Raw genomic sequence first — 41,660 nt, forward strand, 5'->3', positions numbered from 1 at the left:
CCAGCCCGTGGGAGGCCAGGGCGCCGCTGACCGGTGGACGGCACCGAGCCGTCGCAAGACTTGAAGAAGGGGGAGGCCTCGCGGCCTCCCCCTTTTTTGCGTTTTATAGAGAGCTGTAATACAAGAACTCGCCTTCTTTTAGCTTGTCTTACTGTTTGGCTGTATTTTGAGTCCTTCTTTTGTATTTGCGCGATAATAACTCCCATTGGCGTTAGGGAGGACTTGATGTTTACCGTTTTTGTCTTGGGCAATATTGCTTCGGGTAAGTCGACTGCCTGCCGCTATCTCGAATCTCATGGCGCCATGCTTATCGATCTGGACGAGCTTGCCAAATCGCTGTATGTGCCAGGCTCCGATATCGTCAATGCCCTCGCGGAAGAATTTGGCTGGGATATTTTGGACGAGGAGGGCGGCGTTCGCCGTAACATCCTCGCTTCTCGAGCTTTTGTTTCTCCTGATGCGGTCGCGAGGCTCAATAGCATTGTGCACCCCGTTCTCATTGAGCAGCTTTCGCTTAGGATTCTTGATCCGGTTTGCTGCACGGTTTCGTCCCCCCGTTATCCCTTTGCGGTTGTCGAGGTTTCTGCCCCGACTGGTTTTGAGGATGCTTTTGGCCTGGCTGATGAAATTCTGGTTATCAGCGCTCCTTTAGCAGTTCGTCGCGGGCGTGCTATTCATCGTGGTATGGAGCCCTCTGATTTTGATGCGCGTTCTGCATGCCAACCTGATGAGGCTTCGCTTTGCAATCTCGCTTCGACGGTAATCGATAATGCGGCGGGCGATAACTCGCTCTTTGAACAACTGGACGCTTGGCTTGTGCGCCATGGCTTCGGGGATGTAGTGGATAAGGAGGAGGTCGATGCCTAGGACACGTTTCTTTACGTGGTATCGCGTGGCGCCACTTGCCGTTGTGTTCGTCTTTGGCCTTATTTCGCTCGTCTACTCGTATGCTCCTGCCGCTTTCTTTAAGCCTTTGTATCCGATTGACTACGAGGCGTACGTAAAGCAATCGAGCATTTCGCACAATCTTGATCCGTATCTGGTGTGTGCTGTCATAAAGTCGGAATCGAATTGGGATCCCGAGGCCGAGTCGAATCAAGGCGCTCGGGGATTAATGCAGCTGATGCCCGAGACTGCCCAGGATATGATTGCCAAAGGTCTTGTCGGTGGTAGCGAGTATTCAGCCGACAACCTTAACGATCCCGCTACGAACATCGAGTTTGGCTGTGCGTATCTTTCGTATCTTCTAACGTATTTTAACGGGTCGACCGACAGTGCCATTGCTGCCTATAACGCTGGCATGGGCAATGTCGACGGTTGGGCGCAGCAGAGCACTTCGCTTCATAATGCAATCACCTTTCCCGAGACGCAGGCGTATCTGATTCGTGTCAATAATGCCTGGGTTCGCTATAAGACCCTCTATCCCGATCGGTTCGTATAGGACTATGCCTGCCGCCTGCGTATACTGCAGATATATGAGTTAGGAGTATCCATGGCGGAATTTGAAGTTGAGCGTGTTGGAGGAGAGCTCAAACGTTTTGGCGTTGAGGGCTCTGCGGTGCCATTTAAGGTTGTATCTCCTTATGAGCCTGCAGGTTCTCAGCCTAAGGCCATTGAGTCGCTTGTGCAGGGCGTGAGGGATGGAGATCGCTATCAGGTTTTGCTGGGCGTGACTGGTTCGGGCAAGACCTTTACGATGGCTAAAACCATCGAGGCCCTGGGGAAGCCGACGCTTGTCATGGCTCCCAATAAAACGCTCGCCGCTCAGCTTGCGAGCGAGCTCAAAGAGTTCTTTCCCAACAACGCTGTGGTCTACTTTGTCTCGTACTACGACTACTATCAGCCCGAGGCGTATGTGCCGCAAAGCGATACATATATCGAGAAAGACTCCTCGATTAACGAAGAGGTCGAGATGCTGCGACATCAGGCGACCGCATCGCTGCTCTCTCGACGCGATGTGATCGTTGTCGCATCGGTCTCGTGTATCTATGGCATTGGCTCTCCTGAGGACTATGCGGGTCTGGCTCCAAACGTCGACAAGAAGGTGCCGCTCGAGCGCGATGACTTTATCCACGCACTTATCGACATTCAATATGATCGCAATGACTATGACCTGGCGCGCGGCACGTTCCGCGTGCGTGGCGATGTCGTCGACGTGTATCCGCCTTATGCCGAGCATCCGTTGCGGTTTGAGTTCTTTGGCGACGAGGTCGAGCTGATTGCCGAGATCGATGAGGTCACCGGAGAGATGCTTCGTGAGTACGAGGCCATCCCCGTGTGGCCGGCCTCGCACTACGTGACCGAGAAGCCGAAGGTCAAGGCGGCTCTGAAATCGATCAGCGAAGAGTGCGAGAAACGTGTGGCCGAGCTCAAGGCGACTGATAAGTTGCTCGAGGCGCAGCGTCTGCAGCAGCGCACCGATTATGATCTTGAGATGCTCGAGACCATGGGTTTTTGTAACGGTATCGAGAACTACTCGCGTCATCTGGACGGTCGCAAGCCGGGTGAGCCGCCGTTTACCCTGATCGATTACTTTCCCAAGGATATGCTCTGCATCATCGATGAGAGCCATGTGACGGTGCCGCAGATTCGCGGCATGCACGAAGGTGACCGCTCGCGTAAGGTGACGCTGGTGGAACACGGTTTTCGTCTGCCCTCGGCGCTCGATAACCGCCCACTTCGTTTCGATGAGTTTGAGGCGAGGATTCCCCAGTTCATCTATGTTTCGGCCACGCCGGGCGACTATGAGCTGCGGGTGAGCCAAAACGACGTTGAGCAGATTATTCGTCCGACCGGTCTGCTCGACCCCAAGATTGATGTGCGTCCGGTTCGTGGGCAGATTGACGATCTTGAGGACGAGATTCGCGAGCGCGTGGTGCGCAAGGAGCGCGTACTGGTGACCACGCTCACCAAGCGCATGGCCGAGGACCTGACCGACCATCTGCTTGATGCCGGCATTAAGGTCAATTACATGCACTCCGATACAGCGACGATGGACCGTGTCGAGATCCTGCGAACGCTGCGCGAGGGAAAGATCGATGTTCTCGTTGGTATCAACCTGCTTCGCGAGGGCTTGGATCTCCCCGAGGTCTCACTGGTGGCAATTCTCGATGCCGATAAGGAAGGCTTCTTGCGCAACCGCCGTTCGCTGATTCAGACGATTGGCCGCGCGGCCCGTAACGCCGATGGCGAAGTCATCATGTATGCAGACGTTATGACCGATTCGATGAAAGAGGCCATCGAGGAGACGCAGCGCCGTCGCGAGATTCAGATGGCATATAACGAAGAGCATGGCATTGTGCCCAAGACGGTGCGCAAGGCCATCAACGACATCTCAAGTTTTATTGCCGAGGCCGAAAAAACCGTGGGTTCCAAGGGACGCTCGAAGGGCGACTCTCTTGGCCATGGCGCATTCTATACGCCCGATGAGTCGGGCGAGGGTGGCGTGCCGGAAACGGTGGCGCCCGAGCAGACACTTGCGGAGCAGTTGGAAGAACTGCCGCATGACGAGCTCGTGCGGATCGTCGAAACCATGGAAGAGGATATGCGTAACGCTTCTGCTGCCATGGACTTTGAGGAGGCGGCGCGCCTGCGCGATGCCGTCGTTCAGATTCGAGCGATGCTCGAGGGTGCGTCTGAGGACGAGACGATTGAGCGCTTACGTTCGCAGGCCCGCAAGGGTTCCACGTTCGCATCGGGCAGAAAACGCCAGGGTGCACGGTTTAAGAAATAGTGAACAGGCCCCGAGTTCCCTGTGGAGCTTGGGGCCTGTGTCTTTTGCGCGCTGGAATTCGTGCGTTAGAGGTCTGCGATCAGGGCTTCGGCACAACGGATGCCGTCGGTGGCCGCGCTCATGATGCCGCCGGCATATCCAGCTCCCTCACCACAAGGATAGAGGCCCGGGGTCGACACGGCATGGCACGTTCGGTCTCGGGTGACGGTGACCGGTGAGCTCGAACGAGTCTCCACGCCGGTAAGAACGGCGTCGGGGCGGTCGTAGCCGCGCAGCTTTTTTCCGAGTAGGGGAAGTCCCAGGCGGAGCGACTCGACGATATGCTGCGGCAGGGCTTCGTCAATTGCCGTCCAGGTCACACCGAGCGGATAGGTGGGCTTTACCTTTCCGGGCGCCTTGCTGGCACGTCCTGCGAGGAAATCTCCGACGAGCTGTGCCGGTGCGTTCCAGTTGGAACCGCCCAGGCGATAGGCGGCCGCCTCGCAGGCACGCTGGAGCTCGATGCCGGCGAGCGGGTCATCGTTGGGAAGGTCCTCGGGTGTGACGTTAACGAGCAGGGCGGCATTTGCGTTGCACCCGCCGCGGGCATTGAGACTGGCGCCGTTGACGCACAGGTGGCCCTGCTCGGAAGAGGCGGCGACAACCTGCCCGCCGGGGCACATGCAAAACGAGAACACGCTGCGGCCGTTGGGAAGATGGGCGACGAGCTTGTAAGGGGCTGCTCCGAGGGCAGGATGTCCCGCCGAGGCTCCGTATTGGACTCGGTCGATGTCGCGCTGCGGATGCTCGATGCGAACGCCCATGGCAAAGGTCTTTTGTGCGAGGGCCACGTTGTGGCCCTTAAGGAGCTCAAAAATATCGCGAGCAGAATGCCCGCAGGCGAGGATGAGGTGCTTTGTCTCGATTGGCTCGCAAGCGGCGTCTTGGGACGATTGGACATCAATACCGGTGATGGCGCCAGACGCGTCGATGCGAATGTCGACGAGCTTCGTTCGATAACGGACGACACCTCCGAGCTGCTCGATGCGCTGGGATATAGCGGTGACAACCGTGGGAAGGATGTCGGAGCCAATGTGCGGCTTGGCATCCCACAGAATATCGCGGGGCGCGCCCGCCTCGACGAAGGTTTCGAGGATAAGGCGATGGGCGGGATTTTTGGTTCCCGTATTGAGTTTGCCGTCCGAGAAGGTTCCCGCGCCGCCCAGGCCAAACTGGATATTGCTCTCGGGGTCGAGGATGCGCTCCTTTAGAAAGAGGTCGATCGCCTGCGAGCGGCGAAATGCCGGGTCGCCGCGCTCGATGAGCAAGGGCTTAAGACCTGCTTCGGCGAGCGTAAGCGCAGCGAAAAGGCCGGCGCATCCGGCGCCGACAACGACAGGGCGTTCTTGAGGCGCGTCGGAGGCGGGGGAGGGGAATGAAGGCTCATCGTCTTCTATCGCGCGTACGCGCGAGCGGTCACGCTCGGCAACGCTGTCGACCGCTTCTCGCTCGAGGTGGGGACTAGTCAGCTCAACACGAAAGCTCAGGATAAAATGGACGTCTCGTTTTTTGCGAGCGTCGATTGACTTGCGGTGGAGCTCGATGGACTTGATCTCGGAGTCCTTGCAACGTAGGACGCGCTTGGCGACTCGCTTGCCAACAATGAGACAGGCATTTTCATCGCCGGCTTCATCGAGCGACGCGTTGACTTGGGTGATTTCGATCATCGAGGTCTCCTTAGAGGCAAGAAAGAGGCCGTCCGGTATCCCAGACGGCCCGAATGTGTTTTTGATTATAGACTGCGCGGCTACAGGCTGCTTGCAGCGCGAATGCCCGAGATCCAGGCCCACGCAAGGTTAAAGCCTCCGCAATCGGCGTCGATGTCGAGCGCTTCACCGCAAACGTAAAGCGGAGCGTCGACAACGCTGCGCGCGCGTAGACTGGGTGTTGAGATACTCTCGACAGATACGCCACCACGCGTGACCTGCGCTGAGCGCTCCTCGGCTGTTCCCTCGACGAGCAACTTAAAGTGCTTGAGGATCGAGACCAGATGGATGACATCGTTGGAGCCTGGATGGCACTGCTCGAACGCTGTGCAGACGACGCGGGAGAGTTGCGGGGCGAGCATGCCGTCGAGCCAACGGGGATCGCGGGGTGAAAAGTCACCGAACAGCTCAACGCGCCGGTTGAGCATATCGAGCAACTCGTCTTTGGAGAGGTCGGGGAAAACGTCGAGCAGGATCGTATCGCCGTGCTGGATACGACGAGAGAGGTTGAAGACAGCGACACCCGAGATACCGAAGGTTCGAAACAGCACTTCACCGTCTTCGTGCCAGAGCTCATTATGATTGCGGGCGAGCGTCAAGCAGGCGCGGACGCGCAGGCCGTCCAACGTCTTGAGTGCCGCTCGATCGCCAACGACCGTTGCCGATACGGGGCAGAGGATGGGGCGCAGCGAAGTGAGGGGAAGGCGAAACGTATCGGCGATACCGGTGGGGTTGCCGCCCGTAGCGATAATTACGGCATGTGCCTGCAGGGCCTCGTTCTTGCGAGGGACATCGGCGAGCGCCTTCCGAAGCGAGCGGAGCTCCGATTTTCGGTCGTCGTGCTTTTTTGCCTTGAGCGCCCGCGCTGGACGGTCTATTTGGAGTGCCCAGCCTTCAGAAGCTTTGTACGCCGAGGCAACGTTGGCTCCGCAGATTAAGGTGATACCTAGGCGGTCGCAAGCGTTGAGAAGTGCGTCGCGCACCGATTCGGCGCGAAGGGAGCGCGGGTACAGCCGGCCTTCCTCGGAGGTTGTCATGATGCCCAGCGAGGAGAAGAAACCCATAAGCTCTTGTTCGGGCTGGGGGCCCATGACGGATTCGACGAATGCGGGGTGGTTATACCGCTGAGGATCAATCGATTCGTTGGAGAGGTTGCAACGGCCGTTACCGGTCGCAAGGAGCTTGAGGCCGCAGGCGACATCGCGCTCAACGATGCAGACGCTTTTGCCAGCGCGTGCGGCCGTAATGGCGGCGGCGAGGCCTGAAGCCCCGCCGCCGATTACCAAGACGTCATAGAGGGCGCTCGCGTTCACTTAGGCCTCGTCGGTCTCGTGCGGGGTAATAGCCTCGACGGCAGAGACTGCCTTGGGCAACATGCCATCGGGCAGCGCGGTCTCGACCTCGCCCTTATCGCAGGCCTCGGCGAGTGCCGGATTAATGGGAAGCTGGCCCAAGATGTCGAGGTTATAGCGCTCTGCGACCTCGGGGAGCTTGCTCTTGCCAAAGACCTCGATCTTCTTGCCGCAGTCGGGGCACTCAATATAGCTCATGTTCTCGACAATGCCCAGAATGGGGACGTTCATCTTCTCGGCCATGTTGACCGCCTTGGCGACGATCATCGAGACCAGATCCTGCGGGCTCGTGACGATGACGATGCCGTCGACCGGCAGCGACTGGAAGACGGTGAGCGCGACGTCGCCTGTTCCCGGAGGCATGTCGACCAGCAGGTAGTCGATGGGGCCCCACGAGGTCTCGCTCCAGAACTGCCTAATGGCGCCTGCGATGACCGGACCGCGCCAAAGGACGGGGTCGGTCTCGTTTTGGAGCAGCAGGTTGGAGCTCATGACCTTGACGCCGTGCTCGGAGATTTCGGGCAGCATAAGGTTGCCAAGGGCATGGACGTGGCGTCCGCTCATACCGAACATCTTGGGGATAGAGGGACCGGTGATGTCGGCATCGAGGACGCCGACCTTGTGGCCGTGACGGGCAAGCTTGGTGGCGATGGCGCCGGTGACAAACGACTTGCCGACACCGCCCTTGCCGGAAAGCACGGCGATGACGCGCTTGACCTCGGACAGCGTGTTCTCCTCAAATTGCGATGGCGACGTTTGTCCGCCGGCGGCCTGTGCGTGTTCGCAACCCATGTATGACTCCTTTGTATATGCTGGGGCCGGGGCCCCGCGATGTGACACGAGCGTCATTGTACCCTCGTTTGCGAGCGGGAGTCATTTGCGATGCATTTGGGCCGAGTGCGCTTGCAATATGATGGGCCCAAGCGAATGGGCGGGCTTACTGAACTTTGCTGGCGAACTCGAGGTACTGCATGCGCTGCAGCTTGTCGATCGTCGAGGCGTATGGGCTGTCTTCCGATTCCAAGTCGTAGCGCAGCCCGTCGGCACCGAGATAGCCGGCGACATTGATGGTGGGCACATCTGACCTTGTCGCAAGCAGGGCCTTTTGGTAATTGGTGAGCGGGGCGCCGATCTTATTAAGGGTAATGGCTGCAATCTCGTTTGCCCCGACGGTGTCGTAGACGTTGAGCTCGGTATTGCCGGCGATCTCATAGTTAGCCCAGACGAGATATGTCGACTGATAGATACGGAAAGCGTGGCTTGCCGTATCTTCCTGAGGGTACAGCTCGTCGTTGAGAGTCGTTGCGGCGCTCGGCTGATGGTCGCCAAAAAAGACAAGAACAACCGGTCTGCCGATATTGCGGAGCTCGTTGATAAAGTAATCGAGGTCCCGGTCGGATGCGTTGATGCAGGTGAGATAGGTGTTGAGCGCGCTGTTGGCGCCTTCGCTGGCTCCCTCGACCCAATAGTTTGTCAGCTCTTCGGCGGGAACGGTGCCATAGTCGTAGCCGCCGTGATTTTGCATCGTGACGTCAAAGATGAACTGTGGCGCTTCGTCGGTTCTAAGCAGGTCGAGTATCTTGTCGTAGGTGGCGTAGTCGCATACGCCGGCATGGTAATAGGGCGCACCTTCGAAATCGCCGATTGAAAGAAAGTCTCCAAAGCCCAGCTGCTGATAGATTTTATCTCGATGGTAGTTGACGGGGTTTTGCGGGTGCATAGCGGTAGTGGTATACCCAAGCTCTTTAAGGTCCTTTGCCAGGCTGTTGACGCCATTCATCTGATACAGCTGATAGGGGATCTTGCCTAATCCGACAAAGGCCGTTGTCGCTCCGGTCAAAAATTCGAATTCGGAGTTCGCCGTTCCGCCACCGGCGACCGAAGCTAGCATGGTGCCGCGAACAAGTGTGTCGGGAAGCGAGTTGTAGAATGCGGGGCCGGTGTACCCGGCCGCCTGGAGCTGCTCAAAGCACGAAAGGTCGCTAAAACTCTCATTCATGACGGCAACAATCGTCGGCTTGATTTCATTGAACTGGGCAACGGCCGCCGCGCGCTGCTCGCTCGAGCCATATGTGCTGTCGTAGGCGGCGGCGAGCTCCTGCTCGATGCTCTGCGCCTCATCGGGCGTATAGTCTTCGGGCTTCTCAATGGGCAACTCGTTGACCATTTCGGTGAACGAAGTGATAAAACCCTGAGACGCATACGTGGTGATGGGCTGCCAACGGTCAAATCCAAAATCCAGCGCCTGCTCCAAGTCGATGTTGGAAAAGCCTGAGAGCCCCACAACGGTCACTAGCAGAAAAGCACAGAGGTTAGCGGCGATAGCGGGGAAGACATGGGTGGGCGTACGGAGCTTTCGCGGTCGGATGAGCGAAAGAAGCCCCAGGGAAATCTCCAGCAGGGCGAGAGAGGTTACGATTCCGGCGGTAAAGGTAAACTCGTATCCCTCGCTCACTTCCATTGCGGTGCCAAGGGCCAAGATATCGCTTGGCAGGATGGCTTCGCCTTTAAACGTTATGACGAAGTGCTCGGCAATGCCAAGGATGCAGCAGACGACGGGCACGAGAGCCATGACGCCTCCATGACGCTGTCCCAGCAAATAAAGGGAGAGCAGAACCGTCGCGAGCAGCCCGACGGAAAACCCGAATGAGTTGGCGGGAATGCGATAGAACGTTTCGTTGCAGGCAATTTCGAGTGAAACGAACGAGAGCGCTGAAACAGCGGCGATGACAAGGATGTCACGGCAAATACAGGCAACCGTTCCCGTCGCAAGGTCGGTTTGGTCGATAAGTCCCGAAACCAAGGGCTCGACAAGAAGCATGACGGCGGCAGCACCGAGCGCCGAATAAGAAAGGACCCATAGGGAGCTGCCCTCATTTACGAGCAATTGATTCGTAACCCATGCAGCTACCATGCCGAGCGGGATGAGGAGCGTCGCGCACCAAAAGACGCGGGCAATGGGTGGCTTTTCGTTGCGTTTGATTGAAAAATACACGCGCACGACGACGGCGGCCACGATAAGGACGGCGATGAATATGGGCAGATTGGCCATGTCGCTCGAAGTGATTTCAAGGGGGATATCTTCGGTCATGGACGTTCCTCTGGTACAGCAAATTAAGTTCAGTATTAGATTACTGTAACCTTTCCACGGCATTTCGAGAAACAAAGCGCCCGATACGCAAAGCTAAAGGTCTGCGAATCTTGTATTACGAACATCTGTGCGCGTCGAGTGCGCTAAACTCATCGGCAGTATGATTCGATGCAATAGGAGGCAAGGAGCTTCCATGTCTGATTCTTCTATCGTTATTCGCGGCGCTCGTGAGCACAACCTCCGTGATATCGATGTTTCCATTCCGCGTGACCAACTCGTGGTCATTACCGGTCTTTCTGGCTCGGGCAAGAGTTCGCTGGCATTTGACACTATCTATGCCGAGGGCCAGCGTCGATACGTCGAGAGCCTTTCGAGTTATGCGCGCCAGTTCTTGGGCCAGATGGACAAACCCGACTTGGATTCAATCGACGGCCTTTCGCCGGCGGTGTCGATCGACCAAAAGACGACGTCTAAAAACCCTCGCTCGACGGTTGGCACCGTAACCGAGATTTATGACTATCTGCGCCTGCTGTTCGCCCGTGTGGGCACCCCGCACTGTCCCGAATGCGGCCGTGTCATTGAGCGTCAGACGACCGATCAGGTTGCCGACAAGGTCTTGGCGGCGGGGGAGGGCCGCCGCGCGTTTGTGCTGGCACCGGTGGTACGCGGGCGAAAAGGCGAGTACACCAAACTGTTTGAGGACCTTCGCGCCGAGGGCTTTAGCCGCGTGCGTGTCGACGGCGAGGTTCGCTCGCTCGACGATCCGATCGATCTGGACAAGAAGTTCAAGCACGATATCGAGGTCGTGGTCGATCGCATCGTGATCCGTGAGAACTCTCTGGGCCGTATCGCCGAGTCCGTTGAACAGGCGACTGCGCTGGCGCACGGCAATGTGAACGTATACTTGCTGCCCGACCGCGACGCTCCCGAGGGGACCGAAGGCGAGTTGCTGGAGTATTCGCTGGCGTTAGCGTGCCCGGAGCATGGACACTCCATCGATGACCTGCAGCCGCGTGATTTCTCGTTCAACGCGCCCTATGGCGCGTGCCCCGAGTGCGATGGCCTGGGCTTTAAGAAGACGGTCGACGCCGAGGCCCTAATCGAAGACCCCTCGAAGTCGATCGCCGACGGGGTCTTTGGCAGCCTGTTTGGCAACTCTAACTACTATCCGCAGATTTTCGCTGCGGTCTGCAAACACTTTAAGGTGAGCGTCGATACGCCGTGGGAGGATCTGCCTCCGCGGGTGCGTCGCGCGTTTTTAGACGGCATGGGCGACCAGAAGATTTCGGTCGACTATCAAAAGCTCGATGGGCGCCGCAGCCAGTGGGACACTAAGTTTTCGGGCGTGCGCAATATCCTGTACGAGCGCTATACCGAGACGACGAATGAGAACACCAAGGCGCGCTTGGAGAAGTACATCCGCGAGGAGCCGTGCTCGAGTTGCCATGGTGCTCGTCTGCGCCCCGAGATGCTCGCCGTTACCGTAGGCGGTAAGTCCATTTACGAGGTCTGCTGCCTATCGTGCCGCGAGTCGCTCGAGTTTTTTGAGGGCCTGGAGCTTACCGAGCGCCAACAATTTATCGGCGGGCGCATCGTTAAGGAAATCCTGGAGCGCCTGCGCTTTCTGGTCGATGTCGGACTCGACTATCTGACCCTCGACCGTGCCTCGGCGACGCTTTCCGGAGGCGAGGCCCAGCGCATTCGCCTGGCAACGCAGATCGGCGCCGGCCTCATGGGTGTGCTGTACATTTTGGACGAGCCGTCGATCGGCCTCCATCAGCGCGATAACGAGCGCCTGATCAAGACGCTTGAGCGCCTACGCGATATCGGCAATACCGTCATCGTCGTCGAGCATGATGAGGATACGATTCGTGCTGCCGACTATGTGATCGACATGGGCCCCGGTGCGGGCGTGAACGGCGGACACGTGGTCGCCGCGGGAACGCCTGCCGATATCATGGCGTGCCCCGATTCGATGACGGGTGCCTACCTGACCGGCAAGCGAATGATTCGGGTTCCCGATGAACGCCGCAAGCCCGGTCGCGGCTGCCTTAAGATCACGGGCGCCCGCGCCAACAACCTCAAAAACGTTACCGCCAAGATCGAGTTTGGTACGCTTACGGTTGTTACCGGCGTGTCGGGATCGGGCAAGAGCTCCCTGGTTACCGACACCATTGCGCCTGCGCTTACGAATGCCATTCACCGTTCGACGCGTCCTGTGGGCCCGTACAAAAAGCTCGAGGGTATCGAGTGTATCGATAAGGTTATCGATATCGACCAGTCGCCGATTGGTCGCACGCCGCGTTCCAACCCTGCTACGTACATTGGCCTGTGGGATGATCTTCGCGCGCTGTTTGCGAGTACGCCGGAGTCGAAGGCGCGTGGCTACTCGCCGGGACGTTTCTCCTTTAACGTGAGCGGCGGTCGCTGCGAAGCATGCAAGGGCGACGGACAAATTAAGATCGAGATGCACTTCCTTCCCGATATCTATGTCCCCTGTGAGGTCTGCGGCGGCAAACGCTATAACCGCGAGACGCTTGAGGTCGCCTACCGTGGTAAGACCATCTCGGACGTGCTCGACATGAGCGTCACCGAGGCACTGGCCTTCTTTGGGAATATCCCGCAGATTAAGCGCAAGCTCCAGACGCTGTACGATGTAGGCTTGGGCTACGTGAGCCTGGGCCAGCCCGCCACGACGCTCTCGGGCGGCGAGGCGCAGCGTGTGAAGCTCGCCAAGGAGCTTCATCGACGCCAGACGGGCAAGACGTTCTATATTTTGGATGAGCCGACGACCGGCCTTCATTTTGAGGACGTCCGCCAGCTGCTTGATGTGCTGCAGCGCTTGGTCGATGCGGGCAACACGGTGCTGGTGATTGAACACAACCTTGATGTCATCAAGGTTGCCGACCGCCTGATCGATATGGGCCCCGAGGGCGGTAACGGCGGCGGAACCGTCGTGGTCTCGGGCACACCGGAGCAGGTTGCGGACTGTCCGCAAAGTTATACGGGCAAGTTTTTGGCGCCGTTGCTCAGGCGTGACCGGGAGCGTCAGGCTCAACTTGATGCTCAATAAATAGGCGATTCAGTTTATGGGCGCCATCGACTCCTTGTGATTCGATGGCGCTTGCTGTGTCGAAGTGACGTATGCAGCCGAATTGGACATATACTTAATCCTTGCGTCCGAATGCGAGGGAAAGGATATGCCATGGCAAAGGCTGTAAAGACGCCAAAAACCAATGCGATGCGCGAGCTGGAAAGCGCCGGCATTTCCTATGTTCTACATACGTACGAAGACGATGGTGATGAGTCGGCGGGCCTGGGGGTCGCGATTTCGGAGCAGCTTGGCGAGGAGCCCGGACAAGGATTTAAGACCTTGGTCTGCGTGACGCCGTCCAACGACCATGTCGTGTGCTGCATCCCTGTTGCCGACGAGCTCGATCTAAAGTCCGCCGCGCGTGCCGCGGGGGAGAAGTCCTTGGCCATGATGCATGTGAAGGATTTGCTTGCGGCGACTGGCTACGTTCGCGGCGGCTGCAGTCCGGTCGGTATGAAAAAACGCTACCGGACGCTCATTGATGAGACATGTGTCCTTTGGGATACCATTTTTATTTCGGGAGGCAAGCGTGGTTATCAGCTCGAGCTTGCACCCGATGATTTAATTGCATTTTGCGGGGCGACGGTCGCCCCGATTACGAGAGAGGACTGAGCGATGCCGCAGGAAGAATTGAAGTGCGGAGCTCATTTTGCAAAAGAATCTGCGCCTCAGACACCCTCATCCGAAGCTTCTTCGTCGCGAGATGGCACTGATGATATGGGCTCGTCGGACTACTCCACGGTTGGTCGTTCCGCCGGGCTTATGACCATCCTGACCATCGTGTCTCGCGTCACCGGCTTTATCCGCACATGGGCAATGGCGGCCGCTATCGGCATGTCGCTGCTCTCGTCCTCCTATCAGGTCGCCAACAACCTGCCCAATATGCTCTACGAACTCGTGATGGGCGGCATGCTCGTGACGGCGTTTTTGCCCGTGTACATGGGCGTGAGGCGTGAGCAGGGTCGCGAGGCCTCGAACGAGTACGTGGGCAACCTGCTCGGTATTCTGCTATTGGTGCTGGGTGGCATTTCGTTGCTGGGGACCGTGTTCGCCCCGGGCTTTATCTGGACGCAATCGTTCCTTTCGGGTGACGGCGGCAGCATGGATACCGCTGCGTTCATGTTCCGTTTCTTTGCCATCCAGATTCTGTTTTATGGTTTGGGCTCGGTGTTTTCGGGCGTCCTCAACGCACACCGCGACTACTTCTGGTCGACGTTTGCCCCGGTCCTCAACAATGTGATCGTCATTGCGAGCTTTATGGGCTTTGCGCCCGTGTCCGCACAGTTTGGCGAACGTGCCGGCATCATCTTGATTGCGGCCGGTACGACCCTCGGTGTCTTTGTTCAGATGGCATGTCAGATCCCCGCGCTTGGCAAGCACGGCGTGCATCCCCATATCCATATCGACTTTAAGGACCCCGCACTGCGCCAGACGATTGCGCTCGGTATCCCGACGCTGCTCGCCACGGTGTGCATGTTTGTCTCGACTTCTATCACCAACGCTGCTGCGCTGGTGGTCCAGCCCGAGACTGGTCCTTCCGTCATCGCCTATGCGCGCCTGTGGTACACGCTGCCCTACGCGCTGATTGCCGCCTCGCTTTCGACGGCGCTCTATACCGAGCTCTCTCACGACGCACAGGAGAAGGATTACGACAGCGTCCGCACGGGCATTTCGCGCGGTGTCGCCCAGATGCTCTTCTTCCTGATTCCGTTTGCACTGTATCTGATCGTCTTCGCCCGTCCGCTCAACATGATCTACTGCGCCGGCAAGTTCGATGAATCCGGCGTGGCGCTGGTGTCGGAGTTCCTTATCTATCTGGCACTTTCCTTGCCGCTCTACGGCGTGGTCGTGCTGATGCAGAAGAGCTTCTCGGCCCTGCTCGATATGAAACCTTATAGCCGCTATTGCCTGTACTCCGCTATCGGTCAGGCCGGTTCGGTGCTGCTGTTTGGCGTGGTGCTGGGCTACGGTATGCCGGCAATTGCGCTTTCGTACGTCGTTGACTACGTTGTCTTGGTCGGATGCTCACTGTGGTGGCTGCGCCGTCGCCTGCATGGCCTTCAGGTCAAGTCTATCCTGCACGGCGGTTTCTTCGGCCTATTGTTCGGTGTCTTGGGTGCTGCCGCAGGCGCCGGCGTCATGTGGGCGCTTGAGCACTTTGTCGGGGCACTTGGCGGCTCGATTCTGATTACTCTTGGCTACGTTTGCGTTGCGGGTGTCGTCTCGCTTGCTGTTACCTTTGGCCTTGCCGTCGTCCTTAAGATGCCCGAGGTCTCGGCGCTGCTTCGTCGCAAGTAGGTGCGCGTGGCCGGTCACGACAACATTCCAACGCTTGCCGAGCAGGTTTCGCGCGTTCCTACACAACCCGGTTGCTACCTTTGGAAGGATTCCAAGGGCGATGTCATCTACGTGGGCAAGGCGAAAAACCTACGCGCCCGCATGCGTCAATACGTGACACTGCAGGATGAGCGTCAAAAGATCCCGCTGATGATGCAGCTGGTGGCGAGCTTTGACTATATCGTGGTGGAGACCGAGCATGAGGCGTTGGTGCTCGAGCGCAATTTGATTGGTCAGTACCATCCGTACTTTAACGTCGACCTCAAGGATGACAAGAGCTACCCCTTTATCGCCATTACAAAGGGCGACCTGTATCCCGCTATCAAATATACGCGTGAGCGTCATAAGCCGGGAACGCGCTATTTTGGACCCTATACCGATAGCCGTGCGGCACGTGAGACGATAGATACGCTGCGCAAAGTTATCCCCATCTGCTTCGCATCCTGTGCGGAGTGGCGTCGTTGTCGTCGTATCGTCGAGTCCCACAAGGGCGAGGAAGACATCGTCAATATGATTTGCGCGCAAAACGGGCGTCCCTGCTTTGACTACCATGTCGGGCGCGGCCCGGGTGCGTGTGTCGGCGCGATTTCCCCGGCAGACTATGCCAAGAACGTCAAGCGTGTCGAGCGCTTTTTGTCGGGCCATCGCAAGGATGTCGTCGATGAGCTGACCTCCGAGATGACGGATGCCGCCGAGGCGCTCGACTTTGAGCGCGCGGCACGCGTCAAACGTCGTTTGGAGGTCATCAGGGGTCTGGACGATCGTCAGCAAGTCGTTTTTCCCTCCAGTGTCGATATCGATGTCATCGGGTTCTATCGCGAGGAGACCATCTCCGCCGCTTGCGTCTTCGTCGTTCGCGAGGGCCGAACAGTTCGCACCTGCGAGTTCATTCTCGACAAGGGCCTTGATGTTGACGAGGAAGAGCTCCAGTCGGGCTTTCTTAAGCGCTATTACGACGAGACGGCTGATATTCCAGCTGAGGTCAACCTTTCCGTCGAGCTTGAGGATGCGGAGGCGCTGGGGGAGTGGCTTGCGGGCAAGCGCGAGCGTTCCTGCCATCTCCATAGGCCGCAGCGTGGCGAAAAGCACCGTCTGCTCGATATGGCATCCAAAAATGCGCGCCATGCCCTCATGCGCTACATGATGCGAACGGGGTACGCTGACGACCGCACCAATCAAGCGCTCCTGGAGCTCGAAAGTGCGTTGGCGCTGCCATCGCCGCCGTTGCGTATCGAGTGCTTCGATATCTCTACACTGCATGGCACCTTTACGGTCGCCTCGATGGTGGTGTTTACCAACGGGCGCGCCGACAAGAGCCAGTACCGTCGTTTTAAAATTCAGGCCGAATTGGACGAGGCAAACGACTTCGTGTCGATGTCCGAGGTTTTGGGACGACGCTATGCTCCCGAGCGCATGGCCGACGAGCGCTTTGGCTCGCGCCCCGATTTGCTCGTTGTCGATGGCGGTAAGCCGCAATTGACCGCTGCGATCAAGCAACTTGAGGCTCTTGGGCTCGATATACCAGTTTGTGGCTTGGCAAAGGCCGACGAGGAAGTTTTTGTGCCTTGGGACGAGACTCCCGTCGTGCTGCCGACCGGGTCTGCTTCGCTCTATCTAATTAAACAGGTACGCGATGAGTCCCACCGATTTGCCATCACGTTCCACCGCGAGTTGCGCGATAAAGCCATGACGGTTTCGGTACTCGATGACGTTCCAGGCGTGGGACCCACCAGAAAACGCGCCATTATGCGCCATTTTGGCTCGATGAAGCGTTTGCGTGCGGCAAGCGAGCAGGAGATTGCAGAAGTTCGAGGCGTTCCGGCCGATGTCGCCAAAGCGGTCCACGAGGCACTTGTTGCATGGAATGCCGAGCGCGCCCAGACATCGGCCAACCGTTCCGAAAACTAAATGCGCTTCTAAACAACTGATATACATGATTGGCCGATTTTCAATCATTTATTTCGCGGCGATTACCAACCGATTTCGGGTTCTATTAACGCTAAAACGTTTGACTAGCCATGGTGAACAACCTTGCTATCCTGCGGGTTGACGAAGACTGATATCTCACCTCGTCGATACATACTGTCTGGCGAATCGTTTGTCAATGAATTCGGTGAACGGTAGTAAATACCGTTCAAGCGTATGTATGTATCGGTCGCCGAGCGCGGCACCTCAGTTGGGTTCGTCGGTAGGTAAGGTATATATCGTCCGCAAGTTGCGCGGGGGCAAGTCTAGGTGCTCCCGAGTAAGATTCTCTATTGATAGGAGAAGACATGGCCATCATCAACAAGGGTATGTCCAGGCGTTCGTTCCTCGGTCTCACCGGCAGCGTCGCTGCTGTCGCAGGGCTTGGTCTCACCGGCTGCGGTGGCAGCTCTAGCGACGAGGGTTCCGCTTCCGGTTCCACCGATTCCGCCAATCGTGGCGGCGGCGTGATCACCGCTGGTTCCGCTTACGCTCCGTCCAGCTTCGATCCCGCCAGCACCGGCTCCGCTGTGGGCCTGGGTGCTAACTGGCACGTCGTCGAGGGCCTCTACGGCATCGATTACCACGACTACAGCACCTTCAAAGAGCTCGCCACCGACGATCCCAAGTCTGTGGACGACACCACTTTCGAGGTCACCATCCGCAAGGGCGCAAAGTTCTCCGATGGCACCGAGGTCACCGCTGACGATGTTGTCGCCTCCTACACCGCTTGCGCCGCTTCCGCTACCTATGCTCCGTTCTTCCAGCCCTTCGAGTCCATCGAGGCCAAGGACCCCAGCACCGTGACGGTCAAGACCAAGGTCCCCAACTTCTCCCTGCTCAAGGATCGTCTGGCCATCGTCCGCGTTACCCCGGCCACCCAGACCGAGGAGGATCGCGCCAAGCAGCCGATCGGCTCCGGCCCCTGGATGTACGACTCTATCTCCGATACCGAGATCACCCTGGTTCCCAACCCCGAGTACAACGGTGAGTACGCTGCCGAGGATAAGAAGATCCAGTACAGCATCCTGACCGACCCCACCGCTCGCGTTACCGCTCAGCAGGAGGGCTCCACGCTCGTTATGGAGCTCGTTACCGCTGACGCCGTCGACCAGCTCGAGAGCGCCGGCTGCAAGATCGATAACGTTCAGGGTTTCGGCACCCGCTTCATCATGTTCAACGTCGCCAAGGAGCCTTGGAACAACGTCAAGGTCCGTCAGGCTGTCATGTATGCGCTCGACACCGAGAAGATGGTCAGCAACACCTTCGCCGGCCTTGCCACCGCTGCCAGCTGCTACCTGCCCAAGAGCTTCACCAACTATCATGAGGCTTCCACGGTGTACAAGACCGACGCCAAGAAGGCTAAGAAGCTCATCGAGGAGTCTGGCATCACCCCGGGTGCCATCACCCTGCGCACCACCGACAACGAGCAGATTAAGGGTATGGCCGCCCAGGTCAAGAACGACCTCGACGCTCTCGGTTTCGATGTGACCATCCAGACCGATACCTCGCCGGCCACTTACGCTGCCATCGACGGCGGCGAGGCCTACGATATCCTCCTTGCCCCTGGCGATCCTTCCTGCTTCGGCGCTGACCCCGACCTGCTGCTCAACTGGTGGTACGGCGACAACGTCTGGATGCAGACCCGTTGCCCGTGGAAGGAGTCCGCTGAGTGGCAGAAGCTCCACGGTCTCATGGACGAGGCTCTTGCCGCTGAGGGCGACGAGCAGCAGAAGAAGTGGAACGAGTGCTTCGACATCATTGCCGACAACGCCGTTCTGTACCCCGTTGTCCACGTCAAGACCGTCTCCGCTTCCTGGGACGATCCGTCCACTGCGCCCAACGGCGAGGCCCTCGATGGCTTCAAGGGCATCGGCACGACGAGCATGTCCTTCAGGGGCGTTGCGACCGTCAAGGCGTAAGACTCGCTTGAGTCTGTATGCAGGATGTCGGCCGTTGGGACCGTATCCTCATAGTTGAAACAAAGACCCGGGCGGCAACGATGTCGCTCGGGTCTTGTAATGAGTATCCGTACTCATATACCAGTTGGTCCTACCGACAAAAGAAAGGGGAGAGAACGTGAACAACTTGCTACGTTTGATTGGAAGGCGTCTTGTGGCGCTGCCGATCATGGCATTGGGCGTCACCGTCCTGGTGTTCTTCCTTATGTCGTTCTCCAAGACCGACCCCGCCTACACGGCGTTGGGTGACGGTGCCTCGCCCGAGGCGGTTGCCGAGTACCATGAGAAGTATGGTCTGGACGACCCCTGGCCCGTGCGCTACGTGCGCTATATGGGCGACCTGATCCATGGCGACATGGGCACCTATGGTGCTGCTCGCAACTCCGTTGCCAAGCGCATCTCCACGGCCCTGCCCGTCACGATGCAGCTGACCTTTATCGGTCTTGCCATCGGTGCAGTCGTTTCGTTTTTGCTCGGCGTCATCGCGGCACTGTATCGCGATAAATGGCCGGACCAAGTGATCCGCGTCTTTTCCATCGCCGGCTTGGCAACCCCGTCGTTCTGGCTTGCCGTTCTGTTGATCCTGCTGTTCTCTTCCTACCTTAAGGTGCTCCCGGCATCGGGTGCTCTGCCTCACTTCACCACGAATCCGGTTGGCTATCTGGGACGTATGATCATGCCCGCTATCGCCTTGGCATTTCCGCTGACGGGCCAGATGACTCGTATCGTGCGTACCGCCATGGTCGAGGAGCTCGACAAGGATTATGTCCGTATGGCTCGCGGCGCCGGCGTTCCCGAGAAGGTCGTCGTCGGCATCAACGTTCTTCGCAATGCGCTGATCACCCCGGTCACCACCCTCGGTCTTAAGATCGGTTACCTCATGGGCGGCGCCGTCGTCATCGAGGTTATCTTCAACCTCCCCGGCATGGGCACCGCGATTCTGCAGGGCGTTCAGGGCAACGAGGCGAACCTGGTTCAGGGCGTCGTTATCGTCGTTGCTCTTGCCTTCATCATCATCAACATCGTGGTTGACATGCTCTACCTGCTCATCAACCCGCGCATCAGGACGGTGTAGATTATGGTAAAGATTCGAGAGAAGCAAACCGAGCAGCTCGAGAAGGCTGCCTCCAAGGGGCTCAAGCTCGGTGGCTGGAAGAAGATGACGCTGTCTTCTAAGATTGCCGCCGTCGTGTTGGTGCTGGTCGCCCTGACTGCGATTCTGGCGCCCCTTCTTGCCCCCTATAGCCCGGTCGAGATTTTTACGGCTCGCCAGGCTCCCGGCAACGGATTTATCTTCGGTACCGACGATAAGGGTCGCGACATTCTGTCGCGCATGCTCTACGGTGGTCGTTACTCGCTGATTATCGGCTTTGGCGCCACTGCCATGGCTCTGGTCTGCGGCTCGGTCGTGGGCGCCCTTGCGGCGGTTTCGCGCAAGGCCGTTTCCGAGACGATCATGCGTATCCTGGACATCATCATGTCCATCCCGGGCATCGCCCTCGCGGCCGTCTTCGTCTCCATCCTGGGCAACTCCGTGCCGTCGATCATCTTCGCCATCGGCTTTATGTACACTCCGCAGATTGCCCGTATCGTGCGCGCCAACATCGTGTCCGAGTACGGCGAGGACTATGTCCGCGCGGTCATCGTTTCCGGCGCCAAGGCTCCGTGGATTTTGATCAAGCATGTTCTGCGTAACTGCATCGCCCCGATCATGGTCTTCACCGTTACCCTGGTCGCCGACGCCATCATCTTCGAGGCCTCGCTGACCTTCATCGGCGCTGGTATCCAGGAGCCCACCGCTACCTGGGGCAACATCCTCGCCGACGCCCGCGGCGGCGTGCTCGCCGGCCGTTGGTGGCAGGCGCTGTTCCCGGGCCTGGCCATCATGATCACCTGCCTGGCACTCAACATCCTCTCCGAGGGCATTACCGACGCCATGGCCGCTGCTCCCTCCGCCGCCCTGGATCCGACCGATTCCTCCAAGCGTCGCGAGGCCGACCTGCTGGTCTCTGACCCCGTTCGCGCCTACAAGGAGCAGGCCCAGTCCCTCTCCGCTCGCCTTGGCGCCCTGCGCGATGTCGAGCTCAAGCGTGACGATCGCCATGTGCCCGACGAGTCTGTCGAACCGATCCTTTCGGTCCGCGATTTCTGCATCCAGTTTGAGCATCACGGCGATATCAACGTCGTCGACCATGTCAACTTTGACGTCCGTCCTGGTCAGACCATGGGCCTGGTGGGCGAGTCCGGTTGCGGTAAGTCCATCACCACGCTGGCCATCATGGGCCTGACCGACGATGACGAGCACCTTTCCGGCGAGGTCCTCTGGGAGGGCCGCGACCTGCTCAAGATGAGCAAGAAGGAGTGGTTCGGCCTGCGCGGTACCGATATCGCTATGGTCTATCAGGACGCCCTGTCCTCGCTCAACCCCTCCATGCTCATCTCTGCCCAGATGAAGCAGCTCACCAAGCGCGGCGGCACCCGCAGCGCCGAGGAACTCCTGGAGCTCGTGGGCCTCGACCCCAAGCGTACGCTCGAGAGCTACCCGCATGAGCTTTCCGGTGGCCAGCGTCAGCGTGTCCTGATCGCTATGGCCCTTACCCGCGACCCCAAGCTGGTCATCTGCGACGAGCCCACGACCGCTCTGGACGTTACCGTCCAGAAGCAGGTCATCAAGCTGCTCAACGACCTTCAGGCCAAGCTCGGCTTTGCCATGATCTTCGTCTCGCATGACCTGGCGCTGGTCGCCGAGGTCGCCCATAACATCACGGTGATGTACGCCGGTCAGGTTATCGAGCAGGCGCCCACCAAGGAGCTGCTCACCAACCCGATCCACGAGTACACCCGCGGTCTTCTGGGTTCCGTTCTGTCCATCGAGAGCGGTTCGGGCCGCCTGCACCAGGTGCCCGGCGCCGTTCCGAGCCCGCGCGATTTCCCCAAGGGCGATCGCTTCGCGCCCCGCTCGAGCCATCCGCGTATTGGCCTGGACACCCGTCCGGTCTTCAAGCGCGTGCCCGGCACCGAGCACTTCTATTCCGAGCTCCCCGACGAGGTGCTCAAGGCAAATGGTTTGACCCCTCACGCGGAGGTGATGTAGATGAGCGAGACCGCAGTCAACGGCGTCGAGCCGATCATCTTCCTTGATGACGTCCACGTCACCTTTAGGACCCGTACCGGCTCGATTCTGCACCCTAACCTGGTTCACGCCGTCCAGGGTGTAACGATTAGGCTCATGCCCGGTCAGACGATCGGCATCGTCGGCGAGTCCGGTTGCGGTAAGTCCACCACCGCCAACGTCATGTGCGGCCTGCAGGCCCCCACGAGCGGCAAGGTCTACTTTAAGGGCAAGGACGTTACCAAACGTACCGCCGAGGACCGTCGCCACATGGGTCGCGTCATCTCGGTCGTGTTCCAGAACCCGGCCACGGCACTCAACCCCCGTATGGTCGTTCGCGAGCAACTGCTCGACCCCATGCGCGTCCACAACCTGGGTACCGAGGCCGAGCAGGAGAAGCGCGTCAAGGAGCTCTTGGAGCTCACCGGTCTGCCCAGCTCCGCCGCCGAGGTTCTTCCCGGCCAGCTTTCGGGCGGCCAGCGCCAGCGCGTCGCAATTGCCCGTGCCCTGTCGCTGAACCCCGATGCCATCATCGCCGACGAGCCAACCTCGGCTCTGGACGTTTCGGTCCGCGCGCAGATTCTGAACCTGCTGACCGACCTTAAGAAGGAGCTCGGCCTGGCCATGGTGTTCATCAGCCATGACATCCAGACGGTCCGCTATATCTCTGACGACATCATCGTTATGAATGGCGGCAAGATCGTCGAGCAGGGCGAGGCCAAGCAGGTCTTCCAGCACCCCCAGGACCCCTACACCAAGATGCTGCTCGGCGCTGCGCCGTCGCTGCTGCATCCCAAGCTCGGCGAGTAGCCTCGCTTTCCCTCCCGTGCGCCCGGTTCCCTTGCCGGGCGCACCTCCGTTGCGATTTCGAAAGGTTGGGTTCACGAGCCATGCCAAGTGCTCAGGAGCTACAACATCAATTTGGTGAATATCGAGGCGCCATGCCCCGTCCATCAGATTTCGATCTCTTTTGGAAGGATCGCATGGCCGAGGCCGACGCGGTCGGGCTTGACTATGCGATCGAGACGGCATCGGTCACAGATGCCGTGACCTGCCAGCTTTTCGACCTCTGGTATACCGGCATGTGTGGCGCTCGCCTGCATGCCAAGTACCTTAAACCCGTCTCGGACGAGCCCGTGCCATTGGTACTTCAGTTCCATGGATATCCGGGTGCAAGCCGCAGCTGGTTTGAGCAGGCGTCGTTTGCGGGCATGGGCATGGCACTCATCGCCCTCGACTGCCCCGGTCAAGGAGGTCCCTCCGAGGACATTGGTGGATTTGAGGGCACAACGGTCGTGGGCCATATCGTCGCCGGTATCGACGGCGACCCGGCCAACCTCTACTATGTCCGCTTGCACCAAGATATTCGCATCCTGTGTCGCATCGTTCGCGAGCTCGAGGGCATCAATCTTGCCCGTGTGTTTGTGAACGGCGCGTCGCAGGGCGGCGGTTTGGGCATTGCGACCTGTGCACTTAACAGCGAGCTTATCAATCGCGCCGCCATCCTCTATCCCTTCCTGTCGGATTTCCGCCTGGTCTGGGATTTGGATGCCGACGACATTGCCTACGAGGGCCTGCGCTATTGGTCTCGCTGGTTTGACGAGGACTCGACTCGTATCGACGAAGCCTATGCCAAGCTGGCGTACTTCGATTCCAAGAACTTTGCCCCTATGGTCAAATGCCCCGTGCTGTTTGGCACCGGCACAGCCGATACCGTCTGTCCTCCAGCGACGCAGTTTGCGGTCTATAACAACCTGACCTGTGAAAAGCGTCATGAGTTCTTTGAAGGCTTTGGCCACGAGGAGATTCAGGATTTTGACGATCTGATCATTCCGTTTTTCTGCAAGGGAGGGGAGGCTCATGTCTAAGTGCGAGAGCAATGTCGGCGAGCTGATTGTCCCCGACCTTGTGGGGATTCCCGGGACGGTTTCGTCAAGGCTCGCTGATTTCCGGGATTGGCGCGGTGATGCTTCTGCGGATGTTTCCGAATTAGAGATAGCCGCTTCGGACCTTGAGGTTTGCGGGCCGAGTATTACGGCGATCGATTTCGCCAATCCGTATGCCCGCTACTCCGAGGTTTCCTTTGAGCTTAGTGGCGATGTGGTCCACGCGCGTTTGATCGAGCCTGTCGGTCGTGCCCGAGTATCTGAGCGCGTGCCGCTGTGCCTGATGTTCCACGACATCGATCGGCCTGTGCGCGGCTGGCATCACATGACGAGATTTGCCGCCATGGGGTATGCCGTCCTTGCGCTGGATGACGATGTTGCTGGTGCGGACGACCTGCAGTGGGGGATTGCTTCGCCCGCTTTTGTCGAGCGCGTCCGTTGGGGTTGCGCGCTGGCGAAGGTGGCGCGCAATCTTGATGGCATGGATCCCGACCGCATCTTTGCATGGGGCGAGGGCCTTGGGGGCGGAGTCGCGCTGGCGGTTTCTGCTCTGGACGAGCGGGGCCTCGCCTGCACGGCGGTTGCCAATCCGCTTCCTGGCGGCCTCGAGACGCTGTCGTCTCGGGTGCGCGGATCGGTGCTCATGGGCACATCGCTTATGGATACCGTGAGCGATCCCAAGGATCAGTTTGCCGTATTCAACGGTCTTGAGTGTGACCGGAGGCATATTATCTATGCAAAATACGCTCACGAGCGCATCAATGCGTTCGAAAACGAAGTTGTCGACTTTTTTAACCAAACGTTCTACTCGTGTTCTTTGGCCTAGACGGCCTGGACACTGCCAACAAGAGTGGGTGGCATAGGGCCGCCCGCCAGACAGCTAAGGAGATTCTTGTGGCAACTCAGAAATTCACCGGCGTTATCCCTCCCGTCGTTGTTCCCGATACCGAAGATCACCAGCTCGACGTTGCCTCCTTTGAGCGCAGCATCAACCGCATGATCGATGCCGGCGTCGATGGCCTGTTCTTCTTGGGATCCTCGGGCGAGGTCGTCTTCTCCACCGACGAGCGCCGTCGCCAGATTATCGCCGAGGCCGTTCGTATCGTCGACCACCGCGTTCCCGTTCTGGTCGGCATCATCGACACCGAGACCGAGCGCATGATCGAGCACGGTAAGGTCGCTCAGGAGCTGGGCGCCGATGCCCTCGTCGCCACCTGCCCGTTCTATGCCCTGCAGGGCATGACCGAGGTCGAGGAGCACTTCCGCATCCTGCATGAGGAGCTCGACCTGCCCATCTTCGCTTACGACATCCCCGTGTGCGTCCACACCAAGCTCCCCTGGAAGCTCCTTGCCAAGCTCGGTGCCGAGGGCGTTCTGGCCGGCGTCAAGGATTCCTCGGGTGATGACATCTCGTTCCGCTACCTCGTTCAGGAGAACGAGAAGAACGGCCATCCGATGAGCATCCTCACCGGTCACGAGGTTGTTGTCGACGGCGCTTACCTCGGTGGTGCCGACGGTTCCGTCCCGGGCCTCGCCAACGTTGAGCCTGAGGGCTACGTGCGTCAATGGAAGGCCGCTCAGGCTGGTGACTGGGCTACCGTCAAGGCCGAGCAGGATCGCCTCAATGAGATTTCGCACATCTGGGATGTCACCTCGGGCGTCCAGGGCTATGCCGGTGGCGTCGGCGCCTTCAAGACTGCTATGAACCTCATGGGTATCTTCGACAGCCCGACCATGCCGCGCCCGGTGAAGGCCATGACCGGCGAGAACGTCGAGGCGATTAGGAAGGTCCTTCAGGACAACGGTCTCCTGTAAAGCTTCCCAGGCACCCGACCTCGCCGTTCAACCGTGTGGTCATGACCCATTAGGTCAATGGCCACACGGTTTCTCGGCGATCTCGGACACCTGGAAAACCTTTACTGCGCTGTGACGGCTAGCCTGACGGCGCATTTCCTGTAGTTGTTTTTATCTCCGAAGGAGAGCGACATGGAGAACAAGTACGTCTGCTCTGTCGATATCGGCGGAACTAAGATCGCGACTGCCATCATGGAGTACCCGGCTGACGGCAGCGTGCCCCATCCTGTTTTTGAGGCCGAGGTTCCTACCGAGGCCCAGGAGGGCGGCGAGGCCGTCTTCCAGCGTATCGAGGCGTCCATCAAGGCTGCTCTCGAGGCGAATCCCGATGTCGAGGTCCTTGGCGTCGGTATCGGTGCCGCCGGCGTCGTCGATCCCAAGACGGGCGCCATCGCGTATGCCAACGAGATCATGCCCGGCTGGTCCGGCGTTCAGTTGGGGCCGCGTCTGCGCGAGGACCTCGGTCTTCCCGTTGCCGTTGTAGGCGACGTGCAGGCTCATGCACTGGGCGAGGCCCACTGGGGCGTCGGCAAGGGTAAGTTCTCCGTCTTGTGTCTTGGCATCGGTACGGGCATCGGCGGCGCATATGTCGAGAACGGCCGCGTGATGCAGGGCTTCCATGGTGCTGCTGGCCATATGGGCCACATCGAGTGCTCGGCTGCCGCCGGCATTCCCTGCGCCTGCGGGCGTTCCGGCCATCTGGAGTCGGTTGCTTCGGGCACTTCCATTGGTCGTATGTACGATGAGCGCTTTGGCCGTGTCGACCCCAGCCGTCCTTCGGTCGGTCGCGATGTGAACGACCTGTGCCGTGCAGGCGACGCAAAGGCGACCGAGGTCATCCATGATGCCGGCTTTGCGTTGGGTGCCAGCTTGGGCTCGCTCGCTAACATCCTGGACCCTGAGGTCATCGTGCTTTCGGGCGGCGTGATTCACCAAGGTCCCGATTGGCGTTCGCAGACGTGGAAGGATTCGGTGCACGAGGGCTATGCCAGCCAGGCGCTCGATCCGCTTCAGGACACGCCGATCCTCATCGGTTCTCTGGAGGGCGATGCTCCGCTCATCGGTGCCGCCGAACACCTTCTTGCGTCGTTGAAGTAAACATAACTACCAAGTGCGCCTTCTGAGGTGCCGCAGATTGACGTGAAAGAGGAGCGAAGCGTACTTCGGTACGCGAGCGACGGTTTGAACGTCAAGGTGCGGTGTCTCAGAAGGCTGTTTTGAGAAAGGTTGAGTCGAACATGACCGTCGATCCTTTGATTCAATCCCTGAAGGGCAAGCTCGTCGTGAGCGTTCAGGCGTATATGGGCGAGCCGCTTCGTACGCCCGAGACCATGGCTCAAATGTCTCGCGCTTGCGAGCTTGGCGGCGCCGCCGCCATTCGCTGTCAGGGCCTTGCCGACATTGCCGCCATTAAGGGTCGCTGTGAGGTTCCTGTTATCGGCCTGTGGAAGGATGGGCACGAGGGCGTTTACATCACGCCGACGCTGCGTCACGCTCGCGCCTGCGTTGCCGCGGGTGCCGATATCGTGGCGATCGATGCCACCGATCGTCCGCGTCCCGATGGCAAGACCGTCGAGGACACCTTCCGTCCGCTGCACGAGGAGGGTGTGCTCCTGATGGCGGATTGTGCCACCATCGAGGACATTCGCCGTGCGGTTGATATGGGCTTCGACCTTGTATCCACCACGCTTTCTCATGGTGTCGCCGCCATCGACTGCACCATGGCCGATGGCCCCGATCTTCCGCTTCTGCGTCAGGCGACCGAGGAATTCCCCGGTCTTCCCATCATCTGCGAGGGCCGTGTGCACACGCCCGAGGAGGCTCGCGCCGCGATCGATGCTGGCGCTTGGGCCGTTGTCGTCGGCACTGCCATCACGCATCCCACGAGTATTACGAGTTGGTTCAAGGCTGCGCTTGAGGCGTAAGACAGGCCTCGTATCCGCTCGGGGCGGTATACTCAATATAGGCAATTGACCGCGCGGGATCCGGGTTGCTGGGTCCCGCGCTTGTTTTCGGGAGGCAACACATGCAAAAGGGAGATGCCATGGATGCGGCGGAGCGCTCGGAGCGCATCCCCGATATCGTCATCATCACCGGAATGTCCGGATCGGGCCGCACGCAGGCCATGCACGTGTTCGAGGACATGGGCTATTTTTGCATCGATAACCTGCCTCCGCGTCTGATCGCCCAGCTTGCCGAGCTCGTCGGCATCAATACGGGCGTGGGCAGGCATCTCGCCGTCACCTGCGATTTGCGTAGCCAGGGACTGTTTGACGAGTTGCTCGATGCGGTCGCCGCGCTCGAAGAACGCGAGATGAGCTGCGACATCGTGTTCCTAGAGGCTTCTGACGAGGTGCTGATCCGTCGTTATAGCGAAAACCGCCGCCGTCATCCCATTGCCAAACCGGGGGAGACTACGGCCGATGCCATTCAGCGCGAGCGCCTTCAGCTGCAGGGCGTGCGCGATCGAGCCGATATGATTATCGACACGAGCCGTCTGCGCACCTCTGCGCTGCGCAACAAGCTACGTATGGCATTTTCCGAACTGTCCGACCAACAGCTCATGGACGTCCATGTGTTCTCGTTTGGCTTTAAGCACGGCATGCCCGTCGAGGCGGACATTATGATCGACGTCCGCTTCCTGCCCAATCCGTTCTACGATCCCGAGATGCGCACGATGACCGGTCTCGATAAAAAGGTCTCGGATTTTGTTCTGGACCATCCCAAGACGCAGGAGTTTTGGAAGGCTTGGACACGGCTACTCGATACGGTGATGCCGGGCTATATCGCGGAGGGTAAACCGCAGCTTTCTATCGCCATCGGCTGCACGGGCGGACAGCACCGTAGCGTCGCCATTGCCGAGGCCACGGCCCGTTACCTGGAAGGCGCCCAGTATCACGTGAGCATCTCCCACCGCGATCTGTCGCGCGCCAACACGAAGGCATAGGCCTGCATGTCGTTTACCGCTGAGGTGCGCGACGAGCTTGCGCGCTGCGAACCCGAATGTGAATACTGCGACTTGTCGACACTTGCCGCCCTCACGCGCGTGAGTGGTACGCTCTCGCTTACCGGCTCTGGGCGGTATCGTTTGACGGTTGCGACTGAGACGGGAGCCGTCGCACGCACGATGATCACGCTGACACATCGCATCCTTAAGCTCAAAACGGAATTCACCGTTCGTAAATCGGTCTTGCATAAGGTCCGTAATTATCTCATTACCCTGCCCGATCAACCCGACCTGGACAAGGCTCTGGTGCTGCTGGGCATTCTAGACCGCAGGGGAGGGCTCGTCGCTGGTGTTCCCCGACACATCGTTGCCCGTCCCTGCTGCAGGCTTGCCTACATCCGCGGCGCGCTCATCGCGGGTGGCTTCGTGGCCGATCCGCGCGGCGATTTTCATTTGGAGATCGCGGTGCAGGGCGAGCAATATGCTAAGGGGCTTTGCGACCTGTTGGGGCAGATTGGGGTCCATGCTCGTGTTAATGCACGGCGGGGGTCATATGCCGTGTACATTAAGAGCGCCGAGGAAATCGAGCATCTATTAAAGCTGATTGGTGCCAAGCGCAGCGTTGCCGAGATTGAGGAGGCGCGCGCGGTCAAGTTGGTTAAGAACGATGTGAACCGTCGCGTGAACGCCGAGCTCGCCAACCAGACCAGAAGCGCCGGTGCTGCCCAACATCAGCTTGCGCTTATCGATGAGCTCGAGCAGCGCGGCCTTCGCGATGCGCTTCCGGATGCCTTGGCGGTCTTTTGCGACCTGCGCGAGCGCTATCCCGATCTGTCGCTGCGTGATTTAGGGGAGATGGCTGACCCTCCCTTGTCGAAGTCGGCCCTCTACCATCGTGTTTTACGTCTTGAAAAGCTCATTGAAGCAAACAAGTAGTTTAAAGTATTGACGTATATACGGATTTAGCTGCTATTTTATTCTTTAAAACGTTTTAACGTAAATTTGATTTTCAATTTCGAGCATTCTCGTGAAATTCAAGTCAAAAAAAAGGTATATTAGGCGAGTGGTTAGTTTGTGGGCCTCAACGGCGGGCGCTGTAGCTTGCGGGGGCCTTACGAAAGGAGACACAATGGCAGTAAAGGTTGCTATTAACGGCTTCGGTCGCATCGGTCGTCTGGCTTTCCGTCAGATGTTCGGTCATGAGGGCTCCGAGATTGTCGCTATCAACGACCTCACCTCTCCCGATATGCTCGCTTACCTGCTGAAGTACGACTCCACGCAGGGCAACTACGCTCGCGATCACGAGGTCGTTGCTGGCGAGGATTCCATCACCGTTGACGGCAAGGAGATCAAGATCTACAAGGAGGCCGACGCCAACAACCTGCCTTGGGGCGACCTCGACGTCGACGTCGTTCTCGAGTGCACCGGCTTCTACACCAGCAAGGCTAAGGCTCAGGCCCACATCAACGCTGGCGCCAAGAAGGTCGTCATCTCCGCTCCGGCCGGCAGCGATCTGCCCACCATCGTGTACAACGTCAACCACGAGACGCTGACCGCTGAGGACAACATCATCTCCGCTGCTTCCTGCACCACCAACTGCCTCGCCCCGATGGCCAAGGGTCTGAACGACTTCGCTCCCATCGTGTCCGGCATCATGACCACCATTCACGCCTGGACCGGCGACCAGATGCCGCTCGACGGCCCGCAGCGCAAGGGCAACAAGCGTCGTAGCCGCGCCTGCGCCGTCAACATCGTCCCCAACACCACCGGTGCTGCCAAGGCTATCGGCCTGGTTCTCCCCGAGCTCAACGGTAAGCTCATCGGTGCCGCCCAGCGCGTCCCGACGCCGACCGGCTCCATCACCAACCTCTACGCTGTCGTTGACAAGAAGGTCACCGTCGACGAGGTCAACGCCGCTATGAAGGCCTACGCTTCCACCATCTCCGAGACCTTCGGTTACAACGAGGACGACATCGTCTCCACCGACATCATCGGCGAGACCCACGGCTCCATCTTCGACGCCACTCAGACCATGTGCTCTGACCTCGGCAACGGCCAGACCCTCGTTCAGGTCACCTCTTGGTACGACAACGAGAACTCTTACACCTCTCAGATGGTCCGCACCATCAAGTACTTCGAGAAGTTCGTTGCTTAATTTAGCTTTTAGCGAATAGCTCGTTGAGCGTCTAAAGAAGGGCGCGGCCTTATAGGGCTTACACCCTAGGGTCGCGCCCTTTTTATAGGAAATCGTCTGCCGTAATGGGAGGCAGACACGTACGAAAGGTAGAAGCAAACATGGCCTTTACCAAGAAGACCGTCCGCGACATCGATGTCGACGGCAAGCGCGTTCTCGTCCGCGTTGACTTCAACGTGCCTATCAAGGATGGCGTCGTTGGCGACACCACCCGCATCAAGGCTGCCCTGCCCACCATCAACTACCTCGTTGAGCACAACGCTCGCGTCATCCTCATGAGCCACCTCGGCCGTCCCGAGGGCACCGGCTTCCAGCCTGAGCTCTCCCTTGAGCCTGTCGCCAAGAAGCTCGCTGAGCTCTCTGGTCTCGATGTTGCCTTTGTCGCCGACACCTACGGCGAGAAGGCTGCTGAGGCTGTCGCCGCCGTCGAGCCGGGCAAGGTCCTCGTTCTCGAGAACGTCCGTTTCGACAAGCGTGAGAAGAAGAACGATCCCGAGATCGCCAAGAAGCTCGCTTCCTATGGTGACGTCTTCGTTCTCGATGCCTTCGGCACCGCTCACCGCGCCCAGGGTTCCGTCGTGGGCCCCGCCGCTTACCTGCCTGCCGTCGCCGGCTTCCTGCTCGAGAAGGAGGTCGACACGCTGACCGGCATCTTCGCCGAGCCCGAGCGCCCCTTCGTCGCTATCGTCGGCGGTTCCAAGGTTTCTTCCAAGATCGGCGTTCTCGATCACCTCATCGACTCCGCTGACACCCTGATCATCGGTGGCGGCATGGCCTACACCTTCTTCCTGGCTCAGGGCCTGACCGTCGGTCAGTCCCTCAAGGAAGAGGACTGGGTCGAGCGCGCCGGCGAGATGCTCAAGAAGGCCGAGGAAAAGGGCGTCAAGATCCTGCTCCCCATCGACAACCGCGTTGCCGATCACTTTGGCGAGGACGCTGTCCCCGAGGTTGTCGCTTCCGACGCTATCCCCGACGATCGTGAGGGCATGGACATCGGCCCCAAGACCGAGGAGCTCTACGCCGAGGCCGTCAAGGGCGCCAAGACCGTGTTCTGGAACGGCCCCATGGGCGTCTTCGAGTTCGACAACTTCGCTCACGGCACCCAGGCTATCGCCGAGGCCGTCGCCGAGGCCGACTGCACCTCGATCATCGGCGGTGGTGACTCTGTCGCGGCTGTCAACAAGTTCAACCTGGCCGACAAGATGAGCTGGATCTCCACCGGTGGTGGCGCTTCCATGGAGCTCGTCGAGGGTAAGGCCCTGCCCGGAGTGGAGGCGCTTCTCGATGCCTAATCGCACCCTTCTTATCGCTGGTAACTGGAAGATGAACAACGACGTCGCCGAGGCCGCCAAGCTCGCCGACGAGCTGGCTCAGGCTCTGCCCGAGGTTCCGGCTGGCGTCGAGGTGCTCGTCTGCCCTCCGACCATTGACATCACCACGGTTCATGACCGCATTCAGGCTGCCCCCATCGCCCTCGGTGCACAGAACGTGTACTGGGAGGCCAAGGGTGCCTTCACCGGTGAGTCCTCTTGCGACATGCTCAAGTCCGCTGGCTGCACCTACTGCATCATCGGTCACTCCGAGCGTCGCGACTACTTCCACGAGACCGACGAGGACCAGAACAAGAAGGCCAAGGCCCTCGTTGCCGCCGGTCTTGTTCCCGTCTTCTGCTGCGGCGAGTCCCTCGAGGTCCGCGAGGCTGGCACCTATGTCGAGCACGTCGTGAACCAGGTCAAGGCTGGCCTTGCTGGTCTTGAGATCACCTGCCCCAAGCAGGTCGTCGTCGCCTACGAGCCCATCTGGGCTATCGGCACCGGCAAGACCGCTACCGCCGAGGACGCTCAGGAGGTCTGCGGCGCTATCCGTGAGACCCTCAAGGAGATGTTCGGCGAGGAGCTCGCTAACGGCATCCGCGTTCTCTACGGCGGTTCCGCTAAGCCCGGCAACATTGCCGAGCTCGTCGCCAAGCCCGACGTTGACGGCGCCCTCGTGGGCGGCGCTTCGCTCAAGGCTGCCGACTTCGCCTCTATGGTCGTCAAGGCAGGCGAGTAGGACATATGGCACAGCGTCATCTTCCTGCACTCCTGATCATCATGGATGGCTGCGGCCTTGCTCCGGCTGATGGCGAGAACGCCGTCGCCGCTGCCAAGACGCCCTTCCTTGATAGCCTGTACGAGAAGTATCCTCACACCACGCTCGGTGCTTCGGGCGAGGACGTGGGCCTTCCCGACGGTCAGATGGGCAACTCCGAGGTGGGTCACCTCAACATCGGTGCCGGTCGCATCGTGTTCCAGGAGCTTTCGCGCATCAACAACGCCATCAAGGACGGCTCCATCGCCAAGAACGAGGTCTTCGTCAAGGCTATGGACGACGTCAAGGCCGAAGGCAAGACCCTGCACCTCATGGGCCTTATGAGCCCTGGCGGTGTTCATTCTCACATGAACCACGTCGAGGCCCTGGTCAAGATGGCTGCCGAGCACGGTGTCAAGACCGTTCGCGTCCACGCCTTCATGGATGGCCGCGACGTTGACCCGCAGTCCGGTGCCGGCTACATGAGCGAGTTCTGCGCCTTCCTGGCTAAGATCTCCGAGGAGACCGGTTGCGACGCTCGCGTTGCCACCGTCTCGGGCCGTTATTGGGCCATGGACCGCGATAATCGTTGGGAGCGCATCCAGCGCGCCTACGACGTCATGGTCAACGCGTCCGATGCTGACACCGACCCCGTTGCCGGTATCAAGGCCTACTACGAGAAGGATCCGCGCGGCGACGAGTTCGTCGAGCCCTTCGCTGCCCACAACGAGGGCATCCACGAGGGCGACGCGGCCATCTTCTTCAACTTCCGTCCCGACCGCGCTCGTCAGATGACCCGCGTGTTCACGGACAAGGAGTTCGACGGCTTTGAGCGCGAGCAGATTAAGCTTTCGCACTTTGTGACGATGACCGAGTACGATCCGACGTTTGACGTTGAGGTCGCCTTCCCCAAGACGTTCCCCGAGAACGTCCTGGCCGACGTTATCGCCACCAACGGCCTGAAGCAGCTGCACACCGCCGAGACCGAGAAGTACGCCCACGTGACGTTCTTCCTCAACGGCGGCATCGAGGAGCCCAAGGAGGGCGAGGAGCGCGTGCTCGTCGCTTCCCCCAAGGTCGCTACCTACGATCTGCAGCCTGAGATGAGCGCTCCCGAGGTTACTGAGAAGCTTGTCGCCGCCATCAACGAGGATCGCGCTGATTTCTACATCGTGAACTTCGCGAACTGCGACATGGTTGGTCACACCGGTGTCTTCGACGCCGCCGTTAAGGCCGTCGAGGCTGTTGACGATGCCCTGTCCAAGGTTGTCCCGGCGATTCTCGCCAAGGGCGGCTTTGCGCTGATTACCGCCGACCACGGCAACGCCGATCACATGTTTGACGTTGCTTCCGACGGTTCTAAGCATCCGTTTACGGCTCACACCACCAACCGCGTGCCGTTCATCATCGTTGATGAGAAGGCCAAGCTCACTGGTATCGAGGACGGCCGTCTTTCCGATATCGCTCCGACCATGCTCACCATGGCTGGTATTGAGCCTTCCGCCGAGATGACGGGCCGCGTGCTCGCCACCGAGGCCTAATAGAAAACAAATACCGTTTTCTAGTAAGGGGGTTGTCCACAACCGGACAACCCCCTTTTTGGTATTTCTGCCATTTCCGCCCCGTCCTTGAGTGGCAGGTAGGGGAGAGCGGGGGATTGTGGTACAGTACTGGCGTTTGAACTGTTCTATTAAGGAGCTTATCTATGGGTCCGTTCCAGATTCTTCTGTTTGTCGTTTGGGCTGTCTCTGCCGTGGCGCTGACGATTCTCGTCCTGATGCATTCCGGTAAGGGCACCGGCGTTTCGGATATGATCGCTAGCTCGCTGTATAACTCCAGCTCTGCCACGGGCGTCATGGAGCAGAACCTCGATCGCCTGACGGTAATTATGGCCGTTGTTTTTGCCGTGTGCGTCGTCCTGTGCATGTTCTTCTTCCCGCAGGGCATCGTCGGCTACTAAGCATCGGCGTATATACGTTTGAAAAGGGTCCCGCATGTGCGGGGCCCTTTTTGTTTACAGACTTGTAACAGAGTCAAAATATCCCCACATACTTCGCCCAACTAAAGAAATTCTCGACCGTTAACCGGAATTAGCCCCAAATCGTGCATAAAATGCGCTACTGTATTGCAAAACGTTGGTCTGTTGTGCATAACCAGCCATAGCAACGGACGGCGTTTTGATGGTTCGGATCGGATTGCCTCGACATGTGTCCGACTGAACATTTCTTTGTCCTATCTCATAAGGAGGATGGCATGGCTGATTCTATGTTCCACCAGCCCGTTATGGGTCGTCGCGCCTTTGTTGGCGGCACCCTTGCTGCGAGCTCCATGGCTTTTCTTGCCGCATGCGGCAAGAAGGGCGGCGACGCTTCCGGTTCTGAGTCCGGTTCGACGCTGAACTTCTACATCAACAACCCGGTCTGCATCGACCCCTACAATGTCCAGGAGGACCAGGGCACTCAGGTCGAGTACCAGCTCTTTGACGCTCTGACCTCTTATGACGCCGAGAAGGGCGAGATCGTTCCGCTGGCTTGCGAGTCCTTCGAGGCCAACGACGACGCCACCGAGTTTACCTTCAAGATCAAGAAGGCCAAGTTCCATAACGGTGACGACGTTACCTCCAAGTCGTTCAAGCTCGGTTGGGAGCGTCTGGTCAACACCAAGTCGGCCATCGCTACCGAGTATGGCCCGTCCGAGGTTTCCTATCACCTTTCCATGGTCGAGGGCTATGACGATCTGCTTGCCGGTAACGCTACTGAGCTCAGCGGTGTTACCTGCCCCGACGATGAGACCCTCGTCGTCAAGCTGTCTTCCGCTTACGCCGACTTCCCCTTCGTCGCCTCTCACCCGGCTCTGGCCCCGGTTCCCGAGTGCGCCGAGTCCGATGCCAAGAGCTTCTATCTTGCACCGGTCGGTAACGGCCCGTTCATGATGGACGGCAAGTGGGAGGATGGTCAGGAGATCAACCTCAAGAAGTTCGACGATTACTATGGCGACAAGGCCAAGATCGATGGCATCCACTTCCAGGTCATCAAGGACATGGAGACTGCTTACAAGGAGTTCCAGGCCGGTAACCTCGACGTCTGCGACGTTCCCGTTGCTCAGATCGACGCCGCCAAGAAGGATCGCGGCGTGTCCAAGGACGGCTACACCATGGGCGACGGCGAGCGCATGCTGCTCGGCTCCGAGCCTTCCACCTACTACCTGACCTGCAACAACACGGCCGAGCCGTTCAACAACGCCGACCTGCGCAGGGGGATCTCCCTGGCCATTAACCGTGAGGCCATCTGCAAGACCATCTTCAAGGGTACCCGTACCCCCGCCGACGGCATTGTTCCTCCGGGCATCGATGGCTACAAGGAGGGCGCATGGGAGTTCTGCGCCTACGACGTCGACAAGGCTAACGAGTACCTCGACAAGGTCGCTCCCGCTGGCGCTAACGGCGATCGTGGCATCAATGTGACCCTGTCCTACAACCAGGACGGTGGCCACAAGGAGATCATGGAGTCCATCATCGGCGACCTCGCCAAGGTGGGCGTCACCGCCGTCTCCGATACTCCCGAGTGGTCTGCCCTGCTCGAGCAGTATCAGAACTTCAACTATCAGTTCGGCCGTCTGGGCTGGATCGCCGATTACCCGATCATGGACAACTTCCTGTACCCGCTGTTCCACTCCGACTCCCTCGGTGGCGACAACCGCTCTGGTTACAACAACCCCGAGTTCGATGCCAAGGTCGATGAGGCCCGTGCCACGGTTGACGACGACGAGCGCATCGCCAAGATGCAGGAGGCTGACGCTATGGTCGCCGCTGACTGCCCGGTTATCCCGGTGATGTTCTACACGCACACCATCGTCGGCTCCGATCGCGTCAAGTACCTCTATGTCGATCCGCAGAAGCACGCCGATCTGGGTACCGCTGAGCTCGCCTAAGAGTTTTGCAGCTTCCATGAGGGTCAAGTATTTACGTAGACCTCATGGGAAACATACAGTTCTCCCTAACCTGGGGTAAACTGGCTGATGGTAATTTTGGGATGCCGGTCTGGCGATCGGCATCCCATTTAGGTTAATCCCTAGATAGGGGAGTGGTATGGGTAAGTACATCGTTAAACGTGTGCTTCAGTTCATCCCGGTATTTTTGGGCGTTACGTTGATTCTGTTCGCCCTCCAGAATATTGTGCCGGGAGACCCGATCAAGCTGATCGGTGGAGACAAGGCTCTGTCCCCCGAGGTAGAGCTTCAACTTCGCGTGCGCTATCACCTGGTCCAGGCGGACGAGGACGGCAACGCGATCCTTGACGAGAACGGCGATCCCGTTCCAACGTCGCTTGTGGACCAATACTTGAATTACATGAATGGTCTGCTTCATGGCGATCTGGGCAATTCGTATCAGCGCAAGCTGCCGGTTGCGGAAATCTTTGCCCAGAAGTATCCGTATACGGTTAAACTCGCCGCGTGCGCCATTGTGCTCGAGGCAATCATGGGTATCGGTGCGGGTATCATTTCGGCGGTAAAGCGCTATTCCTTCTGGGATATTTTGGTAACGCTGACCACGTCGATCCTCGTTGCCGTTCCTGCATTCTGGCTCGGTATGCTGCTGCAGCTGTTCTTTGGCGTCATCCTTAAGGATGCCACCGGCGGCGCATTCTCCATGCCGATCTCGGGTGCCGGCGGCTCCAGCTCTCAGTATCAGGATTGGATGCACTATGTGCTTCCGACCATTACGCTGGCTTCGGTTTCGACCGCCTATGCTGCCCGCATCATGCGCTCGCAGCTACTCGACGTCATGAATCAGGATTACATCCGCACGGCAAAGGCCAAGGGTCTCTCCAATCGCGCGATCATCGTCAAGCATGCGCTTAAGAATGCACTCATCCCCGTTGTTACCTATATTGGTGTCGACTTCGGCGGCATGCTTTCGGGCGCCATCCTGACCGAGACGGTCTTTAACTGGCCCGGTATCGGCTCTGAGGTCTACCGCGCCATTAGCATGCGCGACTGGCCCATCGTTATGGGCGGCGTTACGCTCATTGTTGTCGTCGTTATGGTGATCAACCTTCTCGTCGACATTAGCTATGCATTCCTCGACCCGCGTATCCGCCTCGGCGGTCCGTCGGATAAGGCCTAAGGGAGGTACGTCTCATGCAGGAAACTGATTCTCAGTCTCAGGAGCAGGCTACCGCCACTAAGGCCGCATCTGCTCCCGCCAAGTCCCGCACGCTGTGGGGCGACGCTTTCAAGCGTCTTCGCAAGAATAAGCTCGCCGTTATCGGTATCTGCTGGATTATCATCGTCGTTTTGGTTGCCTTGACCGCAGACCTGTGGGCTAAGCCCTGGCTCGGGTCGCCGACGGCTTCTGACTCGACGACCATGGCCGAGACTTCGCTGCTGGCTCCGTGTGCCGAGCACCCGTTTGGTACCGACGCCCTTGGCCGCGACATTCTCGTCCGAGTTATCTACGGCGCGCGCGTTTCGCTTTCCGTCGGTATTATGGCCACCGCCATCTCCACGGTGATCGGTCTGATCATGGGCGCCCTGGCCGGTTTCTATGGCGGCATCTGGGATACGATCATCATGCGCTTCGCGGATATCTTCCTGGCGTTCCCGTACGTGCTGTTCGTTGTCGCCATGATCGCCGTTATCGGCCGTGGTCTTCAGAACGTCTTTATCGCCATCGGTATTCTCGGCTGGCCCTCGATTGCGCGCGTCTTCCGATCCGCGATCCTGACGGTCAAGGAAAACGACTATGTTGACGCTGCGCGCGCGATGGGCGCATCCGATGCTCGTATCGTCGTGCGTCACATCTTCCCGAACTCCGTCGCCTCCATCGTGGTCTACGCGACCATGAACATTGGTGGTGCCATTTTGACCGAGTCCGCTCTGTCCTTCCTCGGCATGGGCGTTATTCCGCCTACGCCTTCGTGGGGCTCCATGATTCAGGACGGTCAGCAGTATCTTCTGACTGCTCCCTGGATGATGATCATGCCCGGTCTGGCAATTCTCTCGACGGTGCTCGCCTTCACCCTGCTGGGTGACGGTCTGCGCGACGCCCTCGACGTCAAGATGAAGGACGCATAAGGATGAAGAAGAACAAGAACTATGTGGACCTGAAGGACCAGCCGGTTCCCGAGGGCCAGCATCTGCTCGAGGTCGATGACCTTAAGATGTATTTCCACACCGAAGATGGCGTTGTTCGCGCTGTCGACGGTGTCTCCTACACGCTCGATCGTGGCGAGACCCTCGGTGTCGTCGGTGAGTCCGGCTCCGGTAAGTCCGTGACCGCCATGACCATCATGGGTCTTATCTCGATGCCTCCGGGAAAGATTGAGGGCGGCGACGTTCGCTATCGCGGTCGTTCTATCCTCGAGATGACCGAGGAAGAGATGCAGCACATTCGCGGTAACGATATCGCGATGATTTTCCAGGATCCTATGACCTCCTTGAACCCGGTCTATAAGATCGGCAAGCAGGTGGGCGAGGGCCTTCGTCTGCACCGTGGCTACTCCAAGCAGGAGGCGCTCAAGCGCGCCACCGAGCTTTTGGACCTCGTGGGTATCCCCGAGCCCGAGAAGCGCGTCAATGAGTATCCGCACCAGTTCTCCGGCGGTATGCGTCAGCGCGTCATGATCGCTATGGCTCTTGCCTGCGATCCCGATATCCTGATTGCCGACGAGCCCACGACGGCTCTGGATGTTACCATTCAGGCTCAGATTATCGAGCTCATGCAGGAGATGCAGGAGAAGAACGGCAACGCCATTATTATGATTACCCATGACCTGGGCGTCGTCGCCGATATGGCCGATAAGATTATGGTTATGTACGCCGGCCGTCCCGTCGAGTTCGGTACTGCTGAGGAAATCTTCTACGAGAGCCGCCATCCCTACACCTGGGGTCTTATTCGCTCCATCCCGGAGCAGGCCATCGATGAGAAGAAGCCGCTGACGCCGATTCACGGCAACCCGCCTTCGCTCATGAACCTGCCCGAGGGCTGCGTCTTCTCTCCTCGCTGCCCCTATGCGACGGACAAGTGCCGCAAGCAGCGCCCCGAGCGCGTTGTCACCGAGTCCGGCCACTATTCTGCGTGCCATTATTCCGGTGACCCCGAGTTCCTCAAGAACGCCCCTGAGACGTCCCGCACGCGCAAGGATTCCAAGAAGGGAGGCGAGGCGTAAATGACAGACAATAACGAGCGCACTCCGCTGCTGAAGGTCGAGCATCTTTCTAAGGAGTTCCCCGCAGAGTCCGGCATGTTCGCCAAGCGTTTTTCCAAGCGCGTCGTCTCTGCTGTGAATGACATTTCGTTCGAGATTTATCCGGGCGAGACCTTTGGCCTGGTCGGCGAGTCTGGTTGCGGTAAGTCCACCACGGGCCGCACCATCATGCGCCTGACCAAGCCGACGGCAGGTAAGGTGTTCTTCCAGGGCAAAGACGTTGCCGAGATGAGCAAGCATGAGATCAAGGACATGCGTCGTGAGATGCAGTTCATCTTCCAGGACCCCTATGCTTCGCTCAATCCTCGTATGACCATCGGCGAGATCGTCTCCGAGCCCATGACTATTCATGGCGTGGGCACCAAGGAGGAGCGCATTGAGCGTGTCCGTGAGCTGCTGGACGTCGTCGGTCTGAACCCCGAGCACATCAACCGCTATCCGCACGAGTTCTCGGGCGGTCAGCGTCAGCGTGTCGGCATCGCCCGTGCGTTCGCTCTGAAGCCCAAGCTGATCATCTGCGACGAGCCCGTTTCCGCTCTGGATGTTTCCATTCAGGCCCAGGTTCTGAACCTGCTCAAGGAACTTCAGGACAAGTTCGGTACGGCCTATCTCTTCATTGCCCACGACCTGTCCGTCGTGCAGCACATCTCCGATCGCGTTGCCGTTATGTATCTGGGTAAGATGGTCGAGGTTTCGGACTGGAAGACGCTCTATAGCGAGCCTCACCATCCGTACACGCAGTCGCTGCTATCTGCCGTGCCGGTTCCCGATCCGGATATTCAGAAGACCCGCAAGCGCATCATCCTCGCCGGCGATCCGCCGTCGCCGCTGGATCCGCCGACCGGCTGCCGTTTCCACACGCGCTGCCCGATCGCGCAGGGCATCTGCTCCGAGAAGCTTCCTGAGTTTAAGGAAGTTGCCCCGGGCCACTGCTGCGCGTGCCACTTCGCCGAGCCGTTCCCGATCAAGGAATCGCACATCGACCTGTAGTCGGTTGTTCTCGTCCGGGCCCGCCCTGGTGTTGCTTTTCAGAACGTCCTCGGACATGTCGGAAGCCCCGCTGCGCGCTACGCGCTGTGGGGCTTCCTCCGTCCTGCGGAATGTTCTGAAA

Annotated in this window: 32 protein-coding genes; 28 read left to right on the top strand and 4 right to left on the bottom strand. The window is 58.9% G+C overall.

The genetic code is table 11. The annotated features are described in order from the left end of the window. Positions 1-225: 225 nt before the first annotated feature. Genes coaE through uvrB form a run of 3 tightly spaced genes read left to right on the top strand, consistent with a single transcriptional unit; the run spans position 226 to position 3,733 of the window. Positions 226-867: a dephospho-CoA kinase gene (gene coaE, locus DW195_RS08945; RefSeq protein ID WP_118094833.1), complete on the top strand. Its 642-nt coding sequence runs from the start codon at positions 226-228 to the stop codon at positions 865-867. Further along, positions 860-1,441, top strand: coding sequence for a lytic transglycosylase domain-containing protein (locus tag DW195_RS08950; RefSeq protein ID WP_118206497.1), 582 nt, complete (start codon positions 860-862; stop codon positions 1,439-1,441). Before coaE ends, DW195_RS08950 begins: the two co-directional genes overlap by 8 nt. A 51-nt stretch (positions 1,442-1,492) precedes the next feature. Next, positions 1,493-3,733, top strand: a complete 2,241-nt coding sequence (gene uvrB, locus DW195_RS08955) for an excinuclease ABC subunit UvrB (protein ID WP_118094832.1) — start codon at positions 1,493-1,495, stop codon at positions 3,731-3,733. Positions 3,734-3,798: 65 nt separating this feature from the next. Here the strand turns inward: uvrB and DW195_RS08960 are convergent, their stop codons facing one another. From DW195_RS08960 to DW195_RS08975, 4 genes are all read right to left on the bottom strand, one after another. Next, on the bottom strand, positions 3,799-5,439 hold the full coding sequence (locus DW195_RS08960) for an NAD(P)/FAD-dependent oxidoreductase (protein ID WP_118094831.1): 1,641 nt from the start codon (positions 5,437-5,439) through the stop codon (positions 3,799-3,801). Positions 5,440-5,519: 80 nt separating this feature from the next. Beyond that, positions 5,520-6,791, bottom strand: coding sequence for an NAD(P)/FAD-dependent oxidoreductase (locus tag DW195_RS08965; protein ID WP_118206498.1), 1,272 nt, complete (start codon positions 6,789-6,791; stop codon positions 5,520-5,522). After that, on the bottom strand, positions 6,792-7,622 hold the full coding sequence (locus DW195_RS08970) for an Mrp/NBP35 family ATP-binding protein (RefSeq protein ID WP_118206499.1): 831 nt from the start codon (positions 7,620-7,622) through the stop codon (positions 6,792-6,794). It abuts the gene before it with no gap. Positions 7,623-7,767: 145 nt separating this feature from the next. Further along, positions 7,768-9,921, bottom strand: coding sequence for an LTA synthase family protein (locus tag DW195_RS08975; protein WP_158567929.1), 2,154 nt, complete (start codon positions 9,919-9,921; stop codon positions 7,768-7,770). A 193-nt stretch (positions 9,922-10,114) separates the two neighbouring features. Here DW195_RS08975 and uvrA point away from each other — a divergent pair, with 193 nt between their 5' ends. From uvrA to DW195_RS09100, 25 genes are all read left to right on the top strand, one after another. Then, positions 10,115-12,994: an excinuclease ABC subunit UvrA gene (gene uvrA, locus DW195_RS08980; RefSeq protein ID WP_118206501.1), complete on the top strand. Its 2,880-nt coding sequence runs from the start codon at positions 10,115-10,117 to the stop codon at positions 12,992-12,994. A 132-nt stretch (positions 12,995-13,126) separates the two neighbouring features. After that, positions 13,127-13,627: a Cys-tRNA(Pro) deacylase gene (gene ybaK / locus DW195_RS08985; RefSeq protein WP_089573609.1), complete on the top strand. Its 501-nt coding sequence runs from the start codon at positions 13,127-13,129 to the stop codon at positions 13,625-13,627. Between the two features lie 105 nt (positions 13,628-13,732). After that, positions 13,733-15,313: a murein biosynthesis integral membrane protein MurJ gene (murJ, locus tag DW195_RS08990; protein ID WP_118206502.1), complete on the top strand. Its 1,581-nt coding sequence runs from the start codon at positions 13,733-13,735 to the stop codon at positions 15,311-15,313. Between the two features lie 6 nt (positions 15,314-15,319). Then, on the top strand, positions 15,320-17,260 hold the full coding sequence (gene uvrC, locus DW195_RS08995; RefSeq protein WP_370215173.1) for an excinuclease ABC subunit UvrC: 1,941 nt from the start codon (positions 15,320-15,322) through the stop codon (positions 17,258-17,260). A gap of 365 nt (positions 17,261-17,625) precedes the next feature. Then, positions 17,626-19,239, top strand: coding sequence for an ABC transporter substrate-binding protein (locus tag DW195_RS09000; protein WP_118206504.1), 1,614 nt, complete (start codon positions 17,626-17,628; stop codon positions 19,237-19,239). 157 nt (positions 19,240-19,396) lie between these two features. Then, positions 19,397-20,353 (top strand): ABC transporter permease, encoded by a 957-nt coding sequence (locus DW195_RS09005; RefSeq protein WP_035138896.1) that lies wholly within the window; start codon positions 19,397-19,399, stop codon positions 20,351-20,353. A 3-nt stretch (positions 20,354-20,356) separates the two neighbouring features. Continuing rightward, positions 20,357-22,372 (top strand): dipeptide/oligopeptide/nickel ABC transporter permease/ATP-binding protein, encoded by a 2,016-nt coding sequence (locus DW195_RS09010; protein WP_035138893.1) that lies wholly within the window; start codon positions 20,357-20,359, stop codon positions 22,370-22,372. After that, positions 22,373-23,200: an ABC transporter ATP-binding protein gene (locus DW195_RS09015; RefSeq protein WP_089573612.1), complete on the top strand. Its 828-nt coding sequence runs from the start codon at positions 22,373-22,375 to the stop codon at positions 23,198-23,200. Positions 23,201-23,280: 80 nt separating this feature from the next. After that, on the top strand, positions 23,281-24,258 hold the full coding sequence (locus DW195_RS09020; RefSeq protein WP_118206505.1) for an acetylxylan esterase: 978 nt from the start codon (positions 23,281-23,283) through the stop codon (positions 24,256-24,258). Then, positions 24,251-25,102: an acetylxylan esterase gene (locus DW195_RS09025; RefSeq protein ID WP_118206506.1), complete on the top strand. Its 852-nt coding sequence runs from the start codon at positions 24,251-24,253 to the stop codon at positions 25,100-25,102. The genes DW195_RS09020 and DW195_RS09025 overlap by 8 nt, the downstream gene beginning before the upstream one ends. A gap of 68 nt (positions 25,103-25,170) precedes the next feature. Continuing rightward, entirely contained in the window at positions 25,171-26,091 is a 921-nt protein-coding gene (locus DW195_RS09030) for a dihydrodipicolinate synthase family protein (protein ID WP_089573615.1), read from the top strand. Positions 26,092-26,262: 171 nt separating this feature from the next. Further along, a complete protein-coding gene (locus tag DW195_RS09035; RefSeq protein WP_022094876.1) occupies positions 26,263-27,228 on the top strand; it encodes an ROK family protein in 966 nt (321 codons plus the stop codon). Between the two features lie 140 nt (positions 27,229-27,368). Then, complete coding sequence (locus tag DW195_RS09040) at positions 27,369-28,055, top strand: N-acetylmannosamine-6-phosphate 2-epimerase (protein ID WP_022094877.1); 687 nt, start codon at positions 27,369-27,371, stop codon at positions 28,053-28,055. 101 nt (positions 28,056-28,156) lie between these two features. Further along, a complete protein-coding gene (gene rapZ, locus DW195_RS09045; RefSeq protein WP_117770487.1) occupies positions 28,157-29,077 on the top strand; it encodes an RNase adapter RapZ in 921 nt (306 codons plus the stop codon). A gap of 6 nt (positions 29,078-29,083) precedes the next feature. Next, positions 29,084-30,013, top strand: a complete 930-nt coding sequence (gene whiA / locus DW195_RS09050; RefSeq protein WP_117770486.1) for a DNA-binding protein WhiA — start codon at positions 29,084-29,086, stop codon at positions 30,011-30,013. A 193-nt stretch (positions 30,014-30,206) separates the two neighbouring features. After that, on the top strand, positions 30,207-31,232 hold the full coding sequence (gene gap / locus DW195_RS09055) for a type I glyceraldehyde-3-phosphate dehydrogenase (protein ID WP_099431436.1): 1,026 nt from the start codon (positions 30,207-30,209) through the stop codon (positions 31,230-31,232). A gap of 140 nt (positions 31,233-31,372) precedes the next feature. Further along, complete coding sequence (gene pgk / locus DW195_RS09060; RefSeq protein WP_099431437.1) at positions 31,373-32,563, top strand: phosphoglycerate kinase; 1,191 nt, start codon at positions 31,373-31,375, stop codon at positions 32,561-32,563. After that, positions 32,556-33,323 (top strand): triose-phosphate isomerase, encoded by a 768-nt coding sequence (tpiA, locus tag DW195_RS09065; RefSeq protein ID WP_022094882.1) that lies wholly within the window; start codon positions 32,556-32,558, stop codon positions 33,321-33,323. The genes pgk and tpiA overlap by 8 nt, the downstream gene beginning before the upstream one ends. A 5-nt stretch (positions 33,324-33,328) precedes the next feature. Then, entirely contained in the window at positions 33,329-34,882 is a 1,554-nt protein-coding gene (gene gpmI, locus DW195_RS09070; RefSeq protein ID WP_118206507.1) for a 2,3-bisphosphoglycerate-independent phosphoglycerate mutase, read from the top strand. Between the two features lie 164 nt (positions 34,883-35,046). After that, positions 35,047-35,301, top strand: coding sequence for a preprotein translocase subunit SecG (gene secG, locus DW195_RS09075; RefSeq protein ID WP_006236144.1), 255 nt, complete (start codon positions 35,047-35,049; stop codon positions 35,299-35,301). A gap of 293 nt (positions 35,302-35,594) precedes the next feature. Continuing rightward, positions 35,595-37,271 (top strand): ABC transporter substrate-binding protein, encoded by a 1,677-nt coding sequence (locus tag DW195_RS09080; RefSeq protein WP_233540853.1) that lies wholly within the window; start codon positions 35,595-35,597, stop codon positions 37,269-37,271. Positions 37,272-37,428: 157 nt separating this feature from the next. Then, positions 37,429-38,466: an ABC transporter permease gene (locus DW195_RS09085; protein WP_117635931.1), complete on the top strand. Its 1,038-nt coding sequence runs from the start codon at positions 37,429-37,431 to the stop codon at positions 38,464-38,466. A gap of 14 nt (positions 38,467-38,480) precedes the next feature. Next, positions 38,481-39,416 carry an ABC transporter permease gene (locus tag DW195_RS09090; protein WP_117776113.1) on the top strand — a complete coding sequence of 312 codons (936 nt, stop codon included), beginning with the start codon at positions 38,481-38,483 and terminating at the stop codon, positions 39,414-39,416. Between the two features lie 2 nt (positions 39,417-39,418). Next, the gene (locus tag DW195_RS09095; RefSeq protein ID WP_117564867.1) at positions 39,419-40,510 is read left to right on the top strand and encodes an ABC transporter ATP-binding protein; all 1,092 of its coding nucleotides are present in this window, start codon (positions 39,419-39,421) and stop codon (positions 40,508-40,510) included. Next, entirely contained in the window at positions 40,511-41,539 is a 1,029-nt protein-coding gene (locus DW195_RS09100) for an ABC transporter ATP-binding protein (RefSeq protein WP_117564866.1), read from the top strand. Positions 41,540-41,660 lie beyond the last annotated feature (121 nt).

It is taken from the genome of Collinsella sp. AM17-1, from assembly GCF_003470665.1.
Lineage (GTDB): Bacteria > Actinomycetota > Coriobacteriia > Coriobacteriales > Coriobacteriaceae > Collinsella.

Excerpts from the sequence above, each read along its gene's own strand:
- coaE (WP_118094833.1), top strand. The coding sequence starts at position 226 with ATGTTTACCGTTTTTGTCTTGGGCAATATTGCTTCGGGTAAGTCGACT.
- DW195_RS08950 (WP_118206497.1), top strand. The coding sequence starts at position 860 with ATGCCTAGGACACGTTTCTTTACGTGGTATCGCGTGGCGCCACTTGCC.
- uvrB (WP_118094832.1), top strand. The coding sequence starts at position 1,493 with ATGGCGGAATTTGAAGTTGAGCGTGTTGGAGGAGAGCTCAAACGTTTT.
- DW195_RS08960 (WP_118094831.1), bottom strand. The coding sequence starts at position 5,439 with ATGATCGAAATCACCCAAGTCAACGCGTCGCTCGATGAAGCCGGCGAT.
- DW195_RS08970 (WP_118206499.1), bottom strand. The coding sequence starts at position 7,622 with ATGGGTTGCGAACACGCACAGGCCGCCGGCGGACAAACGTCGCCATCG.
- DW195_RS08975 (WP_158567929.1), bottom strand. The coding sequence starts at position 9,921 with ATGACCGAAGATATCCCCCTTGAAATCACTTCGAGCGACATGGCCAAT.
- uvrA (WP_118206501.1), top strand. The coding sequence starts at position 10,115 with ATGTCTGATTCTTCTATCGTTATTCGCGGCGCTCGTGAGCACAACCTC.
- ybaK (WP_089573609.1), top strand. The coding sequence starts at position 13,127 with ATGGCAAAGGCTGTAAAGACGCCAAAAACCAATGCGATGCGCGAGCTG.
- murJ (WP_118206502.1), top strand. The coding sequence starts at position 13,733 with ATGGGCTCGTCGGACTACTCCACGGTTGGTCGTTCCGCCGGGCTTATG.
- DW195_RS09000 (WP_118206504.1), top strand. The coding sequence starts at position 17,626 with ATGGCCATCATCAACAAGGGTATGTCCAGGCGTTCGTTCCTCGGTCTC.
- DW195_RS09010 (WP_035138893.1), top strand. The coding sequence starts at position 20,357 with ATGGTAAAGATTCGAGAGAAGCAAACCGAGCAGCTCGAGAAGGCTGCC.
- DW195_RS09015 (WP_089573612.1), top strand. The coding sequence starts at position 22,373 with ATGAGCGAGACCGCAGTCAACGGCGTCGAGCCGATCATCTTCCTTGAT.
- DW195_RS09020 (WP_118206505.1), top strand. The coding sequence starts at position 23,281 with ATGCCAAGTGCTCAGGAGCTACAACATCAATTTGGTGAATATCGAGGC.
- DW195_RS09025 (WP_118206506.1), top strand. The coding sequence starts at position 24,251 with ATGTCTAAGTGCGAGAGCAATGTCGGCGAGCTGATTGTCCCCGACCTT.
- DW195_RS09035 (WP_022094876.1), top strand. The coding sequence starts at position 26,263 with ATGGAGAACAAGTACGTCTGCTCTGTCGATATCGGCGGAACTAAGATC.
- DW195_RS09040 (WP_022094877.1), top strand. The coding sequence starts at position 27,369 with ATGACCGTCGATCCTTTGATTCAATCCCTGAAGGGCAAGCTCGTCGTG.
- rapZ (WP_117770487.1), top strand. The coding sequence starts at position 28,157 with ATGCAAAAGGGAGATGCCATGGATGCGGCGGAGCGCTCGGAGCGCATC.
- whiA (WP_117770486.1), top strand. The coding sequence starts at position 29,084 with ATGTCGTTTACCGCTGAGGTGCGCGACGAGCTTGCGCGCTGCGAACCC.
- gap (WP_099431436.1), top strand. The coding sequence starts at position 30,207 with ATGGCAGTAAAGGTTGCTATTAACGGCTTCGGTCGCATCGGTCGTCTG.
- pgk (WP_099431437.1), top strand. The coding sequence starts at position 31,373 with ATGGCCTTTACCAAGAAGACCGTCCGCGACATCGATGTCGACGGCAAG.
- tpiA (WP_022094882.1), top strand. The coding sequence starts at position 32,556 with ATGCCTAATCGCACCCTTCTTATCGCTGGTAACTGGAAGATGAACAAC.
- gpmI (WP_118206507.1), top strand. The coding sequence starts at position 33,329 with ATGGCACAGCGTCATCTTCCTGCACTCCTGATCATCATGGATGGCTGC.
- secG (WP_006236144.1), top strand. The coding sequence starts at position 35,047 with ATGGGTCCGTTCCAGATTCTTCTGTTTGTCGTTTGGGCTGTCTCTGCC.
- DW195_RS09080 (WP_233540853.1), top strand. The coding sequence starts at position 35,595 with ATGGCTGATTCTATGTTCCACCAGCCCGTTATGGGTCGTCGCGCCTTT.
- DW195_RS09085 (WP_117635931.1), top strand. The coding sequence starts at position 37,429 with ATGGGTAAGTACATCGTTAAACGTGTGCTTCAGTTCATCCCGGTATTT.
- DW195_RS09090 (WP_117776113.1), top strand. The coding sequence starts at position 38,481 with ATGCAGGAAACTGATTCTCAGTCTCAGGAGCAGGCTACCGCCACTAAG.
- DW195_RS09095 (WP_117564867.1), top strand. The coding sequence starts at position 39,419 with ATGAAGAAGAACAAGAACTATGTGGACCTGAAGGACCAGCCGGTTCCC.
- DW195_RS09100 (WP_117564866.1), top strand. The coding sequence starts at position 40,511 with ATGACAGACAATAACGAGCGCACTCCGCTGCTGAAGGTCGAGCATCTT.